This is a genomic window from Cytobacillus sp. Hz8 (genome assembly GCF_042263505.1).
In the GTDB taxonomy this organism is placed as follows: domain Bacteria; phylum Bacillota; class Bacilli; order Bacillales; family Cytobacillaceae; genus Bacillus_BE.
The window spans coordinates 1-57,671 of sequence record NZ_JBHKFI010000010.1 but is presented as its reverse complement, the minus strand read 5'-3'; the positions used below and the strand labels follow the sequence as shown (position 1 = coordinate 57,671).

Annotated in this window: 56 protein-coding genes and 1 pseudogene (1 of these 57 running past the window's edge); 17 read left to right on the top strand and 40 right to left on the bottom strand. The window is 36.8% G+C overall.

The window, feature by feature from the left end; translation table 11 throughout:
* The 17 genes from ACE38V_RS13465 to ACE38V_RS13385 all read right to left on the bottom strand — a co-directional run.
* Positions 1 to 677 carry the beginning of a nitric-oxide reductase large subunit gene (locus ACE38V_RS13465; RefSeq protein WP_375841891.1) on the bottom strand. Its footprint begins 1,693 nt before the window's first position, so 677 of the gene's 2,370 nt are visible here — the first part of the coding sequence; it begins with the start codon at positions 675 to 677; the stop codon falls past the left edge of the window.
* A 45-nt stretch (positions 678 to 722) separates the two neighbouring features.
* Entirely contained in the window at positions 723 to 1,841 is a 1,119-nt protein-coding gene (locus tag ACE38V_RS13460) for a phosphomevalonate kinase (RefSeq protein WP_375841889.1), read from the bottom strand.
* A 24-nt stretch (positions 1,842 to 1,865) separates the two neighbouring features.
* Entirely contained in the window at positions 1,866 to 2,885 is a 1,020-nt protein-coding gene (mvaD, locus tag ACE38V_RS13455) for a diphosphomevalonate decarboxylase (RefSeq protein WP_375841887.1), read from the bottom strand.
* Between the two features lie 22 nt (positions 2,886 to 2,907).
* Positions 2,908 to 3,864, bottom strand: a complete 957-nt coding sequence (gene mvk, locus ACE38V_RS13450) for a mevalonate kinase (RefSeq protein ID WP_375841886.1) — start codon at positions 3,862 to 3,864, stop codon at positions 2,908 to 2,910.
* Between the two features lie 33 nt (positions 3,865 to 3,897).
* On the bottom strand, positions 3,898 to 5,250 hold the full coding sequence (locus ACE38V_RS13445) for a tripartite tricarboxylate transporter permease (protein WP_375841884.1): 1,353 nt from the start codon (positions 5,248 to 5,250) through the stop codon (positions 3,898 to 3,900).
* 2 nt (positions 5,251 to 5,252) lie between these two features.
* The gene (locus ACE38V_RS13440; RefSeq protein ID WP_375841882.1) at positions 5,253 to 5,510 is read right to left on the bottom strand and encodes a hypothetical protein; all 258 of its coding nucleotides are present in this window, start codon (positions 5,508 to 5,510) and stop codon (positions 5,253 to 5,255) included.
* Between the two features lie 314 nt (positions 5,511 to 5,824).
* Positions 5,825 to 6,619, bottom strand: coding sequence for an ATP-binding protein (locus ACE38V_RS13435; protein ID WP_375841880.1), 795 nt, complete (start codon positions 6,617 to 6,619; stop codon positions 5,825 to 5,827).
* A 55-nt stretch (positions 6,620 to 6,674) separates the two neighbouring features.
* Positions 6,675 to 6,845, bottom strand: a complete 171-nt coding sequence (locus tag ACE38V_RS13430; protein WP_375841878.1) for a hypothetical protein — start codon at positions 6,843 to 6,845, stop codon at positions 6,675 to 6,677.
* 20 nt (positions 6,846 to 6,865) lie between these two features.
* On the bottom strand, positions 6,866 to 7,504 hold the full coding sequence (locus ACE38V_RS13425) for a hypothetical protein (RefSeq protein ID WP_375841876.1): 639 nt from the start codon (positions 7,502 to 7,504) through the stop codon (positions 6,866 to 6,868).
* 38 nt (positions 7,505 to 7,542) lie between these two features.
* The gene (gene uvrC / locus ACE38V_RS13420) at positions 7,543 to 8,655 is read right to left on the bottom strand and encodes an excinuclease ABC subunit UvrC (RefSeq protein WP_375842069.1); all 1,113 of its coding nucleotides are present in this window, start codon (positions 8,653 to 8,655) and stop codon (positions 7,543 to 7,545) included.
* Positions 8,656 to 9,016: 361 nt separating this feature from the next.
* On the bottom strand, positions 9,017 to 9,517 hold the full coding sequence (locus ACE38V_RS13415; RefSeq protein ID WP_375841875.1) for a hypothetical protein: 501 nt from the start codon (positions 9,515 to 9,517) through the stop codon (positions 9,017 to 9,019).
* A gap of 176 nt (positions 9,518 to 9,693) precedes the next feature.
* Positions 9,694 to 10,743 (bottom strand): multicopper oxidase domain-containing protein, encoded by a 1,050-nt coding sequence (locus tag ACE38V_RS13410; RefSeq protein WP_375841874.1) that lies wholly within the window; start codon positions 10,741 to 10,743, stop codon positions 9,694 to 9,696.
* A 352-nt stretch (positions 10,744 to 11,095) separates the two neighbouring features.
* Positions 11,096 to 11,377 carry a hypothetical protein gene (locus ACE38V_RS13405; RefSeq protein WP_375841872.1) on the bottom strand — a complete coding sequence of 94 codons (282 nt, stop codon included), beginning with the start codon at positions 11,375 to 11,377 and terminating at the stop codon, positions 11,096 to 11,098.
* A gap of 13 nt (positions 11,378 to 11,390) precedes the next feature.
* Positions 11,391 to 12,668, bottom strand: a complete 1,278-nt coding sequence (locus ACE38V_RS13400) for an ArsB/NhaD family transporter (protein ID WP_375841870.1) — start codon at positions 12,666 to 12,668, stop codon at positions 11,391 to 11,393.
* 284 nt (positions 12,669 to 12,952) lie between these two features.
* Complete coding sequence (locus tag ACE38V_RS13395; protein WP_375841868.1) at positions 12,953 to 13,231, bottom strand: iron-sulfur cluster assembly accessory protein; 279 nt, start codon at positions 13,229 to 13,231, stop codon at positions 12,953 to 12,955.
* Between the two features lie 347 nt (positions 13,232 to 13,578).
* Positions 13,579 to 13,812, bottom strand: a complete 234-nt coding sequence (locus ACE38V_RS13390; RefSeq protein ID WP_375841866.1) for a glutaredoxin family protein — start codon at positions 13,810 to 13,812, stop codon at positions 13,579 to 13,581.
* A 36-nt stretch (positions 13,813 to 13,848) separates the two neighbouring features.
* Entirely contained in the window at positions 13,849 to 14,211 is a 363-nt protein-coding gene (locus ACE38V_RS13385; protein WP_375841865.1) for a rhodanese-like domain-containing protein, read from the bottom strand.
* A gap of 475 nt (positions 14,212 to 14,686) precedes the next feature.
* Between ACE38V_RS13385 and ACE38V_RS13380 the strand changes: the two genes are divergently transcribed.
* A complete protein-coding gene (locus ACE38V_RS13380) occupies positions 14,687 to 14,866 on the top strand; it encodes a DUF3896 family protein (protein ID WP_375841863.1) in 180 nt (59 codons plus the stop codon).
* 224 nt (positions 14,867 to 15,090) lie between these two features.
* On the opposite strand, the gene ACE38V_RS13375 is transcribed toward ACE38V_RS13380, so the two are convergent.
* The 6 genes from ACE38V_RS13375 to ACE38V_RS13350 form a co-directional block, all read right to left on the bottom strand.
* Positions 15,091 to 15,579 carry a staygreen family protein gene (locus ACE38V_RS13375; RefSeq protein WP_375841861.1) on the bottom strand — a complete coding sequence of 163 codons (489 nt, stop codon included), beginning with the start codon at positions 15,577 to 15,579 and terminating at the stop codon, positions 15,091 to 15,093.
* Positions 15,580 to 15,646: 67 nt separating this feature from the next.
* Positions 15,647 to 16,414, bottom strand: coding sequence for a hypothetical protein (locus tag ACE38V_RS13370; RefSeq protein ID WP_375841860.1), 768 nt, complete (start codon positions 16,412 to 16,414; stop codon positions 15,647 to 15,649).
* 406 nt (positions 16,415 to 16,820) lie between these two features.
* A complete protein-coding gene (gene parC, locus ACE38V_RS13365; protein ID WP_375841858.1) occupies positions 16,821 to 19,274 on the bottom strand; it encodes a DNA topoisomerase IV subunit A in 2,454 nt (817 codons plus the stop codon).
* Positions 19,271 to 21,250 carry a DNA topoisomerase IV subunit B gene (gene parE, locus ACE38V_RS13360; protein ID WP_375841856.1) on the bottom strand — a complete coding sequence of 660 codons (1,980 nt, stop codon included), beginning with the start codon at positions 21,248 to 21,250 and terminating at the stop codon, positions 19,271 to 19,273. Before parE ends, parC begins: the two co-directional genes overlap by 4 nt.
* 325 nt (positions 21,251 to 21,575) lie before the next feature.
* Positions 21,576 to 21,989 (bottom strand): CoA-binding protein, encoded by a 414-nt coding sequence (locus ACE38V_RS13355; protein ID WP_375841854.1) that lies wholly within the window; start codon positions 21,987 to 21,989, stop codon positions 21,576 to 21,578.
* A 150-nt stretch (positions 21,990 to 22,139) separates the two neighbouring features.
* Positions 22,140 to 23,861: a glycosyl hydrolase family 18 protein gene (locus ACE38V_RS13350; RefSeq protein WP_375841852.1), complete on the bottom strand. Its 1,722-nt coding sequence runs from the start codon at positions 23,859 to 23,861 to the stop codon at positions 22,140 to 22,142.
* A gap of 227 nt (positions 23,862 to 24,088) precedes the next feature.
* Here ACE38V_RS13350 and ACE38V_RS13345 point away from each other — a divergent pair, with 227 nt between their 5' ends.
* The 8 genes from ACE38V_RS13345 (at position 24,089) to ACE38V_RS13310 (ending at position 31,762) form a co-directional block, all read left to right on the top strand.
* Positions 24,089 to 24,253: a hypothetical protein gene (locus tag ACE38V_RS13345; RefSeq protein ID WP_375841851.1), complete on the top strand. Its 165-nt coding sequence runs from the start codon at positions 24,089 to 24,091 to the stop codon at positions 24,251 to 24,253.
* Between the two features lie 426 nt (positions 24,254 to 24,679).
* Positions 24,680 to 25,282: a glycerol-3-phosphate 1-O-acyltransferase PlsY gene (gene plsY, locus ACE38V_RS13340; RefSeq protein WP_375841849.1), complete on the top strand. Its 603-nt coding sequence runs from the start codon at positions 24,680 to 24,682 to the stop codon at positions 25,280 to 25,282.
* A 236-nt stretch (positions 25,283 to 25,518) separates the two neighbouring features.
* Positions 25,519 to 26,334, top strand: coding sequence for a two-component system sensor histidine kinase NtrB (locus ACE38V_RS13335; RefSeq protein WP_375841847.1), 816 nt, complete (start codon positions 25,519 to 25,521; stop codon positions 26,332 to 26,334).
* Positions 26,335 to 26,451: 117 nt separating this feature from the next.
* Entirely contained in the window at positions 26,452 to 26,646 is a 195-nt protein-coding gene (locus ACE38V_RS13330) for a hypothetical protein (RefSeq protein WP_375841846.1), read from the top strand.
* A 285-nt stretch (positions 26,647 to 26,931) separates the two neighbouring features.
* Entirely contained in the window at positions 26,932 to 28,086 is a 1,155-nt protein-coding gene (locus ACE38V_RS13325; protein ID WP_375841844.1) for a CapA family protein, read from the top strand.
* Positions 28,087 to 28,277: 191 nt separating this feature from the next.
* On the top strand, positions 28,278 to 30,353 hold the full coding sequence (locus ACE38V_RS13320) for a methyl-accepting chemotaxis protein (protein ID WP_375841843.1): 2,076 nt from the start codon (positions 28,278 to 28,280) through the stop codon (positions 30,351 to 30,353).
* Positions 30,354 to 30,564: 211 nt separating this feature from the next.
* Positions 30,565 to 31,374 (top strand): CPBP family intramembrane glutamic endopeptidase, encoded by an 810-nt coding sequence (locus ACE38V_RS13315; RefSeq protein WP_375841841.1) that lies wholly within the window; start codon positions 30,565 to 30,567, stop codon positions 31,372 to 31,374.
* Between the two features lie 97 nt (positions 31,375 to 31,471).
* Positions 31,472 to 31,762: a HesB/YadR/YfhF family protein gene (locus ACE38V_RS13310; protein WP_375841840.1), complete on the top strand. Its 291-nt coding sequence runs from the start codon at positions 31,472 to 31,474 to the stop codon at positions 31,760 to 31,762.
* 31 nt (positions 31,763 to 31,793) lie between these two features.
* Here ACE38V_RS13310 and ACE38V_RS13305 read toward each other — a convergent pair whose 3' ends face one another.
* The 9 genes and pseudogenes from ACE38V_RS13305 to acnA form a co-directional block, all read right to left on the bottom strand.
* Positions 31,794 to 32,087, bottom strand: a complete 294-nt coding sequence (locus ACE38V_RS13305; protein ID WP_375841839.1) for a hypothetical protein — start codon at positions 32,085 to 32,087, stop codon at positions 31,794 to 31,796.
* 18 nt (positions 32,088 to 32,105) lie between these two features.
* A complete protein-coding gene (locus ACE38V_RS13300) occupies positions 32,106 to 32,537 on the bottom strand; it encodes an acyl-CoA thioesterase (protein WP_375841837.1) in 432 nt (143 codons plus the stop codon).
* A 4-nt stretch (positions 32,538 to 32,541) separates the two neighbouring features.
* Entirely contained in the window at positions 32,542 to 34,878 is a 2,337-nt protein-coding gene (locus ACE38V_RS13295; RefSeq protein WP_375841835.1) for an AAA family ATPase, read from the bottom strand.
* Between the two features lie 157 nt (positions 34,879 to 35,035).
* Positions 35,036 to 35,280, bottom strand: a pseudogene (gene tlp / locus ACE38V_RS13290) (small acid-soluble spore protein Tlp).
* 176 nt (positions 35,281 to 35,456) lie between these two features.
* Complete coding sequence (locus ACE38V_RS13285; RefSeq protein ID WP_375841834.1) at positions 35,457 to 35,600, bottom strand: acid-soluble spore protein N; 144 nt, start codon at positions 35,598 to 35,600, stop codon at positions 35,457 to 35,459.
* A gap of 66 nt (positions 35,601 to 35,666) precedes the next feature.
* Positions 35,667 to 35,795, bottom strand: a complete 129-nt coding sequence (locus ACE38V_RS13280) for an FbpB family small basic protein (protein ID WP_375841833.1) — start codon at positions 35,793 to 35,795, stop codon at positions 35,667 to 35,669.
* 208 nt (positions 35,796 to 36,003) lie between these two features.
* Positions 36,004 to 36,546 carry a peroxiredoxin family protein gene (locus tag ACE38V_RS13275; protein WP_375841831.1) on the bottom strand — a complete coding sequence of 181 codons (543 nt, stop codon included), beginning with the start codon at positions 36,544 to 36,546 and terminating at the stop codon, positions 36,004 to 36,006.
* 86 nt (positions 36,547 to 36,632) lie between these two features.
* On the bottom strand, positions 36,633 to 37,691 hold the full coding sequence (mtnA, locus tag ACE38V_RS13270) for an S-methyl-5-thioribose-1-phosphate isomerase (RefSeq protein WP_375841830.1): 1,059 nt from the start codon (positions 37,689 to 37,691) through the stop codon (positions 36,633 to 36,635).
* 274 nt (positions 37,692 to 37,965) lie between these two features.
* Positions 37,966 to 40,677 (bottom strand): aconitate hydratase AcnA, encoded by a 2,712-nt coding sequence (gene acnA, locus ACE38V_RS13265; RefSeq protein WP_375841829.1) that lies wholly within the window; start codon positions 40,675 to 40,677, stop codon positions 37,966 to 37,968.
* 391 nt (positions 40,678 to 41,068) lie between these two features.
* Between acnA and sspO the strand changes: the two genes are divergently transcribed.
* The gene (sspO, locus tag ACE38V_RS13260) at positions 41,069 to 41,218 is read left to right on the top strand and encodes a small acid-soluble spore protein O (RefSeq protein WP_375841827.1); all 150 of its coding nucleotides are present in this window, start codon (positions 41,069 to 41,071) and stop codon (positions 41,216 to 41,218) included.
* A gap of 43 nt (positions 41,219 to 41,261) precedes the next feature.
* Here sspO and ACE38V_RS13255 read toward each other — a convergent pair whose 3' ends face one another.
* Positions 41,262 to 41,525, bottom strand: a complete 264-nt coding sequence (locus ACE38V_RS13255) for a hypothetical protein (RefSeq protein ID WP_375841825.1) — start codon at positions 41,523 to 41,525, stop codon at positions 41,262 to 41,264.
* 177 nt (positions 41,526 to 41,702) lie between these two features.
* Here ACE38V_RS13255 and ACE38V_RS13250 point away from each other — a divergent pair, with 177 nt between their 5' ends.
* Together ACE38V_RS13250 and ACE38V_RS13245 are read left to right on the top strand one after the other, a co-directional pair.
* On the top strand, positions 41,703 to 41,846 hold the full coding sequence (locus ACE38V_RS13250; protein ID WP_375841823.1) for a small acid-soluble spore protein P: 144 nt from the start codon (positions 41,703 to 41,705) through the stop codon (positions 41,844 to 41,846).
* Positions 41,847 to 42,053: 207 nt separating this feature from the next.
* Positions 42,054 to 42,437: an Hsp20/alpha crystallin family protein gene (locus ACE38V_RS13245; RefSeq protein WP_375841821.1), complete on the top strand. Its 384-nt coding sequence runs from the start codon at positions 42,054 to 42,056 to the stop codon at positions 42,435 to 42,437.
* Positions 42,438 to 43,074: 637 nt separating this feature from the next.
* Here ACE38V_RS13245 and ACE38V_RS13240 read toward each other — a convergent pair.
* Both ACE38V_RS13240 and ACE38V_RS13235 read right to left on the bottom strand, forming a co-directional pair.
* A complete protein-coding gene (locus ACE38V_RS13240) occupies positions 43,075 to 44,019 on the bottom strand; it encodes an NAD-dependent epimerase/dehydratase family protein (RefSeq protein WP_375841819.1) in 945 nt (314 codons plus the stop codon).
* 94 nt (positions 44,020 to 44,113) lie between these two features.
* Complete coding sequence (locus ACE38V_RS13235) at positions 44,114 to 45,304, bottom strand: glycine C-acetyltransferase (RefSeq protein ID WP_375841817.1); 1,191 nt, start codon at positions 45,302 to 45,304, stop codon at positions 44,114 to 44,116.
* A gap of 130 nt (positions 45,305 to 45,434) precedes the next feature.
* Here ACE38V_RS13235 and ACE38V_RS13230 point away from each other — a divergent pair, with 130 nt between their 5' ends.
* The 4 genes from ACE38V_RS13230 (at position 45,435) to ACE38V_RS13215 (ending at position 49,353) form a co-directional block, all read left to right on the top strand.
* Positions 45,435 to 45,968: a pyridoxamine 5'-phosphate oxidase family protein gene (locus ACE38V_RS13230; protein WP_375841815.1), complete on the top strand. Its 534-nt coding sequence runs from the start codon at positions 45,435 to 45,437 to the stop codon at positions 45,966 to 45,968.
* A gap of 137 nt (positions 45,969 to 46,105) precedes the next feature.
* Positions 46,106 to 47,662 (top strand): ABC-F family ATP-binding cassette domain-containing protein, encoded by a 1,557-nt coding sequence (locus ACE38V_RS13225; RefSeq protein ID WP_375841814.1) that lies wholly within the window; start codon positions 46,106 to 46,108, stop codon positions 47,660 to 47,662.
* A gap of 126 nt (positions 47,663 to 47,788) precedes the next feature.
* The gene (locus ACE38V_RS13220) at positions 47,789 to 48,757 is read left to right on the top strand and encodes a processed acidic surface protein (RefSeq protein ID WP_375841812.1); all 969 of its coding nucleotides are present in this window, start codon (positions 47,789 to 47,791) and stop codon (positions 48,755 to 48,757) included.
* Positions 48,751 to 49,353, top strand: a complete 603-nt coding sequence (locus ACE38V_RS13215; protein WP_375841810.1) for a class D sortase — start codon at positions 48,751 to 48,753, stop codon at positions 49,351 to 49,353. The genes ACE38V_RS13220 and ACE38V_RS13215 overlap by 7 nt, the downstream gene beginning before the upstream one ends.
* A gap of 277 nt (positions 49,354 to 49,630) precedes the next feature.
* Here ACE38V_RS13215 and ACE38V_RS13210 read toward each other — a convergent pair whose 3' ends face one another.
* The 3 genes from ACE38V_RS13210 to ACE38V_RS13200 all read right to left on the bottom strand — a co-directional run bounded on the left by ACE38V_RS13210 (position 49,631) and on the right by ACE38V_RS13200 (position 52,580).
* Entirely contained in the window at positions 49,631 to 50,425 is a 795-nt protein-coding gene (locus ACE38V_RS13210; protein WP_375841808.1) for an ABC transporter ATP-binding protein, read from the bottom strand.
* On the bottom strand, positions 50,400 to 51,434 hold the full coding sequence (locus ACE38V_RS13205) for an ABC transporter permease (protein WP_375841807.1): 1,035 nt from the start codon (positions 51,432 to 51,434) through the stop codon (positions 50,400 to 50,402). Before ACE38V_RS13205 ends, ACE38V_RS13210 begins: the two co-directional genes overlap by 26 nt.
* A gap of 135 nt (positions 51,435 to 51,569) precedes the next feature.
* Positions 51,570 to 52,580, bottom strand: a complete 1,011-nt coding sequence (locus tag ACE38V_RS13200) for an ABC transporter substrate-binding protein (RefSeq protein ID WP_375841805.1) — start codon at positions 52,578 to 52,580, stop codon at positions 51,570 to 51,572.
* 441 nt (positions 52,581 to 53,021) lie between these two features.
* Here ACE38V_RS13200 and ACE38V_RS13195 point away from each other — a divergent pair, with 441 nt between their 5' ends.
* A complete protein-coding gene (locus tag ACE38V_RS13195; protein ID WP_375841804.1) occupies positions 53,022 to 53,669 on the top strand; it encodes a glycoside hydrolase domain-containing protein in 648 nt (215 codons plus the stop codon).
* Positions 53,670 to 53,968: 299 nt separating this feature from the next.
* On the opposite strand, the gene ACE38V_RS13190 is transcribed toward ACE38V_RS13195, so the two are convergent.
* Both ACE38V_RS13190 and helD read right to left on the bottom strand, forming a co-directional pair.
* On the bottom strand, positions 53,969 to 54,742 hold the full coding sequence (locus ACE38V_RS13190) for a TraR/DksA C4-type zinc finger protein (protein ID WP_375841802.1): 774 nt from the start codon (positions 54,740 to 54,742) through the stop codon (positions 53,969 to 53,971).
* A 134-nt stretch (positions 54,743 to 54,876) separates the two neighbouring features.
* Positions 54,877 to 57,201, bottom strand: coding sequence for an RNA polymerase recycling motor HelD (gene helD / locus ACE38V_RS13185; protein ID WP_375841800.1), 2,325 nt, complete (start codon positions 57,199 to 57,201; stop codon positions 54,877 to 54,879).
* Positions 57,202 to 57,671 lie beyond the last annotated feature (470 nt).

Sequence of the window (57,671 nt, the reverse complement as noted above, 5' to 3'; positions counted from 1 at the left end):
CCAATCCGATCAGTACTGGATAACCATGCTGACCAAAAGAAGAAATCCGCAATTTGTGTAATTTGATCGCCTTCATTGACCCAAGCACGATTTTTTTTCGGAATATCTTCTTCTTTAATCAGATTTTTGGGTAACCCCCATCCATCTCCTTCTGTAAACACTTGATGATAATAAATTCGTACTTGTTTAAGACCATAAACCTGTGCATCCGTTAAAATCAGAGTATCAGACTTTTTCTCATATCGATTTTTCCTCATTTCCTTGGTCACAGATTCTCTAATATCGGTTTGATCTTTTTTAGTTAACTTTTTAAAAGTTACTCCTGCTTGTTTCTTTGCATAAAAATCTTGCATTCCCTCGGTATATATTTTTAAAGCTTCTGCTGTATAATCAGGCCCCATGTAGGAGCCATTTCCTAGAACCGTTCCATAGTCCATTAAGGCATACTTTTGAAAAACAGCTTGTCCTCCCTTGATGGAGTCTTTCGTCATTAAGACTTCACCATTTTTGGTTGTTACATGTGGTCTTGGGGCTTCTTCTTTAAAGATGGAATAACCGCCTACGAGTAAAACCGTAAACACCAATAATAAAGTCGTAATCGTTACGTTTTTTAAAAAACGATTGGAAGCTTTCTTCTTCCTTGTTTTTTTGCTTAAAGCAGAGGGGTTTAAACTCATTTCCAACTATCCTCTCTATATTTCTATTACTCGAAATTTCATTGATTATTTAAGAACATTTCTCTTAATTAGCTCAGAAACAACCAAACCCGTTTTGGATACATTCATATTTAATGGTATGATTCCTTCTTTTATCCAGTCCTCATGTAGTCTCAATTTTTGATTGACATGCTGAATAAAAGCGATGCCGCAATCTCCTCCTCCCGCTCCCGATGATTTAGCTTTGCCGAATTTCTCGGCTTCATCACACAAGGTTTTTAATTTAGTAGTTTCAATCGATACATTAGCCAGCTCTCCAAGCCTCCTTAAGGCTTGTCTATTCAAAGAAATCCCTTCTAACACAATGCGATTGTTTCCCGTTTCAAAACCCTTTGCGATACTAGCAACTGCCTGGTAACTAGCCTGTAAAAAGCATTCATAAATATATGGATTTGTAATACGTAATTTTTTAATCTTTTCAACCATTGGGCCTGTTCTGGCAACCTCTTTAGTCCAGCCCACACATAATTCAAGATTAGATGGTGCCGTTAATGGAGTAATCAATAGATTTGGCCAAGGCTGCTTGATTAGGTCGCTAATCTTTGTTCCCTTTGCTAACTGATTCCACACCCAATTTGCAGGATAAGCAATATAATGAATCCAGCCACCAAATATTGATGCTGCGATATCTGCACCTGACCCATTGCCCTGTGCCTTAAGATGGGCAAGTGCGGATAATTTAAATATTTCCACTGGTGAAAGTCGAATTTTGTTATAAGAAAGAATAGATGCAACAACGCCAACAACGATGGCCGCACTAGAACCAAGACCATATTTTCGTCCTTCGTTGTCAGCTAAATCACTTTGGATGATTATTTGAAAGTTTCCCATTGGAATAGACAGTTCTCTAAAATATTGATTCATTACTTCTATCGCCTGTTGGAAATATATTAGTCTGGAATCAAAACGACTATAGACAACTTTATTCCCTTCACATTTCCATGTCAGTTGATGAAATCCTAATTGTGGCCATGATAGAATGTTTTCAGGACTTGATTTCATTTCCAGAGTGATATAACGATTAACTGCGATGACAATTGCATGTTGTTTTGGCTCGAGAATCGCATATTCACCAGCAATCATCAGCTTGCCAGGAACTCGAATTTTCCATATTAAATTTGACATTTCTTCACCTCACTAAGTCTAAATTCATTCATTATAAATGGAGATAAAATGGCATGATCCTTTATTAATTGGTAAATAAGAGATTCCAGGTCCAGGATGACAGATATAAGTATTTTGAACTGCAGATAATGCGCTAAGCTTTTCATGAACGAATGACTCATCATCAGGCAAACAGAGGACTTTCACATTTGGTCCAGCATCAATCGTAAAGAATACAGGAATCCCTGTTTCTCTTAATCTCTGAACCTCGCTTATCACTTCCAATGTTCCGCTTTGCCAATACATAAACGGAGGATTGGCACCTAAAGTAGTTGCATGCATTTTTAACGCATTTGCCTCAACGACTGTCCCTAGCATATTAAAATCGCGCTGTGCAATAGCGATTTTCGCTATATTAATGTCTTCATCGACAGTATCCAACCAGTTCAAATAAAAGTGTGAAGTTTCAACTGTTCTTCTCATACCCTCTCTACTTGATATTTCCTTTTCCCCTGAAGCAACGATGACAGAAAGGATGCTAATCTTCCAATCTTGTTCTGATAAAATCGGCTTTGCAAAAGAATCCTCTCCGTCTGCTTGTTCGCCCTTTTGCCATTCTACAAATCCTCCAAATATGGAACGGCAGGCGGAGCCTGACCCTTGCCGAGCTATTTTTGACAATTCCTTTTTATCTAAATCAAGCTGTAATGCCTTTGTTGCCGCTGCTGCTAACGCTGCAAAACCTGATGCAGATGAAGCCAATCCTGCTGCAGTGAGAACATGATTCGTTGAGGTGACAAGTGCAAATAAATGTTTGCCTGCAAGGTTTCGAATACGATCAAGAAATTGTGTTACCTTCAGGGTTTCATTTGGATCAGCAAGATGATGATTAAAGACAAAAATATCTGACGTTAATTCCTCACAAAAATGAACCGTTGTCGTGGTATAGAATTGATCTAAGGTAATGGAGATGCTGCTATTCATTGGTAAAAATAAAGCCTCATCCCGCTTTCCCCAATATTTTATAAGAGCAATATTGGTATTGGCTCTTGCTGTTGCTTGCATTCCCATTCCTCCTTCTTTTCTTTTATTCCATGGAGCTTTTTAATAATGTGAAAGGCCAGGCTTGATGGACTCCTGCTTTTCTTAACTTTTTAGCAATTTTTTCAGCATGTCCTTGTGACGGGGCCAAAGCAATCACACATCCTCCACAGCCTCCACCTGTCAATTTCGCACCGATTGCCCCTTCATTTCTGGCATTCTCTATTAAGTGATCAAGTTGGTCGTTGCTTACTCCCAGCGTCTTAAGCTCTTTATGATTTTCATTTAATAACTTTCCAAGTAAGTGAGTATCTCCCTTAGCTAAAGCACCCTTCGCCATTTGCGTGATTCTTCCGATTTGTTCCATTGATTTTTTTATTTTTCCAGGATCCAATTGAGATTGTTCTTGAACCTTTTGAACAGCGGAAAGCGTGTCACTACTCTGACCACTATCCGCCACAACGAAATGAAATGAGGTGCCTACTGGAAGAGACATCATTTCCCCCTGCTTTTGAAACCAAATTGGAACATCTCTGGAAGCTGCGTACATATCAATTCCACTAGGATTTCCATGTGCATATACTTCTGCCACATGAACTAAATCCATTAATTCTTTATGAGAGATTGTTCTTTCATAATAGGAAAAGATACTTTTTACAATGGCAATCGCAATCGCGGCACTGGAGCCTAAACCCCGTCCAATCGGAATATCAGAATGAAGCCGAATGGTTATATTGCGAAACGGTTCTTTTAATTGAGCTAAGGTCGCTTTTACACATAAGACAATTCCCTGGAATTGCAAAGGTACTTGTTTAATGGGGCCATGATAATAGGAACATTTAAGCATAACTTCTCCATCGTGAGCCTCTACCGTCGAAGTGACCTTGAGTGGAAACGGAAGTGCAATGGCTGGCTGCCCGTACACGACAGCATGTTCACCAACTAAGATTACTTTACTGTGAGCGTGACTAATCGCGATTTTGGCTGGATTGGATACAACCACTAAGACCCCTCCCTTACAAATATTTTTTCCAAATTAAATGAGGTGTGATACAATCCATGGGGCTGAATAAAGGATCATAAACTGAATTCCATAGTTAATTCCCCATCTATGTAGGACTCCCGCCATAATAGAGACGACCATTACTCCTCCAATATTGATCCACCCGCCATCCATATAAGATAGTAATAACACTAACCCAAAGAACAAACCGAGTATCGCTTCGTGCGGGATTCTCTTAAAGACAAATGTACATATCTGCCGGGAATACTTAATCGTGATAAAATAAGTAAGTGCCAAGGAAATAGCAGAACCAATAAGAGTTGCCCACACGAATCCCGATGTGGATAAGACATGATGCATATTATGATTTAAGTTAAAAACTGGTGGGGCATTAAACAATGGGTTCGCTGGGCCCATGGCAACCGATGATAAGGGGATCCCTAAAGCGATTAACGGAATCAACGCTCCGGAAATATAGGTTGCATTTGCAAGTGCCTCCATACTGGCAATCGAAAGCGAAGCCTTTTTCACCGGATCCTTTGTGCGACTGGAAACCATTTCTCCAATAAAAATGGTGGTTCCCACCGCGCTTAAAATAAACGTAAAGCACCCGATAAATGAGGAAAGAGCACTCACCTTTAACTCATTTTTACTAAGGATTTTGAACGGATTTGGAAATCCCTTCTGCTCATTAGATTTTTTGAACTGAATCGTTTTCGTTCCAAACCTTTGCAAACCTTCTCTTTTCTCTTTATTTAATAATTCAAATAAGGTTAAAATAACGGGTCCGATCGTAATCCCTAAGAAGAAAGAGGTAAATACATTCGTTCCTTCTGCAACCGCTCCAACTCCCCAATATAAATAACGGAGTCCTTGAATCAATAATGCGAATGGAATGATGGAAGCGAGTCCTAGCCATCTGTTTTTACTCATAAGTGCAAGAATAACCGCACCGATAGCAAATAAAGGATTAGAAAATTCTTTAATCACATCAGCAACTGGAACTAATGCTTTGGCTAATAATAAGCTGACTGGAACTGCAACTAAAGTTCCAATCACAGAACCAGATGCCATTTTGCGGATACATTCATCAGCCTTTCCATATTTTTTTAGAACCAAAGCATGTTCCACCATCGGGGTTGCCATGACTCCACCTGGAATTCCCGCTGTTGCAACAGGGATAGAATCAGTTAATTTATGGGCCACAATCGCAGACATGAAAAAGGACATGATGACAATTGGTTGCAAGCCGGATAATACAAGGACTAATGTGACCGGAGCTATGACGGCCGTTTCATCCGTTCCTGGTGCAACTCCGATAATGGTGTATAGGACTGCAGCAATGATGGCAGCTGCAATCATTTGAATAATAATAACCGGATCCAAGCCTATTCCTCACTCTCTATTTCTTGTAATTTTCTTTTTGGATTAATGATGAAGCTGGTTATAATAAACCCGATGATTGCCCCCGATAGACCAAAAAATAATGGTTTTGGAGGTTCATTAGGTGCAAGAAAGTAACAGCCTAATGTAGTGATAGTATTAATCAGTAATGACAACACCAAATCTCTGATACTAACAAGATCTTCCCAAACCTCTATATTCTTCATTGACTCTTCATCTTTTTGAGGATTTTTTTTAGTCATCATACTTCTAATTGTTTTCAACTCCTTTGTCTAACTAACCATCAGAAATGAATAGTGGTCAATTTTTAAAACATCAAGATGTTTTATTCCTTATCATTATATGAGAATGATTCTCATTATTATTTGACCTAGGTCAAATTTTTTCATATTTTTTTAGAAAACAGTAACTTTTATATGACTTCATTTATAGAGAATAGAAAAATGAGAAAAACAAAAATAAGCACCCTTTACGGATGCTTTTTCTTGATTATTTGTTTAATGAACACTTTAATAGCAAAATAAGATGTTTTTTTTTCGTGCCAAAAAGTTATCAGCTAAAAATTTTTTAATCGATAGCTTTGGTTTCCTTCTACTTTTAACATGTCTTGTTTAGACATATTTTCGAGGATTCGATCAGTTATTTTCGGACCGTATTCCATATAGATTTCAGAAAGTGACAGATTTGTTGTTACTAATAAGCTTTTGGATAATCTTAAATTCAGAATTGTAAATAGCAATTCCTTTGTCCAAGGCGTAATTCCTTCTGCCCCTACATCATCAAGTATTAATAAATCCGCTTCAGAAACAGCCTTCATAAGTTCCAACTCGGAATAATTGCTGTCTTTCGTCCAAGAAGCCTTTACCATTTGTTTTAATGTAGGTACTTCTAAAAACAGGGCCGTTTTATAAAACTTATCCTCTAATAATTTTTCGATACCTACGGCTAAATGAGATTTTCCAAGCCCGGATTCTCCATAATAAATCATTCGGGCTTGTTTATTTTTCGATACCTTTTCAATAAATTCAATTGCTTTTTTAATAGCTATAATTTGGGATTCGTGATTTGGAATATAATTTTCCAATGTAGCCTGTTTAATAGATTGATTAAGAATTGAGAGCTCTCTAAAGAATTTTAACTTTGTTCGATTCACTGCTTCTAACACCTGTTGAGCTAGAATACAATCGCATTCTTCCGTAACAGTAGCCCACTCTCCATTTCTGGAACCCCCGATTATTTGCATTCTAAATGTCTTTAATTCTTTATCACAGTTCTGACATTTTTCTACCTTAACCAATTCCCTTTCTAAAGCGAGTCCTCTTTTTTCAAAAATATCGGAAAGCTTTTTCATCCTATCACCTGATTTTTTAAACTCTTGTATATGGAGACCGAAGTACGCTTATTGCTTACTCCATGAAGCGGTTCATTTTCTTCTGATAAAGATTGCTTAACATAGCGGCTTCTTCAGCTATATCCAGAATGACAAATTCTAGTTTTATATCTGTTAGTTCTCTAAAGGAGTCTACTTCACTTTTAGAAATAAACCCTCTTACCATGTAAAAGTCTAATTGCTCCATTTTCGGTTTACCGAATTCTATTAATGATGATCTGTTATTTGACTGACATCATAATGGCAAGGCTTTTGCAATCGAGAAATAGATCCATATTTATGTTTCACCACTTGCTCACTTATAAGTTGCCCGCATTTTAGTAATTGTTTTTTTAAAATTTGATAATCGAACTTTGCGGGCTTTAAACGTTCTATGTTCTCTCTTTTTTTCTTCGCTGCTTCCTCCAAAGTAAAAGGGAAATCAGTGGGGGGCTCCACTTGTACCATTTCTCTGCCTGCTTTATTAAGAGAAGGCTTGATGTAGTATTCAGGCTCAGAGCCAAAAGCATCAAATAAATCTAATAGATCGTACTGCTTTATACATTTGCCTGAAATTTTTGTGACCTTCTGTAAAAGGCCAAGATCATATAAATATTCATTTAACCCCACATAATCATATTGAAATACATTCCGTGTCACAAATTTTGCTACTAAGTTATAACCGATTTCATGCCTTTTAGCTTCATGTTCCATGAAATAAGCAGAAATTCTCTTATGTAGCTCATCATGTTCGAACGAGAGCTCTTTTAACTGTTTGTAGGAACCTGATTCAATATACTGTTCCATTAATTTTCCTGGATGAGTTTTTGACTCGCTAAAACCATTTGGATTTAAACAATCTAACAAGCAGACACCTCCCTCCCGGATATTAATAGAATGGCTATTTATTGCTCTTGTTTACCAAAAATCTCATTAGTGCTCGCTAGCTCAAATTCCTTTAAAGTAAGCTTTTCTTGTAATGAAATCTGGGCATTTCTACAGGCTAAATTCACCAATTCTTTCTTTTTGCCACGTTTTGGTTGAATGATTGGAACTTGCATTTGAATACGTTTTTGAACTAAATCTATTGTCACTGATTCAGGCAATAGAATTTCTTCAGGTCTAATTTCCCTCTTTGTTGCATAATACTGTTCGAGATAGTTCAGAAAGATTGATTCCGGTTCGTCAAAGGACCGAAAAATGGAGACATTTCTATCAATCATTTTCCCTTGTCTTATATAAAATACCTGTATACAAACCCATCCCTGTTGAAAATATACCCCAAAAACATCCTGATCAATGCCATTTAAAGTTAGGATATTTTGTTTCTCCATCGTTGCCTTTATATAAGAAATTTGCTTTTTGTATATTTCTGCCTTTTCAAAATCCAAACGATTGGAGGATTCTAGCATTTTTCTTTTCAAATCCTTTATCACTTGCTTGTATCCGCCATGGAAGAAACGAATAATGTGTTGAATAGCCTGTTGGTATTCCTCTTCACTAACTTCCCTGACACAAGAGCCAATGCACCTGCCGAGCTGATAATATAAGCATGCATGATCCGTTGAAAGTGGACATTTCCTTAGTGGATAGAGTTGTTCTAGATATTTTTTCATTTCAAAAGCAGCCTGAACGTTTGGAAAAGGTCCAAAGTATTTCCCTCGATCTCTCGTGACTTTGCGTGTAATGATCAGTTGAGGGTGCCGTTCGGATGTAATTTTGATATATGGATAGGTTTTATCATCCTTTAGCATGATATTATATTTTGGGGTGTATCTTTTAATTAAGTTCATTTCAAGAACCAATGCTTCTAAATTTGATGAAGTCAAAATAATTTCAAAATCTGTAATCTGTTTCACTAGCCTTGTTGTTTTATCATCAAGTGTTCCCATAAAATAGGAACGAACACGATTTTTTAATTTCTTTGCTTTTCCAACATAAATCACTTTACCTTGACTGTCTTTCATTAAATAGCAGCCAGGACGCTCGGGGAGAAACCGTAATTTATTTTTCAACATTTGGTTCAAAATAAACGCCTCCACGATATGACTCTAGACGATATAAAATTGTAATCAAAACAGGTAGCCATCAATGCCTCATAACTAAAAGGATTACCAATAAATCATAGATGAATATTGCTCTAAAGAAATTGACCTAGATCAATTCTTTCGTAAATGTATTCCCTATGCCAAACCATATCTCGACATAGCTGACTTATTGGCAGCCTTTTCTAGTTTTAAATTTCCCCGTCATTTATTTGTTGTTCCTTCTACTTTTTTCACCCATGCACTGCCATTGATAAAATCCTGAGGGGAGAACCTTTTCATTAATTTCGTTCCCCTATTGGTGGAAATTATTATTCAGAAATAATAATATGATTTATAAAGGAATAAGCAGATGAATCAAAAAGATAACAGTAAATACCATCGCAGTTACACGGTGAAACTCTTTTCGGAATCCTGATGCCTTTTTATGCCGTAAGTATCCAGCAATTAGAGTAACCTGAAGAAGGATAAAGGCCATATACCCCATCATCATTTTGATATGGTCATATCCGATGATTCTTCCCAGTTTCATAAAATTAATGATGACATGACCTGCAATAAGAAGAGCAGATGAAATGGCAATCTTTATATGCCATTTCATCAAATAACGCGAGAATGTTGCAAGTCGGATTTTCATCGTCCTTTGCTTCGTTTTTCTTATGAGTAAAAAGAGAAAGTACATATTCAAATTCACGATAAATAAAATGATAGCGATCTGCGCAAGAAATTGGCTTATAACCGTTAATGTATTTATATGTGGTTGAAATATCCAAATGAAAATAATCGATCCAAACAATAATATTATATTGGCAGCAGCCCAAAGCTTATGGAACACCCCAAACACTACTTTCCTTTTTTAACAATAGCTTTTACATTGGCTTCTTTTTTAATCACCATAGGCTTTATTCATCTATCAAAATGAGAACATCGATAAAAAGAGGTACCAAATCAATCGATTGGTACCTCCCATTCATAATTACTCCATCTATAAACCAAATTTTGTTGTTTCCATTAATGCGACATGATCATACTTCCTTCATCTTTTCCATCTTTTGTCACCTGAAGAACCCCACTTGCACCTTTAGCCGCATCGTTAAATTGGTGATTGACAAAAGGATAGCTTCCTTCTTCTTTTACCGTAAATTCCACTACAGCACTCCCACTAGCTGGAAGTAAGACGGTTTGCATCCCTTTTAAATGATTAAATGGATTCCCATCTAAATAGACATCATCAAATTGTGTTCCGACTACATGAAAACTAGAGGTTTCATTTGGACCCACATTTAAAATATAGAATCGAACTTTTTCTCCTACTTTAGCTAAAAGAGGATGGTTCACTAAAGCACCAACTGACCCATTTGTATTCAAATCCCCATCTTTTAAAGCTTTCGTGGAGAACACCACATATTTTGGTTTGCTATTCATCATATCTTTGAGATCATTTTGCTTGTACCATTCATTTTGGATGATTACATACTCACGATCTACTTGAGAATCAGTTGGATAACCCGTTGTTGGTTTTACAATGATCATTCCATGCATCCCATTAGCAATATGCATTAGGACAGGGTTTGTTCCACAATGGTACATAAACACACCAGGATTATTAGCCGTATACGTGAAATGACCACTTTTACTTGGCATGACATCAACAAAATCCCTTGATGGGGACGCATGAACCGCATGGATATCCATACTGTGCGGCATAGTTGGATCCATATTTTTTAAAGTAAAATGGATTTTATCTCCTTGTTGCAAAACAATAATAGGTCCTGGCGCCTGACCGTTAAATGTCCATGCTTTATAGTTCTCGTTCTTATTTATTTCGATATCGGTAATTTGAGCGGTCATTTCAATATTGACCTCATGTTTACCAATACGATTAATTTTTACAGGTGTAGGTTTTTGATTTACATCTTTGTGTGGATCAAGAACCTGTGACAATTCATTTGATTTATCTTCTCCCTTAGCGGTTTTGTCTATTATTATATTTATAATAAAGAATGAACTTAATATGATGAAACTAGTAAAAAGGATATAAACTAATTTCCTATTTCCCATTTAATTCTCCTCCAGTTAAAATAACAATTTCGCTTTACACTATTATTTTAACGAAATGAGATGAAAAGTTTGTGATTAAATTCACACGTAGTGGTTTTGAATTATGATAAATCTTTTTATTAGTGAACTTTATTTGATAATTCATTAAATGAACCCTATTTTTTATTTGAGAAGATTTTTCCATCCACATATGCAAGAGCTTCATATTTGATATTTGAAAAGCTTGCTATGATAAAATAATTTCATAATATTTCCATTTTAATTCGTTTTTCAAGATTCAATGAACAACCTTCTTTAAAGATTGAATCAAAAGAAGCTGCCTCATGTGCAGCTCTTAATTTTCAAATATTCATTATTCCTTCCACTCTACCTTGCTCAAAAGGTTCCATTTAAATAGACCAAGAATAAAAGTTAAATATGAATCCCTTTTGACAATAATTTGAACATAGTCCTTAAACGTATAGAAGAGAATATCAGTATAATAATCATCGCTTTCAAAAAACTGTCTTATTTGATGTATTGCATGATGAACTTCTGGTGATTGATATGTAATGATAAACTCAATATCATCATCTCTTTTATTTTCCTTTAACTCAATTTTATCTGTTTCCACTACATAATGAAGGTGTTCCATTGGTGTACCTCCTTTATAGGTATCTAAAATAAATATATGCCATCGATATCACAATCGACAAGAGCATTAACGGAAATCCAACAATAAAATACCTGATAAACGATATTTTGTATCCCTCTTTCCCCGCAAGACCCGCGACAATCAAGTTAGCGCTGGCACCAATTAAGGTTCCGTTTCCTCCCAAACATGCACCAAGTGATAAACTCCACCACAAGGGTTCTAAATTTTGTATCCCTAGTTCCCCCATATCTTTTATAAGAGGGATCATCGTTGCGACAAATGGAATATTATCGACAAATGCTGAAGCAATCGCACTAAACCATAAAACTAGAAAGGAGCTTGCCATTTTGTCTCCTCCTGTTAAATCAATTACAAGTGAAGCTAAGGACTCAATAACCCCTGTTTCTTCCAATCCAGAAACAAGAACAAATAATCCAACAAAGAAAAAGATGGTCGTCCATTCCACTTTCTCTAATGATTTCTCTAAATAGCTTTCACCAGATAATAATAATAAAATAAAGGCAGCAATTAATGCGATGGTCGCAGATTCAACCCCAATGATTTGATGAATAAAGAACCCGACAATGGTTAAAAACATGATGGTTAAGGATTTGATCATTAAGGAGACATTATTGATTTCATCTTTTTCATTTAATTCCAAAATTCTTTGACGTGTTTCGTCATCAATCATTAATTTTTTTCGATACATTCCAATTAATATGAGGATAGTTAAAATCATAATGACAATGATGATAGGTGCTAAATTGGTAATAAACATTCCAAATGTAAGACTGCTAACTGCACTGCCAATCATTATATTTGGTGGATCCCCAATCATAGTTGCAGTTCCCCCAATATTGGACATTAATATTTCCGAAATTAGAAATGGGACTGGCGGAATATTTAATTGTCTTGTGATACTAAATGTGATAGGTACTATTAATAAAACAGTAGTCACATTATCTAAAAAAGCAGAGCCGACAGCTGTAATGAGTGATAGAGCCACAAGAATATATAGTGGTTTTCCTTTTACCTTTTTGGCAGACCAAATGGCAATGAACTTAAATACTCCCGTTTCAGCTGTAATACTCACGATAATCATCATTCCAATTAATAAACCAAGAGTATTAAAGTCGATATGCTCCAATGCGGTTTCTTGTCCGACAATCCCCAAAAAGACAACAAGACCTCCACCGATCATGGCCACTATCGTGCGATGAATCTTTTCTGAAATGATTAACCCATACGTAATTATAAAAATTCCAATTGCAAGTAAGGCCTCAGTGCTCAAACTTTATCACTCCTATTGTTGTTATATGTCCTCATCATGAAGAAAATAAAAAAGAGCCTGCCAAAAAGGGACATAAAAATCCCTCAGTGACAGACTCCTCCAATAACATTCTTTATTCTGCTAAGTGCTAGTGCTAGTATATCATATGAGGAAGAAATATTTAAACATTTTTATTGAAATCTCCTTGTGTTCCTTCCCATTATGATACCCAAAAATTGCTGGCATCAATAAAATGAAAAACCTTTGCTTAAATAAATTTGCAAAGGTTTTTACAAGCAATTCTATTATTCACTACAGTTACATGCACCAATTAAGACTAAACCGACTCCATCTGCATTTTCTTCCTGATCTAATGTTAATTCGTCTGTATCCTCAACTTGCCGATCAATCGCTACTTGAATCCCATTGATTGTTTCAATGGTATCCATTTCCATTGGTGCGTCAAAGGTTAGCCCAATTTTAGGACCACAGCAGCCTTCAACCAACGTTAAACGAAGGCCATCTGCTCCTTCTTCCTTTAAGAATACTTTCAAAAGTTGTTTCGCTTCATCTGTTATGATCATCTATTTTCCTCCTAGACTATTTAAAGAAATAGAAAAAATCGTTGGTTATTGGATTTCTGATTGAACCTCAGAAAGTTTACAGTCTCTCAAATCTTGAACTTTCCCCAAGACATATTAATTAATATAATCCTTTATATTCTCATATCCAAGCTTTTCTTTAAATATCCATGGAATGATCACACATTTATTCACTAAAATTTCATTTTTTGACTCTATTCAAATTCTCCCGCTACGCTTCTTATTAAAAAACCAATTTTGTATTTGAAATAATATGCCTCCACTAGGTTAAAAAAAGAAAAAACTGGTTGATTTACAACCAGTTCAATAAAAATTATCGTCAAGGATTTTTATCCTTTTATTTCTCTCATAATGCTATTTGGATCATAACCAACAATCCATTTTCCATTTACTTCAGATTGCGGAACACCCATTTGACCTGTCATTCTCACCAGTTTTTCCATCAAATGCGGATTCTGTTCAACGTTTATTTCCTTAAAAGGAATATTTTGATCTAAAAGGAAATTTTTCAACATCGTACAGTATGGACAGCGAGTAGTAGTATACACAGTTATAGAATTCATTTTCATTTCTCCCACTTAATAAAATTTATCAATATTTTAAGACCAGGCATTCATGCCACCTTTCACATTTGTCACCTTTGAAAAGCCCATTTTCTTTAATATTTTACTTGCCTTTTGACTCCTCATCCCACTTTGGCATATGACAATGATTTCTTGTTCTTTAGTGAGCTCGTTCGCCTTATTGGATAATTGGTGCAGTGGGATATTTTTGAACCCTCGAATGTGATTTCCTTTAAACTCTCCTGGTGTGCGAACATCAACAAATTGCTTATTGGAACGATCCTTTAATTCATTCTTCAAATCTGCAGCTGAAATATTTCGAACCCCTTTTGTTGGAAGAAATCTCATCAGGATGAACGAAAGGAAAATCAAAATAACGATATAGTTTATATATTCCAAGAAACACACCTCCTTTAACAAATTGTTTTATACATATACCCGTATAGGTATATGTTATTCAAAATAAAAAAAGGTGTCAACTATTTTCTACGAAACGGACATTTTGATTTTTTGCCATTCTCCTGATTCATTTGTTTGTTGATATTAGGACTCCTTTTCATATTTCTTCTTTTTGATGTATAATACCCCTGTTCATATTCTCGTGAATATTAATTTTTGATTGATCACTATTATTCCCCTATACTCCCCCTAAAGTATACGAATATATTTGCAGAATATTTTCATTTAACCAATAAAACAACTTAATTAAGATAAAAAATATTTTAAATTTCATTTAGGGTAATATTCTACATTTGTCATTATTTAGTCTATTTTTGTTCACCTTTTTGAAAAGAAATCAGCAAATATTTTCCCTGATTTTGCTTATGATAAAAATAGAATAATGAGAAAATATGATCAAGAAGGGGTTTTGAATATGGATTACTTTGAGGTGAAAAGTCAATTAACAGCAAAGATCCAGGATTTAAACAAAAAATTAGAAAACAACCAATTAACAGTTGAAGATCATGATTCAATCAAGCGTAGCATTTATAATTATCAATATATTCTCGAATTAACGGATATGAATCATTTCGAACGCGGTTTTAAATATTAAAACAAGGGAGCATATTTATTGCTCCCTTGTTTTTTTATCTAAGTGGATAAACCTTGGGGAAAAATAATGCATTTTTCTTGAAAAACCTATGGCGGATTTGTTTTAATAGAATAATTTTCATCACTTTGTAATATGTATCATGATTTTAAAAAGAATCTTAGACATAAACAAAGTCAATACGGTTTTTATTCAAAATGCTTTCAACAAATAAAAGAACACAGGTCTCAAACCTGTGCTTGATTAGTATTTTTCATCGCTAACGTTAAATACTGACGTGGAGTTCCATAATAATGAACTTGTTTATATTGTGGAAAGTTGGATTCAAAATGGATGAAGATTGGTGAATCAAGAAACCAAGGATAATTCAAATAGAAGCTGCGGTCCCCAAATACAATAGCAGCTAAGGTTTGGTTGAGCTCATTTTGAAAAATGATAAACCTCTGTTTTGCATGTTCTTCATCAAATTCACCACCGCTAACATATACCGTCCCATTCAAAATATATTGTCCTAAATGAGTCACCCATTCAGCTTTTACTTCATCTCGAAAGCTTTTATTTATGGAACTAATTGCATAGCTATTTCCTATGCTTAAATACAATTCTCCTGTAGAGTCTGAATGGGTTAATGTGTATTTCCTCCCATCCACTGGTCTTGATGCAGTTGCAGGAGGCAAGTAAGTGACACTTAATTTATCAAAATGCATCTTATCCATGATAAGCGTCCCTCCTAGTTTTCGCTTATCATATTTTATTCTGAAGACTTAAAAACGTGTCAATTACCTACATTCTTTTCCGTTTATCCGTTTGTTTCACTGTTGTTTTTATTAATTTCCATTTCCCATCTTCATAAAACCAAGTTGAATCCACATATCCAAGGGTATCCGCATTATAAGCTCCACTAAACCGTTGAACTCCTTTTAATCCATACTGATTCCCTTTGACACGAACTGGTTGCAATAAACCATAGGATAGAATCATTAATTCAGTCGGTTCATTGAGCTTCCCGTTTTGGTATAGCCCTAATCTTTCATATTCCTTCGCTCTATTTTTTAAATCAAATGTATAGGATTTTCCTATATTTTCAATTCGCAACGTTGCTTTATAATTATCCAGAAATTGCCCCGTTAACGTGAGTGGGGATGGAGTCGTTAGGTTCGTCAATTGGTAATCCTTTAACGTGTACAAATAATAATTGGATAAGCCACCGCTCCCACCTGTGGCTACAGAAATAAATAGGTCTTTAACACCATCATGATTAAGGTCTCGATACGTAACCTTTGGTTCATATCCTCCTTCAACTGGGATCGTATAGCTTTCTTTATTTGGAGCAACAATCTTAATCCAAATTTTCTTTAAAAAATTTGACCCTTCATCAAAAGGGATTCCCATCACAAAAATAGTTTCCTTCATTCCGTCACCAGTTACGTCCTTCACATCCTTCGAGAGCATCATTGTTTCTTCAGTATTTTGAACAGCTGAAGCCACCGTTATGACACTCATAGACATGAAGAATATAGCGATAAAGGCATATAATGCTTCTTTTTTCACAATAAACTCCCCTTGCTTTTTATAAAGTGAAACTTCCATCAGTGGGGGTTTTCGACGCACAGGACGTGCTAGTGCAGACGTTGCGATTAACATCGCGCTTTTAAGTCTGCCATTTATCCCCCACTGATGGTTAGTTGAACTTATCGGACCTTTACGGACAGTTGATCTCCCAGTTATCTTCTTCGTATTCTCAGAATCTTGAAGTGGGAATCTTACTGTCCGTTAAGAGTGGGATAAACTTGGAGTTATTTTAACCAAGTTTGGAAAAAACATGCATGATGGGTATTTTATTTCTCCTTCAATAAAATCGAAGACAATTTCATCAGACAGTTCAATGAAACTGAAAAAACGGTAGTAAATGGTTCACTAAAATTAACCATTCACTACCGTTTAATGTATTTAAATATTAAGAATTAGATTGTTCGCCTGTTCTTTCTTGTTCAATCACCGTTTTCCAAATTGTAATTGTTTCGCCACTTTCAGATTCATCAATGAGGAAAGATCCATTCGAATATCGATCATTTACACGAAGATCCGCTGCCATGATTTTTTCAGAAATACCTTTTTCCGTTTCCATCCATATTTCGTCAAGATTCGTCGCTAGGACAAAACCAATCACGTGATGTGGGTGATTTTTAAGCTCTCTTAGCATCACCACACCCCGTTTCGCTCGAGAAGTTAATTCGAATTCCTCTAATTTCATTTTCTTAACGGCTCCACGCTGTGTCGCAATCACAACATAATGTCCTTTTTCATTATCGATGGTACTGCCAGCAATGACAAAGTCTCCAGTCTTTAGATTGATTCCCTTTACCCCAGCAGCTCGAGCACCGACAATGTTGACTTCCTCCTCATGGAAACGAAGCCCATAACCAAGATGGGTTGCTAAAAGTATTTGTTTTGAACCATCCGTTACGTGCACATCGATTACTTTATCATCATCTTTTAAATTAATGGCGACAAGCGGCTTTGAATAGCGCTGCGCCTTATAAAATTTTAGTTCCGATTTCTTCACCATTCCATTTTTCGTGACAAAAAGGAAGAAGGCATCTTGTTCAAAATCAGTAATTGGAATTACTTTGATAATTGATTCATCACGATCAATCGGTATGATATTGGCAATATGCTGTCCAAGATCCTTCCAACGAATATCTGGAAGTTCATGAACTGGACAATATAGATAATTGCCTTTGTTGGTAAAAATCAATAGCACATCGGTTGTATTCATATTTAATTGCGCAAGAATGCGATCCGAGTCCTTCATGCCAAAATCCTGGCCATTGGAGGCAGCAAAAGAACGTTGACTCGTTCTCTTCACATATCCTTCTTTTGTTACGGTCACAATCACATCTTCACTCGCAATTAATACCTCAAGATTGATCTTTAATTCTTCAATTTTATCTTTAATAACCGAGCGTCGATTATCAACAAACCTTTTTTTTACATCTTTTAATTCTTTTTTTATGACTGAAAAAAGCTTTTTCTCACTTTCTAAAATCGCTGTAAGTTCCCCAATTTTCTTCGTCAATTCTTCAGCTTCTGCTCGTAAAGCCGTAATATCGGTATTTGTTAAGCGATATAGCTGTAAAGAAACAATGGCTTCTGATTGTGCTTCCGTAAATGCGAATTTTGCGATTAAATTATCCTTTGCATCTCTTTTATCTTTTGAAGCTCGAATCGTTGCAATGACTTCATCCAAAATCGAAAGGGCCTTCATTAACCCTTCAACAATATGCTGACGTTCCTTTGCTTTTTGGAGGTCAAACTGCGATCTTTTGGTAACTACATCTTTCTGATGGTCAATATATGCGTCTAGTAAATCACGAAGTCCCATTAATTTTGGACGCCGATCATAAATTGCCACCATATTAAAATTAAAAGCGACTTGAAGATCACTATTTTTAAATAAATAGTTTAGTACGCCTTCACTATCCGCGTCCTTCTTCAATTCGATTACGACACGCAAACCAGTACGATCCGTTTCGTCACGAACCTCTGCAATTCCTTCTACCTTACGATCTAAACGAAACTCGTCAATCTTTTTCACTAAATTAGCCTTATTAACTTCATAAGGAATTTCTGTGATAACGATTTGTTGTTTTCCACCACGAATCGTTTCAATCTCCGTTTTTGCGCGAACAATAATCTTCCCTTTTCCAGTTTCATAAGCTTTTTTAATTCCGTCTACGCCTTGGATAATTCCCCCTGTAGGAAAATCAGGCCCTTTAATCACAGTCATTAAATCATCGACTGTACAATCAGGGTAATCCATTCGCATGATGACACCATCAATAGCTTCACCTAGGTGATGAGGGGGGATGTCCGTTGCATAACCCGCAGAAATCCCAGTAGACCCATTCACCAACAAATTCGGAAACATGGCAGGCAGTACGGTTGGTTCATTCGTTGTATCATCAAAGTTTGGAATAAATTCAACAGTTCTCTTTTCAATATCTCTTAAAAGCTCAGAAGCGATAGCGGAAAGTCTAGCCTCTGTATAACGCATCGCAGCAGGTGGGTCTCCATCAATACTTCCATTATTACCGTGCATTTCAACGAGGTAATTGCGCACCTTCCAGTCCTGACTTAAGCGCACCATCGCCTCATAAACAGAAGAATCCCCATGAGGATGATAATTACCAATAACATTTCCAACGGTTTTCGCAGATTTGCGGAATGCCTTCTCATGTGTATTTCCTTCTACATGCATCGCATAAAGAATTCTTCGTTGTACAGGCTTTAAGCCATCCCGAGCATCAGGTAATGCCCGGTCCTGGATAATATATTTACTGTATCTTCCAAATCGGTCGCCTAGAACATCCTCAAGAGGAAGGTCGCGATACTTTTCTACAAAACTCATGGTTGTTCAACCTCCTCAATGACCGAAACATTTTCATTTTCTAAAATACTACCTTCTTCTTCAAGTCCGAAGTCTACATGGGATTCAATCCATTTTCTCCGTGGTTCGACTTTATCACCCATTAAGGTTGTCACTCTGCGTTCCGCTCTTGCAAGATCATCAATTCGAACCCGAATTAAGGTTCTCGTTTCAGGATTCATTGTCGTCTCCCAAAGCTGATCCGCATTCATTTCTCCTAGTCCTTTATAACGTTGAATGATATAGCCTTTACCAACCTTTTTAATGGCACCTTGTAGCTCTTCATCACCCCAGGCGTATTCAATAATTTCCTTTTTCCCTGAACCCTTGCTGACCTTATAGAGTGGCGGCAACGCGATATAAACCTTTCCTTCCTCAACAAGCGGCTTCATATAACGATAGAAGAAGGTTAAAAGCAGGACTTGAATATGAGCACCATCCGTATCAGCATCTGTCATGATAATGACTTTATCATAGTTGGAATCCGCAACATTAAAGTCCGTTCCAACACCCGCGCCAATGGCATGGATAATCGTGTTGATTTCTTCATTTTTGAAGATGTCCTGAAGTTTTGCCTTTTCAGTATTAATTACCTTGCCACGAAGAGGAAGCACCGCTTGGAAACGGCGATCACGCCCTTGTTTGGCAGAGCCACCTGCTGAATCCCCCTCGACAAGATATAATTCATTTTTCTCTGGGTTCTTCGATTGAGCAGGGGTTAATTTACCGGATAGAACCGTTTCTCCACGTTTCTTTTTCTTCCCGCTGCGAGCCTCTTCTCTCGCTTTTCTAGCGGCTTCACGGGCTTGATTGGCTTTAATGGTTTTCTTGATCAATAACGAACTAATATCTGGGTTTTCTTCTAAAAAGTAGGACAAATGCTCAGAAACAACAGCATCTACAGAAGAACGTGCTTCACTTGTTCCAAGCTTTCCTTTCGTTTGTCCTTCAAATTGGAGCAATCCTTCCGGCACACGAACCGAAATAACAGCTGAAAATCCTTCGCGAATATCGGCACCCTCTAGATTTTTGTCCTTTTCTTTTAATAAGCCGACTTTCCGGGCGTATTCATTAAATACCCGTGTCATCGCAGTTCTCGCACCCGCTTCATGGGTCCCTCCATCCTTCGTACGAACATTATTTACAAAGGAAAGAACATTTTCAGAATAGCCATCATTAAATTGGAAAGCAAAATCTACTTCAATTTCGTTTTGCGTTCCTTCAAAGTTTACAACAGGGTGAAGCACATCCTTTTCCCCGTTTAAATATTCCACAAATGCTTCAATCCCATTTTCATAATAAAAAATATCATGTGTGTCATTACGATCATCAATGATTTCTATTTTCATTCCTTTTAATAAAAAGGCGGATTCGCGAAGACGCTCACATAGGGTTTCGTAATTATAAGTGGTAGTGGAAAAAATCGTTGGATCCGGCTTAAAGTGAATCGTGGTTCCTGTCTGATTGGTTTTTCCAACCTTTTCAAGTGTTGTCACTGGCTTTCCGCCATTTTCAAATCGTTGTTCATACACATATCCATCACGCTTGATCCGAACAACAAGCCATTCAGATAGTGCGTTTACAACAGATGCACCTACACCATGTAAACCGCCGCTTGTCTTATAGCCGCCTTGTCCAAATTTTCCACCTGCGTGGAGAATCGTAAAGATGACTTCCGGAGTAGGTTTTCCCATCTTATGTATTCCGGTTGGCATCCCGCGTCCTTTATCCTGAACGCTAATGGAGTTATCCTTGTGAATTTTGACAATAATTATATCACCGAAACCCGCCAACGCTTCGTCAACAGAGTTATCGACTATTTCATAAACAAGGTGATGAAGTCCCCTTGCATCGGTGCTTCCAATATACATTCCAGGTCGCTTTCTAACAGCTTCTAGCCCTTCAAGTACTTGTATGGCATCATCATTATAATCAAAAGCTGGTTGATTAGTAGCCATATCCTTACCCCTTTCATTGCTGACAAAACAACAGATCTTCTTAAATACGAATCGGTAACATTCGTATATGTATTCGTTTCAAAGGAAGAAAAATCCTTTAAAACAAATGATAATTTCAAGTAGAACAAATATTCGGGAATTCCATTTCATCATATCACATTTTTTGACGTCTAAGCATTATTGTATCGATTTCTTTCGATTTGGCAAATCAAAACTAGAAAAATTACTCCACTTTTGTTCATGAAAAAACGTGCAAATTCATATTTTTGACAAAAAAAAGAACCGGGCCACACCCGATTCCAGTTAAAATATTACCTAAGAAATCTTATTTTGTCAAAGCGTGCTCTACTTTAATACAGCGATCCATAATAACTGTATATCCCTTATCTTTTAGAAGCTTATAGGCTTCTTCGTTAATAAGCCCTTGCTGTGCCCAAAAAACATCTGCATCGATTTCAAGAAATTCCTTTGCAACCTCTAGTAATTGCTCAGAGCGGCGGAATACATCCACAATATCGACATGTCCTTCGATATCCTTCAGGGAGGCAACTGCTTTCTGTCCTAGAACTTCATCAATCGTAGGATTCACTGGAATGATTTCATATCCTGCATCCTGCATCGCCTTTGATACCATATAACTCGTACGCTCAGGATTACCACTAAGTCCTACCACTGCTATTCTCTTTGCCTTTTTTAATATATCACGTATTTCATCTCTGCTTGGATTTTCAATTGTCATTTTCCCACTCTCCTTATCCAAATTTTTTTGCCACTTAATTTGCACAACTTTTTCTTATTTTACCTTTATTTTCTATTCATTGTACAATATTATGCATCTTTTTTTGGTCAAAAAAATAGTCGAGGACCTTCTCGACTATTTTTACCATGATTATTTTTTCGAAACCTGCTTGTTATTGAAATCAAGTGCTGTCCACGCTGTTTCATCTCCAAAGAATCGGGACCAGCTCGCAACTCCAACGAGATGATATTTTTCTGCGAGTTCGGCTCGTTTTGCTAAAGAAAACTCATCCTCAAGCCATATTTTATATGTTGTTTTTTCTTTTTTAGAATAATATTCTGCATAATTTTGACCGCTTTTTTCATCATAGGTTGGCTTCACTTTCTTTTTCTTCAACCACTTTTTCACATCTTCCATTGATAAAGCCTTTGATGAGACGTCTCCATTATCCTTTTCCGCCCAAAGTCTTGTATAGAGCGGAACTCCAAGAATTAATTTTTGATGCGGCACAACTTCAAGAAGATTTTTCAGGTTATTTTCCACCCAAGGAAAACTGGCAACACTCCCTGCAACAGGGGATGAACCCCAGTGCTCATCATAAGCCATGACGATAAGATAATCAACAGCCTTTGCTAGTTTATCTCGTTGATAAAAAGAAGACCAGGTAGAACCACTTGCCATGAAAGTAATATCCATTGAGACATTTAAACCAGCCTTATGAAAATACGGCGTTGCCTCACGCACAAATTGCGTAACTAAGGAACCATCTTCCTCATTGACATTTTCAATATCAATATTAATTCCATCAAGATGATACATTTTGCTGTAGATAAGGAGCTGACGAATCATGTTTTGTCTTGTCTCAAAATTTAGAAATGCCTCATGGGTAAGCTCGGGATCAAATGCATTAGAAAATAACCCCCATACGTGGTAATTTTGCTTTTTTGCCCATTGAACATAAGCGATAGATCCAAGATTTTGGATTGATCCATCTGAACTCTCGAGCTTAAACCAGGTTGGTGAAACCACATTAACACCAGGCATTTTGGGAAGTTTATCGGTATCTGGATTCTTGGAATAAACTGCTTCCCACGTTAAATGAATTGGTGTTTCAATTTTCTGCAATTGTACCTTTGGCTGTACATGTTTAACAGAAATTTTTTCCTTATTTAAACGTTTAATATAGTCTTGGGGAATAAACCCAGCCTCGCCAGAAGACTTTCGAACGTAATAATATTTGTCCTTTTTCCCTTCAATAAAAAGCTTCTCATTATTATTCAATTGAGCCGTATACGGAGAACGAATCCCAGGTTCAGTCCGAAGACGTAGTTTTTCTTTATTGATTTTTTTGTCAAAGACACTAGCTGTTTGTAAAGTATCTCCATCTTTTTGAATCCAAATGGCCTTTGAATTTGATAGAACCTTATATTTGATAGGATAGTAGTCTAATATTGGCTCTAATGCTACATATTTATCACCATTCTTATCTTGTATTGGCGGAAACTGCAGTTTAACGGATTTTTGATTAACAAAATAGGTTAAGGACTTGGAAGGCATTTGGACAACTTTATCCTTTGTCGTGATAATCACCGATTTTGATTGTTCATCATATGTGATGCTATCATCCAAGTATTTTTTCATAAATTTGATGGGCACATAGACACTTTGCCCCACCACAATCGCATTCCCCTGCTGACTACCTTCAAATAGAATCGGGTACTCTCCAGAGAAATAAGCTTCCTTTTCCCTTGAAGCAAAAGGATATAAGAGTAAGAGAATACTTGAAATAATCAAGAATAAAGCAAATGTGAGCCCTACAATGATGGGCTTTGTACCGAAGGATTTCTTTTTGTAAGTTTCAATTCGCGTCATTTCTTTTCCTCCCCACATCTATCCTAACGAATTCCCTTTAAAATGAAAAGGAATTAATGAATTCTTAAGGGGACAGAATGCAAAGATCTTTAATACAACTCTCATACCTATCAGATTTATCCCCCTCTCTATTTCCAAAAATTTATAATTGGTTGGAGAATAGAATCTCAATGCTTAGGAATAATAGACCAAGTAATGGGGTGCTAGAAAAAGGAGGAGATGGATCAGTGAAAAAAAGAATGAGCTTCCAAAAGGATTTTTTCACAAGAAATTCAAGAAGATATCGATTTACTTTAGAAGAAGAAATGAGCCTGCAATCATATGAGTATCCGACGAATATCTATACCTATTTGAATGAACGAAGTCTCACCGATCATCCAGAAAACGAGTAAATCTATTTGTCCATTTGTGGAGTATGATGTTTTACTATTCCATTCAAGCGTTCAAGGAAACTTGAACGCTTCTTTGTGAGATTTTGATTTCAATTCTTTTTTGGTTTCCCTGCATTTTCAATCACTTCTACTTGAAAGGCAACTGAGCAACCCGCAACCATTTTCAGTTACAAGTTTTTGCCTATTATTTTCGATCTCTTCTTTTTTCATTCAATTACCCGAAATGGACCGAATTCAAATCCTTAGCCCATTTTCAACTCTTAATTCAGCTTATTTTCAAGTAGTGGACTTTTTTTTCTGGTAAAAATGAAAAGGAAAGAGATATTTATTTCTTGAGTATTGCGAGATAGACAATTTCCACGTGGTGTTTTTCAAATATCATGGTAAAATAGTAGAGCGTATCAATCTTTTTAAGGAGAAATTTTTATGTTAAAGATAGCCATCATTCTTATAATAGCCTACCTACTCGGATCGATTCCCTCCGGTCTCATTATTGGAAAAGTATTTTATGGGACAGATATTCGTGAGCATGGTAGTGGGAATTTAGGGGGAACTAATACTTTTCGGACGCTCGGAATTAAAGCCGGCATTGTTGTCACCCTTGCTGATATTCTAAAGGGGACATTAGCAGCTGCCTTACCAGCGATATTTGTTCCAAACCTTCAGTTTCTACAATTAATTGCGGGGCTCTTTGCCGTTCTTGGTCATACTTATCCGATTTTTGCAAACTTTCGAGGTGGAAAAGCTGTTGCCACATCTGGTGGCATGCTATTATTTTATGCTCCGCTCATGTTTGTTATCATCGTTGTTGGTTTTTTTATTAGCTTATACATATCCAAATATGTATCCCTTTCATCTATTATTGCTGGTATCATTGCCATTATTTATTCCATTGTTTATTCCTTTTACCACTGGGATCCGCTACTCATTATCATCGTAGCAGTTCTTGTCTCCTTCGTCATTTATCGACATCGAGAAAATATTAAACGGATCAAAAATAAAACCGAGCCAAAAGTCAAATGGATATAATTTCTAAAGGTTAGACAAATCAAGTCAGGTTATGGCATTGAGGCGTCTAACCTTTTTATCAACTATCGAAGTTTTAGCTATTTGGAACCTTTAATATCAGCAGATCCTTACCCCGTTCAACTTATATTTTTTTTATTCCTTACAAAATGAATCATATTCTGACCTCCTTCGCCATACTTATAAATTAGACATGATTCTCACGAATAAAAATTGGACTATTTAAAAGGATGGTTAGGATGAATAAAATCCAAAATACACATATTTTACAGGCTTACAAGGAGTCAACCGCGATTCAACAAGTGAAGCATCCATGTTACAACGATTCGACATCCCCTTCTTATGATTCACAGAAACAATCAAAAAATCAAAATCTCACGGATAGCAGCTTCTTACATGAAATCAAAAATCCCCTTACAACGATAAGAGGACTCCTGCAACTCATAAAACTTCAATGGAAAGACCCAAAATTAAACCAATATACGACGATGGCCATTCATGAGCTTGACCGGACAAATAACTTACTCGAACATTGGTTAAACATCAATAAAGCTTCCAGCGTTGAAAAACAAAGCATTCAAATCAATGCATTGGTGCAAGATCTGTTGATTCTATATGAAGGAGAGGCAAGTTTGAAAAATATTTCTATTACAACCGAGCTATGCAATGGAAATCCTGACATAGAAGGAAATCAAAACCAACTGAAACAGGTCTTCATCAATCTCATCAAAAATGCATTCGAAGCCATCCATGCAAAAAAGCTTCAAAATCAGCAAGGAAACATTTTCATTCGCACAAAGGTAGAGAATCCTTGGGTGGCAATTTATATCAAAGACAATGGCTGCGGAATGTCCAATAGCATGATGGATCAACTCTTTACCCCTTATTTTTCTACCAAAACAAACGGTACTGGAATTGGCTTATTTATTAGTAGGGAGATTATCCATAATCACAACGGAGAAATCAAGGTTTCAAGTTTTCTTGGAAATTATACGGAATGGGTAGTGAAATTCCCATTAAATAAGAAAATCGTTCATAATCCTGATGAAATGTGACACACTATGGTCAAATGTTCAAGAAATTGTCAAATATTTATATTGAATATTCTGAATTTATATTGATATACTTGAGACATTACTCACTTAAAGAATTGAAGGATGGTGGATTTCAACATGAAGAAACTCCAACCGCATAATGAACAATATGAGTTTTCCAAAGATTTAAATACAACCGGTGAATATGAATTTTTTCTTGAGTATGTCAAATATTCTTCTGAATGCTCGGATAATGCTGAGGCTACAAAAGTGATAAAAAATTTTGACGAATTAATTTATTTTTTTGAAGAATTTGATCGAACTTCATATTAGATTCTTTCAACTTCGTGTTTTCTGAAAACTACTATAGATTTTTTTATTGGGACAATTCTAGGTTTTTCCTTTTATGACTCATTTGAGGAATCCTGGAATTGTCATTTTTTCGCCAAAAATATGGTGAAACATGAAGAAAAATGAAGTGACCTCAATAATATTCATGTCGATTTATAGAAAATATCGAAAAACAATAGAAAATAGAGAGAAAAATCGATTAAACTAGAATCGATATTAAGTTAATTTTCTTAGTTTCATCGAATCATTGGGAGGAGAAGCAAGCAGATGAAGCATAACAAGCTACTACTTGGAGGAATGATCCTTGCACATATTCTATTTTTTCTGTCGTTTTTTTTGTTGTTTAATATGTACAAGAACAAAGCTTCAGAGCCCCTCTCAGAAAAGCCCTCTCAACTTCAAGCAGAAAAACATCTCGCCATTCGCGCTAAAGGGCTTAATGTGCAAACTACATTAGCCGCAATTGGCGATATTCTCATTCATGATAGAGTCTACGAAAATGCAAAAATAAAATCCAGTTATGACTTTCATCCCATGTTTCAAATGATCCAATCTTCATTGAAAAAACCGGATATTCTCTTGGCGAATCAAGAAACGATTCTTGGAGGGGTTAAACTAGGGTTATCCAGTTACCCCTGCTTTAACAGCCCTCAACAAGTAGGAAATGCCCTTATTGATTCAGGTGTTGATATTGTTTCAACAGCCAACAATCATGCGCTCGATCGTGGGGAAAAAGGGCTTATCACATCCATAAACTATTTAAATAAACTAAATCTCCCCCATGTCGGGACCTATACCAGTCAAAAGAGCCATGATACCTTACAAATTCTCTCAAGCAATGGAATCAAAATTGCTTATCTCTCTTATACATATGGAACAAATGGGATTCCCATTCCAAAAGGAAAGGATTTCTTAGTTAATCTCATTGATAAAACGAAGATGAAAGAAGAAATTCAAAGAGCAAAAAAGAAAGCGGATGTCGTTGTCATGAGTGTGCACTGGGGCATTGAATATCAACGATTTCCCAATAAAGAACAAAAACAATTAGCTTCCTTTCTCGTCAATCAAGGAGTGGATATCATCTTTGGGCATCATCCTCATGTCCTGCAACCAATGGCATGGATAAAGGCGAAAGATGGAAGAAAAGCATTAGTGGTTTACTCACTTGGAAATTTTCTTTCAGGACAAGACCGAGACTATAAAGATATTGGGGGGATGGCAAGTGTACAAATAACCAAGAAAGTGAGTCAGGAAGGGAAAATCATCTCACTTAATTCTCCTACCTTCCTTCCTACTTATGTGTCCCATAGTCATGATCAATACCGTGTCGTTCCATTGAAAAATGCGGGCCCATATGGTCTGATGAATGCCTCAGAAAAATATAACGAAATCATGAATCATATGACTCACCATTTAAAATAAGGCTAGACAGAGACATGGACTTTTTTCATGTAGTCTTTGTCTTCCTTTATGAAAGCTTTCTTTATTTTCCCCATATTTAAACAAATTGTAAGACAATAGTCAAAAGTAGGATAGGTTGAACACATTAGTTCTTTTATAATAGGAATTAAGATAGATTTTTTGAGTTGTTTCACGTTTAAGGGGGATGTTTCATGTCTATTAAAGCAAAAATCATTGTTGGTGTACTTTCAACAATGATCATGATTATCATTGTGAATACTCTATTTACCTACTTTTCCGTCCATTCGATTTCAGGTAACAACGAAGAATTGACTTCAGGTCTTTCTTCTGATGTGCAGAGAGATGTAAGCGGTTTTTCGGAGCATTATGCTGGAACACTCACCTACCATGGCACCGAAAATGTCATCATCCAAATTGAAGATTTACTGACTCGTACCAAGAGTGAATTGATGACGATTCAAACTTTCCAAAATTTAGATTCGAATAACTCGGCTACACTAAAAAGCCTATTTAAAGAGATGGCTCGAAATAACACAGCGATTGAAAATATTTATTTTACGTCAAATGGCAAGAACTATATCTCTGTTTCTCAAAAGGAAGCATTAAATTCATCCAACCAAAGTTCATGGTTTATCGCTGCAAAAAAGCTTAAAAAAGGCGCATTTCAAATTTCACAGCCCTATCAAAATATAAATGGAAAAAATATGATCACCATAACCACTCCTGTGTTCAAAGGGAATTCATTCTATGGCGCACTTGCCGTAAACCTTTCCATTGATAAAATAACAGAAAAATTTGCTGACACAAAAGTTGGAACAAGCGGTTATATCATCATTACAACTCAAAACGGAGAATTACTATCCTATAAAGACCATAAACTCATAGACAAGCACAGTAATATCTCTTCTCTTCCCATCTATCAAGGGAAAAAAGATGGAAAGGTTTTTTTAGATATTAATAAGGTGACCTATATCGGTGAAACAGAAAAAGAAACTGGCTGGATCGTCTATTCCGTCATTACACAGGAGGAAGTAAAGTCCTTCTCCTCCACTATTTCAAAAAACATGCATCATCAAATATCAAAGGCAGAAAAAAGCTCCTCTGCGATGCTTTCAAAGTTAAACTTTATTCAAGTAGGAATTGTTCTTATTTTATTGATAATTTCAATCATTATCAGTATCTTTTTTGCAAAATATTTCATTAATCCAATCAAGATGCTTTCTGACTTCTTACATAAGGTTGCAAATGGGGATCTTTCGAAAAAGATGGAAATCAAATCGAAAGATGAAATGGGTCAATTATTTCAATCTGTTAATCATATGGTAGAGTCCTTAAGAGATATGACCCATAAAATAGCGCATTTAATTGATGAGGTTGATAAAGATTCAAAATTATTAAATTCCCAGGCAGAAATATCCTCCAATGTAACAGAAACCGTATCTACTGCCATGGGAGAATTAGCAAGCGGTTCTGAGCAATTAGCGCAGGATATGGTGAATATTTCATCCCATGTCGATACAAATGTTCGTTCAATCGACTCCATGACGGAAAATATCGAAAAAATTGCTAAGCATGGTAAAAATACAAAATCTATTACAGCTGAGGGGCAATCCTCCATGGAACGCTTAAACGACCGGATGGGATTGATTGTGGACCAATCGGTCGAGTCATCCAATATCATGAAAAAACTGGATCAAAAGCTACAAGCGATTAATGACATCACAACCTTAATTTACTCGATTGCGGAAGAAACGAATCTCCTATCCTTGAATGCCTCGATTGAAGCAGCTAGAGCGGGAGAACATGGTCGGGGATTTGCCGTTGTTGCACAAGAGGTAAAAAAATTAGCAGAGCAAAGCAGCCAATCTGTTGAAAAAATCGCGGATTTAATCGCGGAGATTCAAAATGACTCATCACAAGCACTTATTAATATTGATGAAGGAAGAGAATCTGCCTTTGAAGGCGCATGTATGACAAAAGAAACAGAAAAAAGCTTTAACAATATCATTCACTTCATCGATCATTTAGCAAATGACATTGAAGAAATAGCTGCCGCAAGTGAGCTGTTATCTTCCAGTAGTCAATCAATTTCAAGCTCAGTAGAAAGTGTAGTGGCAATCTCCCAACAAACATCAGCTGGTATTCAAGAAGTGACAAGTACCAATGAAGAATCACGACATGCCGTTCAACAAGTCTATACGATAACCGAAAATTTACGAAAATTATCCATTGAACTTCATGAATCCATCAAACATTTTCAATTATAGGAAATCCTTTTGAAAGAAGTCTTGCTTTCATTCCCGAAAGCAAGACTTCTTTCATTTATGTTCTTTCTATGATGGATTAAATTTCATAGGATTTTTATCTCTATCTTCTAGGATCCCTCCATCAATCATTCCTTCGTAAGTTGATCCACACGAAAATCTAAGAAAAACATGGTAAAATCACAATAAGGCATGTTTTCAAGGGGGTTATGTCGTGCGCTCACATTCAATTTCGATTCGTGGTTTATCCTATATTCTAGCATTTCTTTTTATCATCTTGATTTACCTATTTCAAATTCAAGCCTATAATATCTTATTTATTCTATTATTAATCCTTCTGCTCTCTGTTGCGTTTTTTTTAGAAGAGAACCGATTATTTTCTTGGACCATCCTTGCCTACATCTTTAGCCAATTTATTTTTTTATATGGAGATCGACTCATTCTTAACTTACAATGGACACGTGAGTGGGAAATCATTGGGAGTCGCTTGCTTTTGTTTTTTCCCATCCTCATGATTGGTGGACTATCGCTAAAATTCAAGCGTCCTATATCCATTTTCCCCTTTAAAACAAATTGGAACCAAGCAATTTCTTTACCTTTTCAAGCGAGAAAGATTCATTTTCTATTCTTTTATTTCATTATCATCTTTATAATAGGAATGTGCTTTCTTCCTTTCTTGCTCCATTTGTCTGAACCTCTGCATCTCTATGGATTTTCGATGGTGCTTCTATTATCATTCATTAACTCTCTATTGGAAGAAGGTTTGTGGCGCGGAATTTTGTTAACACGTTTATCATCCATTATGGATCAGCGTTCTGCGATGATTTTTTCTTGTCTCGGCTATGGACTGACCCATCTTTCATTAGGATATTCCATTGTCGCTTGCCTTCTTTTCTCTATCGAGGGTCTAATTCTTTCCTTTTTAACGGTAAAATCACGTAGCTTGATCCCTGCCATCATCGCTCATTCTCTCTTTAATGTGCTGATGATTTTAAGTGGAAAAATTCCTTTTTGGATTAGTTAGCATTACCATATCTTTCATAGAACCGCGATTTTATCTTTCGCATTTGAATGGGGAATCCTATATAATGATATTGTTTCAACAGGAAAGGGGTACTTCAATGAACATACATATAACAGAAGAAGCTGCAAACTGGTATATTGAGGAACTGGATTTAAAGAATGGGGATTACGTTCGTTTTTTTGCCCGTTATGGGGGGCATAGTACCGTTCATCAAGGCTTTTCACTTGGAATCTCTACTGAAACACCCCATAATATGGGTGTGCAAACGAGTGTTAATGGAGTTATTTTTTATATTGAAGATGCGGATTTATGGTATTTTGATGGACACGATATTATGATTGATTTTAATTCAAAAATAGGCGAACCAGAAATTTCTTTTAATAAGTAATAAAAAGGGGATGGCAACATGTCATCCCTTTTTATTTCCAAATATGATGTGTGAGGCCTTCTTTTTTCAAGATTTCTTCTTGTTTTTCTCCTAATAAATCAAAATGCGAATAGCCATCCTTACGGTAATCAATCCATTCTGGCCTTAAGCCATATTGCTTACCCCATCGCTTTAGCTTCTCAATATCCTTACAGCCTACCTTTGTAACCGTTTTGCATGCAGGAAACCGCTCATCAAGCCAATAGTGGGTTAAAAAGGCGATATCCCCCCGGTCGATTTGAGCCTTCCACATGTCGATATCTTCTCTTTTAATTCCGAATGCCACAAGCCTCACCCCAAAAATTTAAGCTTCAATTGGTTGTTTTTTATTTTTCTCGTAAGCCTCATGCCATTCTGGATAGACCCGTTTAAACTTGATTGGTCTAAATGAATCCTTTTTCACGCAAATGTGAACGGATTTTCCTTCAACGGCAATACTGCCATCTTCCGTAAATATTTCATAGGCATAGGTCACTCTTAAGCCATCATATTCTTCAATCCACGTCTTGACTTTGGCCATTTCCCCATAACGAACAGGCTTTTTGTAGCTCGCTTGGATATCAATCACTGGTGAGATAATGCCGTCCTTCTCCAATTCTGCATAATTAAAGCCTAATTCTTCAATTATTTTTGTTCTTCCTAATTCCATCCAAACTAGATAATTGGCATGATAGACAACCCCCATCTGATCGGTTTCTGCATATCTCACTTGAATATCTGTTACAGCTACTAGCATTGTCTTATTCTCCTTTTCTCCTTTTATTGATTGCCATGATCATATCTTCCTTCACAATCATATTTGCCGTTTCTTCCATCTCTAATGGTAAATCATTCTGTAAAACTCGAACAGCCTGGATTTGAATCGCTTCATCGATTACATTCGTTGCGAATCGACCATTTCCAGACAACTTTATTTGGGTTAATCGCTCAAGAATGTAGGATTTTGCCTCGTCATTAAGGGTATATTGAAATTTAACTGCATACTTAACCATAATTTCAAGTAGCTCTTCAGGAGAATAATCCTGAAAATAGAAAAATTTCTTAAACCGTGATTTTAACCCTGGATTACTTTCTAATAATCGCTCCATTTCATTTGGATAGCCAGCTAGAATCACTACCAAATTCTCATTATGTTTAGTCATTTCATCAACTAGTGTATCAACAACCTCTTTTCCAAAATCACTGGAAGAATGATTAAATAAGGAATAAGCTTCATCGATAAAGAGGACGCCTCCAAGTGCTTCACGAATTTTCTTTTTCGTCTTAATGGCTGATTGCCCCACATACCCTGCGACTAAATCCGCCCTGCTTACAACGAGCAAGTGGCCTCTCTTTAAAATCCCATATTCCTTTAATTGCTCAGCGTATATTTTGGCAACGGTCGTTTTTCCTGTTCCTGGGTTTCCTGTGAAAACAGAATGTAATTGCACTGGAACAACTGGGAGTCCCTTTTCCCTTCTTAGCTGCTGCATTTTCACAAAGGACAACAGCGTTTCGACCTCTTCCTTCACTTCGTTTAATCCAATCAGATCATGAAGCGAACTTGAATAGATCCTTGAATCCTCCAGAAAAGGTAAAAGAAAATCTTCTCGTTCTAAGATAGTATAATCCAATAAATGATGATTTTCCTTTGCCCCTTTTTGAAAAATCGCATCTAAAATGATATTTTTAACGGTCCTAGCATTTCCAAAGGTATCATCCACTCTTTCTTTCTCCAGCCTTGTTTTTAGCTCAATTGTTGCGTCATCAGTTAGAAAATAATCATTTTCAAGCGCCATTTGGTTAGCAATCTCAATGAGCTCATTTGTATTATAATCTGCTAACTGAATGAAATTTGATTGGGGAAATCGACTCCTTAGGCCTGGATTGGCATCAAGAAATTGTCGCATTTCTTCTGGATATCCAGCTAAAATACACGCAAATTTCCCTCCAAACTCTTCTCCTGTCATAAGAGAAACAAGTGTATCAATTGCCGCTTGACCATAATCATTCCCCGATTGCCCTTCTCTTTTTAAGCTGTAGGCTTCATCAATGAATAGAACGCCACCTAAAGCCTTCGAAACAGCTGCCCGTACATTTTCCTCCGTCTGTCCAACAAAAGAACCAACCAACTGGGAGCGATCGACTTCAATTACGTCCTCTCTTGGTAAAACACCAAGTTCAAAGTATATTTTAGCAAATAATCGGGCAAGTGTAGTTTTTCCCGTACCTGGATTTCCCGTTAGTACCATATGTAGGCTAAGCTCATCCTTCATTTTATAGCCAAGTGATTTTCTTTTATTTTGATATTTGAGATACTGGTAATGACGATGAACTCTTGCTTTCACATCAGCTAAACCTATCATTTGATCTAATTCGGCTAGTGCCAATGTTATGTTTGATTCTTTCTCCTGATCTACAGCAAAATCAGACTCCCATTGTGCTTTTAGTTCTTTAATTTTGGCTATATCGGATTTTAAATTTTGAAAATAGGTAGTATTATAAAACATCCCTGAAATGGAGTCATGATAATCCGTGGCGGTTTTAAGCACTACACTAACCTGTTCAATCGCTGCATTTATCAAGCCAAGCAAGTTTTGATATTTAAGAGCTAATTTTTCTTCATGAAACGCTTTGGCCGAATCCGCTCCATGCTCCAACTCATCATATTCTTCCTCAACAGCCTCTAAAAATTGTTGACAAATTAAAATGATGTCTTTTGCAATTTTTTTCTTTGCAGGGCCTTGATCCGTTTCTCGGAGAATCGGGAACTCAAGCTCCTGAAATAGATCCTTCTTTTTCTCCCATTGAAATTGGGCGAGAAATTGACTAGCTCGTTCATTTTTGGAATCTAATCGCAACGCCTGTTCCATCCAAACATGAATGAGAGAGTCTTTTTTCTTCATTTTTCCCATTCTTGAAAGGGCAGCAAGCGTTAAAAGAGTCGACATTTCTTTTGCATCACTTTGTTCATTTATAAGTCGGATAACCTTCAGTATAGAGGTCTCATCATGAATAAATCCCTTTTCCTTAATTTCTTCCTCCCATATATGAATAGAATGCTCTATCTCTTGTCGATGAAATTCTTGTTGTATCATATTTATCACTCTTCTATGTATTTTCATTTCGTTTAACATCATTTTACTAAAATGTCTGCAAATATAAAACTGATTTGACCCATTAGAAAGAAAACAGCTGACATAAGAAGGTTTTCCTATAGATCATTTCCTTCTGTGTCAGCCGTATTCTTACGTGTTATAAATTATTTCCATTATTTTGTGTTTGCGCCTCGTCTTTAATTTCGGAGCGAAAAGATTCAATGCTTTCACGGCGTCGTTCATTCTTTGCCTCTATTTGTGCCCGTTGTTCCTCATTTGTTGCGAGTTCCAGGCTTCCGCTTCTTCCATATTTTCAATCGTATTTTGAATCATGGATTGTAATTTTTCAACGTTATCGCTGCGATCATCCGGCTTTGGCTTTTGATTATTCGTCAAAATCATTTCCTCCTTGTTTTGAGTAGGATGTGATACAAAGGTAGTTTTTCGATTTTCAAGAGAAAATATGAATGAAAGTTCTGGGATTGATTATAATTTTGTTTATTATAATATTTTTATGTAAACTAATAAGATAATAATGACTCGTCGAGCAAAATTAAGCTTCGACGAGTTGAATCAACTTACTCCCCTTTAGTTTGAATCACTTGGGGATGCTGACCAGAACGGTCTTGCATTTGCTTTCCCTTATTTCCACCGAATGATCGGGATTTTGTCCCAATATGGCTCGGGACAAAATGTTTACTGTCCTTTTTTGGATTACTCATCCTATCCCCTCCTAATACTTATCATTTCCGAAAGAAGGGATTTCATAATTGGGAAGCTTTTCCTCGTTATTCAGCTTTCCCCAATCGTTTTTCAAGCCGTTCTTCAATTCTATCTAAAGCCGCTTGATCCTTTAATAATTGGCTTTTATTTTCTTGAACTAATTCAGAAAAGGAACGCTTTCTCACTTTTCTCATGGTTATCACCTTCCTTTAAAACCTATTTTAACTGTAATTATGCCCTAAAACTTTGCTATTTATTACAAATTTTTGAAAATTTCATTCATTCTATATTTACGTAAAATAGTTCTTAAATGTTTCAATTTTCTTAAAATTAAATTTCTCTTTTTGACACAAAAAAAGACTAAACAATCCATCTAACGGTTGGTTGTTTAGTCTAATTAAATTACATATTATCAACAAATATTTTGATTTTTTCCTCTGTTAAAGAGGTAAGGTATTTACTCTGTATCAATCCTTTTTCATCAATAAAATATGTAGTTGGAACGGTCATGATTTGATAATTATTGTTTACTTCATCCTTTTCATCCAACAAAATTGGAAAATGAACATCCCATTTTTTTGCAAATCCAGCTACATCATATTGGGGATCGATATTCACGGCAAGTATGATAACATCTCGACCTGCCTTTTTATAATACTTCTCAATCTCCGGCATTTCTTTTTTGCATGGTGGACACCATGTCGCCCAGAAATTCAAAATAATCTTTTTCCCTTTGTAATCCGATAAGCGCACCGTATCTCCATTAAGAGATTTTAATTCAAAATCGGGTGCCTTAACCCCAACCTTTAATCCCGGTAAATGATCTTCTGAATTTTGGGACTGTGACTCTGTCGTTTGCTGTACAGAATCATTATTCATTGCATGAACAATGACAGCCGTTGTCAGGACAACAAACACGATAGCAGCGATGATTTTTTTTAGCATAGGTCCCTCCCCTTCGCATGTAAGCGAGTCATTTCATCATTATTCTATCCTAAAAAAGGTGCAAAATAAAATACTGCTTAATTTTTTTAGACGTGAGAATTTGAAAATAACTTTGAAAGCTCCTCTTGATAATTTCCTTTGACTATCCCTCTCTCAGTAATGATGGCCGTAATTAAATTATTTGGCGTGACATCAAATGCCGGATTAAATACTTTGACTCCATTTGGGGCGGTTTGTTTCCCAAAACTATTTGTAATTTCCTCAGATCCTCTTTCCTCGATTGGAATTTCTTCTCCTGTCTTCGTTTGTAGATCGATGGTGGACATTGGGGCAGCCACAAAAAACGGAATATGATGGGCTTTTGCAAGCAGTGCAACTCCATATGTACCAATCTTATTCGCCACGTCTCCATTAGCCGCGACACGGTCACAGCCAACCATTACAGCCTGTACCCATCCTTTTTGCATCACCATGGCCGCCATGTTATCAGCAATAAGCGTAACATCAATGCCAGCCTGCATTAATTCCCATGTAGTCAATCTTGCTCCTTGTAATAACGGTCGGGTTTCATCAGCAAAGACTTTGATATTCCACCCCTTTTCTTTTGCTAAATATAAGGGAGCAAGGGCAGTTCCATATTTGGCTGTAGCAATTCCCCCTGCATTACAATGTGTTAGTACCCCCATTCCATCCTCTAATAAGGTTAATGCCTGCTCACCGATAGAACGACAAACCTCTTCATCTTGATTGCGGATTAAATGAGCTTCCTCCTCAAGGGCGTTCTTAATATAAAGAATCGACTGATGCTGTTCTTTTTTTACCCGTTCTTCCATTTTATTTAACGCCCAAAATAGATTAACCGCCGTTGGGCGTGAGGTAGCTAAATAATCTTGTTTTTCCTTAAAATGTTGATAAAAGGTGGCAAAATCCTCTTCAGGCGCGTCTTTGATCCCTAACAATAGCCCATAAGCAGCTGCAATTCCAATAGCAGGAGCACCACGAACCTTTAAATGTTTGATTGCCTCCCATACTTCCTCTATTTTCGTTAGTTCAAGAAACTCAGTCACCGTCGGTAGCTTTGTCTGATCTAAAATTGTTAATACTTCATTTTCATATTTAACTGATCGAATAAATGTTTCCTCCATCCTTGATGTCTCCCCTTTTGTCTTTACTTCTTAAAGAATAGTTCATTTTATCATAAAAATAATTATCTGAAAATACAAATTTATCTTTGCTTAATAAGGAAGTTTTGAAATGCTGGACTCCATTAAATGAATTTTTTGAGGAGATTTTTTTAGGGGTTTTAACAAATTACAAAAGCATTTTTGCTATAAAATTCTTAGGTGTTTACTTAGGTTCAATTTCTTGAAAAAAAAAAAGAGAAGCTGATCAAAATCAGCTTCCCCTTTAATGAAAAAATTATTTTTGTAATTTTTCACGTAAGACCATTTGTAAAATACCACCATGGCGATAGTAATCGATTTCTACTTCAGAATCGAAACGAACAACGACTTCGAATTCTTTCTTATTATCAGCTTCATCAGTTGCTGTTACTTTTAGTAGGTCATGTGGTTTAACATCTTCACCCACTTGAACATCGATGATTTCTTTTCCAGTTAAACCTAGGACTTCAGCATTTTCGCCATCTTTAAATTGAAGCGGAAGAACACCCATTAGTACTAGATTTGAACGGTGAATACGTTCAAAGCTTTCAGCGATAACTGTTTTGATTCCAAGTAGGTTTGTACCTTTTGCAGCCCAGTCGCGAGAAGATCCCATACCATAATCCTTACCAGCCAATACGACAAGTCCTGTTCCATCTTCTTTATACTTCATACAAGCGTCATAGATAGAAGTCACTTCACCTGTTGGCCAATAAGTAGTAAAGCCGCCTTCTGTTCCTGGTGCAATTTGGTTGCGGATACGGATATTTGCGAAAGTTCCACGCATCATGACTTCATGATTTCCACGACGAGAACCATAAGAGTTAAAATCGCGGATTTCTACACCGTTTTCGCGAAGATATTTTCCTGCTGGAGTATCTTTACCAATAGAACCTGCAGGTGAGATATGGTCAGTTGTTACAGAATCTCCAAACTTTCCAACGACACGTAACCCTGTTAATGGTTTTACTACATCTGGATCTGGTTTTAAGCCTACAAAGAATGGTGGATTTTGAATATAAGTTGATTTTTCATCAAATGTATATAATGCATCATTGCTTGTTTGAATTTGGTTCCAACGAGCGTTATCACTGAATACATTTTCATACTCTTTACGGAATAATTCTGGTGTAACGGTGCGTTGAACGACTTCCTTCACCTTAGCACTGGATGGCCAAATATCTTTAAAGAAGACATCATTGCCATCTTTATCTTGACCAATAGCATCATTTTGAAGATCAATATTCACTGTACCAGCTAATGCGTAAGACACAACTAGTGGTGGTGATGCCAAGTAGTTTGCTTTCACCAATGGATGAATACGTCCTTCAAAGTTACGGTTACCAGAAAGCACAGAAGTCACAAGTAAATCACTATCTGCGACTGCTTTTTCAATTTCTTCTTTTAATGGACCTGAGTTTCCGATACATGTCGTACAGCCGTAACCAACGACATTAAAGCCAATTTGTTCAAGATAAGGAAGTAAGCCGGAATCACGAAGATATCCAGTAACAACCTTAGATCCTGGAGCAAGAGAAGTTTTTACATATTTAGGAACTTGCAGTCCAAGTTCAACAGCTTTTTTCGCTACTAAACCCGCTGCTACTAAAACATATGGGTTAGATGTATTGGTACAGCTTGTAATAGAAGCGATCGCAATCGCACCTGTTTTCATGGTAGCTGTGTCGCTGTTATTGAACTTCACTGTTGCTTCTTTATTAATTTCAGAAGCATCAAAACCAAAGCCTTGGTTTCCTTGTGGAGCCGTAATTGCTTTATTAAATTCTTGCTTCATTTGAGACAATGGAATTAAATCTTGTGGACGTTTAGGGCCAGAAAGATTTGCTTCAATATCTGCAAGATTGATTTCAACAACTGCTGTATAAGTTGGTTCAATTGCTGGATCAAAGAATAGTCCATTTTCTTTGCAATATTGTTCTACGACTTGAACATGTTCTTCCGGACGTCCTGTTAAGCGTAAATAATCAAGTGATTCACCGTCTACCGGGAAGAAACCACAAGTTGCGCCATATTCAGGAGCCATATTTGCTACTGTAGCACGGTCAGCTAATGGTAGAGTTGCAACCCCAGGGCCAAAGAATTCAACAAATTTGCCGACAACACCTTGTTGTCGTAAAACTTGTGTAACTTTTAAGGCAAGGTCGGTAGCTGTTGCACCATCTGGTAGCTCCCCTGTTAATTTAACACCAACAACTTCTGGTACAGGGAAATAAGAAGGTTGACCAAGCATCCCTGCTTCTGCTTCAATACCTCCAACACCCCAACCAAGAACACCAATACCATTGATCATCGTTGTATGTGAATCTGTACCCACTAAAGAATCTGGGAAGGCTTCATATTCACCGTTTTCTGTTTCAACTGCATGAACCACACTCGCTAAATATTCAAGGTTAACTTGGTGAACAATCCCTGTTGCAGGTGGAACAGCGCGATAGTTATTAAATGCTTTTTGAGCCCAGCTTAAGAATTGATAACGTTCTGCATTACGTTCAAATTCAAGATCCATATTAGCTGCTAATGCATCTTGTGAACCGTATCTGTCAACTTGAACAGAGTGGTCAATGACTAAATCAACTGGTTTTTCTGGGTTGATCTTGTCAGGATTTCCACCCATATCAGCCATCGCTTTCCTGAGTGAAGCTAAATCAACAACTGCTGGAACCCCAGTGAAATCTTGAAGAATAACGCGGGATGGTTTAAATGGAACATCCACGTCCTTTACTTCATTCGTACCCCATTTTGCTAAATTTTCCACATGTTCTTTTTTAATGACACGACCATCTAATTGACGAAGAACAGACTCTAGTAAAACTTTGATAGAGTATGGCAATCTAGAAATCTTACCAATACCAGCTTCTTCAAGAGCAGCTAAATTGTAAAAATGATAGCGTTTCCCGTTAAGTTCAAAGGATTTACGTGCATTAAAAACGTCTGTGTTGTTTGACATACGTATTACCCCCCTATTACGTAATCATATACCGAAATAAGAAAATTTGTCGAAAAGTTCGAATCTTTCCCCCATCCAAACTTTTCTCTCAATTCCTATCTTAATACATGGAGTGATATAAGTAAATAACGAGAAAGTTATTAAATTTTATAAGTATTTCTTATCAAAGGTATAGATTATAGGACTTATTTTCTTATAACCTCAGAATTTTCCACGTCAATATTATCCATTTTCCCCAATATTACAACAGAATTTTCCCCCTCATTGGACCCGTTACTATTTTAGAAAACAATCCAAATCAGGTTTGAAAAGTAATTTTTTAGAAAAAGGCACATGATATTTTTTTTATGGAAAAAACTATAAAAGAAAAAATGAGAATGGAGGTGATATTGTGGCAAAACGAAAAGCAAGTCATATTATTCCTAATATGAATGCTGCCAGTGGGCAAGGAAAAGGGGCAGGCTACAATGAAGAATTTGCTAATGAGCCATTAACTGCTCGTGAAAAACAAAATAACAAGAAAAAGAAGAAAAACCAATAAAATTTAGCGGCTAATGATGTGTTAGCCGCTTTTCTTGATTCATTTATTCAATAGTTTGGTTAACTTCATCAACGATGGAACGTAAATCCTGTTGAAATTGCACAAGCTGTGCACGTTGATGCTCAGAAGCGACCTCTAGAGCATTTTCAATTTGTTCATAAGCCTCATTTACTTCTTTATGCAAATGCTTTAATTGATGTCCATAACTTGCACTATCACGAACAATTTCATGATAAAGCTCTTGAGCATCATTCACTCCCTGCTGTGCTGCTTGAAATGCTTGTTGCTTGTTTTTATGATATGGCATAGATTCCACTCCTTGATTTTATCATGCTATATGGCGTTTATTTTGCAATTTAAGTAAAAGTAAATTTACAGCGAACCATATAACTCTCTATGTGAGGTTAAATTGTCCAGAGATGAAGAAAAATATTCCGAATAAAATCATTTATTTCTCCCATCCTAAGACCAAGGAGGGGTAGCTATGAATAAAAATGACAGCAAGGATATGCGTAAAAATGCTCCAAAAGGAAATAACCCTGGGCAGCCTGAGCCATTAAGCGGCTCCCATAAGGTAAAAAATCGCAACCATACAAGACAAAAGCATAATTCACATCATGATATGTAATGAAAAATCAATCAGACAAGATTTTTGAAATGAAAGCTGACCATTTTAAAATGGAATCAGCTTTCTCTATTCTACTTAATATAAAAAATCAGCTCCCCAAATTTACTTGAAAGGCAAATTCACCCTCACATCTAACAAAACTCCGAATACATATATATATGTGCAGAATCTTTGAAAAGAGAGAATTTTAGTTGGAGGCATTTTGTGATGTCTAATCAAGAAGAATCATTTGATAGTCTTGCATTAGAAAAATGGTTGGAAAGCTATTTTCTTGATCCATTAACGAGTTTTCTAGATCATTATACGTTCCGTATTGATATTTTTGAAACTGCTGAGGAGTATATATTAGAAGCACTATTAATCGATTTTGAACTAACATCCATTTCCATATATATAGATCAATGCCAAATATCTATCTCCGTTATTCATCAAGGAAAAACAACCTCAAGAAGTGTGAAATTCCCAATTCTTATTAATAAACAAGTGGTAAGTGCCTCGTTTTCCAAGGGAATTTTAGAAATTTCTATTTCTAAAAAGAAAACGCTCCCGATATGCAAGAATCGGTTTGTGAAAGTTATTTTTGATAAATAAGTAGGTAACATAATAATATTATGGTAACTTAAATGAAAATAATCCACTATCATATAAAAGAAAGATTTGATGATAAACTTTACCCTATGTACACTTATAGAATCCTTCCTATTTTTTCAGGGACAAATCCTTCATCATGCCCCTGAAAAAATACATCTATGGTGATTATAAGCTTTTATTTTGATTTTTTTTGCGCTCTTAATGCTACTTTTTCAAGTCCATTCTCTCCGGCAAATTCGACATCTCTTTTCGGTAGGGAATTTTGATTCTTAAATTGATGATTTTTATTTTTCATTCTCTCACCTCCGATAAAATTGATTTATTTTATAAATGCCTAAGCTGCAATAACATTGTTGGCATCTACTTTTTTATTTTGCTTCCTTTTTATCAAATCATTATCAAGATTTTCAGGTAATTTATAAAGTGAAACTTCCATCAGTGGGGGTTTTTATTCATCCCCCACTGATGGTTAGTTGAACTAATCGGACCTTTACGGACAGTTGATCTCCCACTTATCTTCTTCGTATTCTCAGAATCTTGAAGTGGGAGTCTTACTGTCCGTTAAGAGTGGGATAAACAAAAATGGCGTTAAACCATTTATGATTGAACGCCAAGACTTTACTCCTTGATTCAAAAATTATACTGCACCTTCAAACTTTCTAAGCATCTCCCTCGTCATTTTTGCCAAATCATACTTGGTTTGAAACCCCCATTCCTCTCTTGCCGCCAATGAGTCAATCGAATCGGGCCAGCTTTCAGCAATTCGCTGACGAGTGTAGTCTACCTCATACTTCAAATCAAAATTGGGTATATATCGGCGGATTTCTTTCGCTATATCTTCAGGTTCAATACTCATTGCACTGACGTTAAAAGAATTCCGGTGCTTCAGCTTTGAAGGATCTGCCTCCATTAAATCCATAATTGCCTGGATTGCATCTGGCATATACATCATATCCAGATAGGTGCCTTTTGCAATGTAACAAGTATATTTGCCCTTTTTTACTGCTTGCTCATACATTTCAACTGCATAGTCTGTAGTTCCACCACCTGGAGGGATCAAATAGGAGATCAGTCCAGGGAATCGCAAGCCTCTTGTATCCACCCCATATTTGTAAAAATAATAATCCGATAATAATTCTCCTGCTACCTTATTAATTCCGTACATCGTGGTTGGTCGTTGAATCGTATCTTGTGGTGCCTTTCTTTTCGGGGTGTTCGGCCCAAAGGCTCCAATCGAGCTGGGAGTAAAAAATTGGATTTGCAGCTCCCGAGCTGTTTCCAGAGCATTTAATAACCCTCCCATATTTAATTGCCAAGCAGATAAAGGATTTTCCTCGGCAGTTGCGGATAAAAGGGAGGCGAGATGAATAATGACATCCACTTGATATTTTTTGGCTAATTCATACATTCTCCTTCCGTCCATCACATCCAGTATTTCAAATGGGCCCGATTGCTCCACTTCCAAGGAAGATTTGCGAATATCGGTTGCCACAACAAAGTTATTCCCATATAACTCTCTTAGCTTAATAGTTAATTCAGAGCCTATTTGTCCAAGTGCACCAGTAATAATGATCTTTTTCATCTTCATCCCCCACTCCAGAGGTGAAAAAGGATTCTTCGCAATTCGATCCTCTCCCCATAAAACTGGTTTTACTTATAGATATTAAGAGGAGTGGCTAAATGACCCTTAATTCTTTTCCTACTTTTTCATAAATTGATAATGCCTCATTCAACATTTCCTGACTATGGGCTGCAGTTGGCATATTACGCACTCTTCCCGTTCCCTTTGGAACCGTTGGAAACACAATCGCCTTTGCATAAACTCCTTCTTCCATTAAACGATGGCTAAATCTCTGTGTCACAACTTCATCCCCGATGATACAAGGAGTAATAGGAGTTTCACTCTTCCCCGTATTATAGCCTAGTGCCTTTAATCCTGATTTTAAATAATGGGCGTTTTCCCATAAACGATCATTTAACTCTGAACTTTCCATTAAGATTTCAATTGCTTTGATGCATGCGGCCACATCCCCCGGAGTTAAAGCGGTTGAAAATAAAAATGGCCGGCTTCTCACCTTTAGCCAATCAATGAGCTCCTGTCTCCCTGCCACATAACCTCCAACCACCCCAATGGCTTTGGATAACGTTCCAATTTGATAATCGATTTTTTCCGAAAGGCCAAAATGCTTGACTGTCCCTGCTCCTTTTCCTAGTACTCCCGAACCGTGAGCATCATCGACATACGTAATCAATTCAAATTCCTCTGCAATCCGAACGATGTCAGGAAGCTTAGCGATATCCCCATCCATTGAAAAAACCCCATCTGTAATGACCATAACCTTTTTATACTTACCTGACTTTGTTGCTTCCTTTGCCTTTTCCCATAAATCAGCCATATCAGAATGGAGATAGCGAATGATTTTTGCTTTAGAGAGGCGACAGCCATCAATAATCGATGCATGATTTAATTCGTCCGATAATATCGCATCATTTTCATCCATCACAGCTGAAATCGCTGCCATATTACAATTTAATCCCGATTGATAGGCGATGGCCGCTTCCGTATGCTTAAATGCTGCCAATTTCTCTTCTAATCGAAGATGAAGCTGTAAAGTTCCGTTGATCGTGCGGACAGCTCCTGCCCCGACTCCATATTGCTCTATTGCTGTAATGGCTGCCTTTTTTAAACTTTGATTGGTTGTTAATCCTAAATAATTATTAGAGGAAAGATTAATCAATGTTTTTCCCTGAATCATAATTACAGGTCCATTCGGACTCTCCAGTGGATCAATGACATTATATAAACCTTTTGTTTTTAAAGCTGTTAAATGTTCATTTAGATACTGAGATAAGACTTTACTAGACATATTGGATTCCTCCGTATTTATCTTTTTGATTTATTTGAATATTCCCGCCGTTTATCAGATATTTCTTCCCCTTTTTATAGAATTATACTAAACTGAGTTTACTAGAATTTTACATAGAGGAGGAAATGCCTTGAGACAAGAAACATTGGAGTGGAACAGTGAATTGGAAATCAATCGATTTTTAGCAAAAACAAAAACGGGTTATCTCGGATTAGTAGATGGAGAAGAGCCATATGTGATCCCACTAAATTTTGTATGGCATCATAATACCATTTATTTTCACGGTGCCTCAGAAGGAAGAAAAATGGACGTTCTAAAGAAAAATAATCATGCATGCTTTACGGTAAGTTTAGATTTGGGAACGATGACGAATCCTGTCCCTGCCAAAACAGATACTGCTTATCACAGTGTCCTGATTTTTGGTCAAGTCGAACAAATCGATAATCTCGACGAGGCTACAGCAGCGATGCAGCTGCTTCTCGATAAATACGTACCAGGATATTATCAGCAGCCACTTGCCAAAACTCATATTGAGAAATACCGTTCCCCTCTGGGAAGTGAAACAAAGATTTTAAAAATTCCTTGCAAAAAATTAACTGCCAAAAAAAATGAGCTAAATCCAGCCATTGAGTTTTATCATGGAAGAACGGTTTCAAATGATTAAAGTCTTGGATTCTCTCGAACACTAAGTTCGTTGTCATTATTTCCTTATCCTTGTCAACGAAAACCATCTAGTTTTCTTAGAGAAATTCTTGTATGATAAGAAAATGAGATTTCCTAAACAAAGTGAGGAATAAATGAATGAGCTTATTAACTGTAGAAAAATTGAGTCATACCTTTGGAGACCGTGTTCTCTTTAAGGATGTTTCTTTTCGCTTACTGGCAGAAGATCATGTCGGTTTAGTTGGTGCCAATGGCGTTGGTAAATCGACATTAATGAATATTATTACCAATCAATTAATCCATGATCATGGGAAAGTCGAATGGACTCCGAGCGTTCAGTATGGATATTTAGATCAGCATACCGTCCTAACCCCTGGAAAAACGATCCGCGATGTCTTAAAAGATGCCTTTCTTCCCCTTTTTGAACAAGAAGCGGCCCTTAACGAGGTGACCTCCAAAATGGCCGAGGCAACACCTGATGAGTTAGAAGAACTTCTTGAAGAAATGGGGAAGATTCAGGATCGCCTTGATGCAGGCGGCTTTTATTCTATCGATATGAAGGTCGAAGAAGCTGCAAGAGGTCTTGGCTTGGATGCGATTGGTTTAGATCGCGACGTTGCCGCATTAAGTGGCGGACAGCGCACAAAAGTATTACTTGCCAAACTGTTACTAGAAAAGCCAGAGGTTCTCCTATTAGACGAGCCCACCAACTATTTGGACGTGGAACATATTCGTTGGCTAACTGGATATTTAAAAGACTATCCATACGCCTTCCTATTAATATCCCATGATACAGAGTTCATGAATGCTGTATCGAATACCATTTTTCATTTAGAATTCTCAAAGCTTACCCGCTACACAGCCAGCTATGAAAAATTTCTTGAGCTCGCTGAAATCAATAAGAATCAGCATATTCAAGCATATGAAAAACAAAAAGAATTTATTAAAAAGCAAGAAGATTTTATCGCAAAAAATAAAGCTCGCTACTCTACAACTGGACGTGCGAAAAGCCGGCAAAAGCAATTGGACCGCTTAGAACGAATTGACCGTCCAGAAACCGCGATGAAGCCTACGTTTGAATTTAAAGAGGCACGCGGCAGCTCGCGTTATGTCTTCGAGGGCACCGATTTTGAAATTGGCTATGATCATCCACTATTGCCTAAAATGTCAATGACCATCGAACGCGGAGATAAGATTGCTGTTGTTGGTTGTAATGGCGTAGGGAAATCCACTTTATTAAAAACCATGCTTGGAAAAATTCAACCATTAAACGGAAAAATCGAGCGAGGAGACTTCCTCTACCCTTCTTATTTTGAACAAGAAGTCAAAGCAGGCAATATTACACCAATCGATGATGTGTGGAATGATTTTCCATCCCTTGATCAGCATCAAGTTCGGGCTGCACTTGCTCGCTGTGGCTTGAAAAACGAGCATATTTCTCGACCGCTCAATCAATTAAGTGGTGGAGAACAGGCAAAAGTGCGCCTCTGCAAGCTATTAATGAATGAAAGCAACTGGCTCCTGTTCGATGAACCAACCAACCATCTAGATGTCATTGCCAAAGAAGAATTAAAGCGAGCACTTAAAGCCTATAAGGGAACCGTGGTCCTTGTTTGCCACGAGCCCGATTTTTATGAGGACTGGGTGACAAAGGTTTGGAATGTTGAAGAATGGGCTCTTATGGCCAATCAATAATAAAAATCTCCCTTAACAGCTTCCCGATTGGGAAGCTGTTTTTATTTTTCTTGTTTACGAAAAGATGTGTATTTTTCCATAGGTTGACAAACAATACCATTACAGAACAAATGTGGAGGGTCACCTATGAAAAGGCATATTTATTCTCTGATTATCTCTTCCCTATTATTTTCTTTTTTCTCTACACATGTCCTCGCTGCCATAACAGAACAAGAGGCGAACGAAGTCCTTGCAGAAAAAGGCTGGGATCAGGAAAAGTTCCAGCAATTTCTACATTACTATGAATTAACCTTAAATGATTTTGATTCAAAAGAGGATTTAAGCACCATGATTGGAACACCAATAACTGAAGAGAGCTTGAATCGCCTCTTAGCTGATTATGGCTTAGCGAGAAAAGATTTAGATGAATTATTAGGGGAATTCGGGATGACGATTGAGGATCACTGGTCCATTGAAGAGCTGGATGCTTCCATTGAGTTTTACATCAATAATCAGGAAAATATTGACGAATTAGAGGACTTTATTGAAGCAATAGGAGTTACCGAAGAAGAAAGCAACAAATTATTTAAGCATTTTGAAGATCTGGATCAAACAGAATTAGAAGAAAAAATGGAAAAAATAAGTGCAAGACTGGATTCCTTGCTCATGCTTGATCCGGAAGCAGAGCTAACAGATGCCCAGCTCAATGAAGTGGTTTCAATTTGGAAAGATGTGATGAATATAATTAACATCTATCCAAAATTCTATCTTGTCGATGGGAATACCAAGAAAGCAGTGAATTTTCGTACACTTGCTTCAATGAATGAATTTCCAAGTGATGCCTTATTAATTGCTCTCTACAACGAAAATAACGAAATGCTTTTAGACATGCAAGTATCGAAGGAAATGCTCTCTAATGATTTTGTGATTAATGCAGCGGACAAACTAACAGGCATTGGGGAACTAGCTGGACAATTAACAGAACTTAGACATGAAACGCTTCCAGATACAGCATCACCTTATGGCTTGAACATTTTAATAGGAATCATACTGATTCTAATGGGCATTGGATTTGTATATTGGAGAAAAATCCGGATGAAAAAACAACTATGTTAAAACAATATTTAAATAAGTTTGGGCCTTACCTCATCATCGGGATAGGCCTTGTCCTTTTCTCAATCAATAGTATGGCTTATATCCAAAGCTATTTAGCAATTGAGAAAAAAACTCCAATTCTGCATCACAAGAGCAATTGGAATTTACATTTAGACAATCTGCAAAAACTAAAGCATACTATATCAAAATGGCACAAAAAAGGAGAAAAAATCGGAGAGTTAGCGATTCCTAAATTAAAGGAAACATATCCAATCTTGGAGGGTACCTCAAGTGATATTTTAAAAAAAGCGGTGGGACATTACACTCGCAGTGCCCTTCCAGGTGAATCCAATAATTCTGTCCTTTCAGCCCATCGTGATACGTTCTTTCGTGGACTGGAGAAATTAAAAAAGGAAGATGTAATCCTTGTCAACTCAAACGGAGGAACCTTCCGTTATAAAATCAAGAAAATCCGAATCGTTGATGCCCAGGACCAAACTGTTATTACGCCTAAACCAAAGGCAATATTAACTTTAACCACCTGTTACCCATTTTATTTTATTGGGAATGCTCCCAAACGATATATTGTCGTTGCTGAGTTAATTTCATTTCAGTAGAATCCTCTAAATGATGCAATGAAAAATGAGAGGTCTCAAAATGATGAGCCCTCTCATTTTTGAATTTAGATAATCTAGTGCCGAAACACTGTGAAAAAGTATCTTAAAAGGCATGAAGAAAACGATCATAAACTTCATTAGAATAGCTCAGCACTCCAAAAAATACTTTAAATACTCTATTGCATGACGCCATATTTCCTTTTAAAATAGCTGGTCCCAATTTTTTGGACTTCGAATGGGATAAACGAACCTCGATTTTAACAAATTTTGCGAAAAATTACGACAACAGAGCCCGGTCACTAGCCATTTGCGTACCACGAATTCGTTGGAATTCATTTAGAAGTGCATCAATTGTAAGCTCCTGTTTCTCCGCTTCATCCACCTCTAAAATAATCTGACCTTTATCCATCATAATTAAGCGATTTCCTAAATCTAATGCTTGCTGCATATTATGTGTAACCATTAACGTGGTTAAATGATATTTTTCCACAATTTCCTTTGTTAAATTGGTGATTAACTCTGCTCGTGATGGATCCAAAGCAGCTGTATGCTCATCAAGTAAAAGAATGGATGGTTCTGTAAAAGTGGCCATTAACAGGGATAATGCCTGTCTTTCCCCACCAGAAAGAAGTCCAACCTTCGCATTCAGACGATTTTCAAGTCCTAAATGCAAGGTTTCTAATACTTCGCGAAAATATTCTTTGCGTTTTTTCGTAACTCCTCTTTTAAGCGTTCGCGATTTATTACGTGAATAAGCCATCGCTAAGTTTTCCTCAATGGTCATACTAGGAGCGGTTCCCGCCATCGGATCTTGGAAGACACGTCCAATTAATTTCGCTCTTTTATACTCAGAGATAGTCGTTACGTCTTTATCATCAATAATAACCTTACCGATATCTGGCGTGAGAACGCCGGAGATCATATTCATTAAGGTAGACTTTCCCGCACCATTACTGCCAATTACCGTTACAAAATCGCCTTCTTTTAATTTAAGGTTAATATTGTCCAAGGCAATTTTTTCGTCTGGTGTGCCTTCATTGAATATTTTATGAATCTGATTTAAGTGCAGCACCGGTTTCACCCTTTCTATTCGTTGATACATTATTACTTAATTTTTGCATTTCTGCTCGTCTAAGAGCCTTTCTTCTTTTATCCTTAGAAGCATCAATCATTCTTGGGAGAACAAGAGCAAGAACGACAATCGTTGCGGTAATTAATTTCATATCGCCTGGTTCTAAGAATTCCACTCTTAAAGCTAAAGCGACAACTATTCGATAAATAATGGCTCCCCCAATAACAGCAAAAGTCGTTCTCGCAATCGTTTTTGTCCCAAATAGCGCTTCACCAATGATTACTGACGCAAGTCCAATCACGATCATTCCAATTCCCATGCCAACATCAGCAAATCCACCTTGTTGGGCGATTAAAGCCCCAGAAAAAGCAACTAGGGCATTGGATAATCCAAGTCCAAGGACCGTCATGGTATTGGTATTAGCAGAAAAGCTACGAATCATTCCTTTGTTATCTCCTGTTGCTCGCAAAGCTAAGCCAATTTCAGTTTGTAAAAATAAATCTGTGAGAAATTTGATGATAAAAGTTACAACAATCATACAAATCAAAATTCCCCATGTGCGGGGAAGACTATCGCCGAGTCCAACCGAATTTAGAATTCCATTAAAGAAATCGTCGATACCGGTTTTATCCCATGCATCTCTAATCTTCGTCATAGCAGTTTCATTATTTAATAAAGGTACATTCGATTTTCCCATAATTCTTAGGTTAATAGAATACAGGGCAATCATCATTAAAATTCCCGATAACAGGGAATTGATTTTTCCGATTGTATGCAGGAGACCCGTCATACAGCCCGCAAGAAATCCGGCTACCAATGCAAGAAGTGTTGCCACAAATGGATTATATCCACTGACAATCATGGTAGAAGCAACAGCAGCTCCTGTTACAAAACTTCCATCCACGGTTAGATCCGGAAAATCTAATATTCGAAAGGTTAAATACACGCCTAAAGCCATAATGGCATAGATGATTCCTGACTCAAATGCACCAAAAATCGCTGTAAACACTTTAGAATCATTCTCCTTCTTCATCCCATTAATAATGGGGAATAAGAACCCCACTTAGAGAAAAGTGGGGATATTATTAATCTTTATCGCCTTTTTCAATATAGAAAAATGGTTCTTTCCAATTATAAGGTGAACTTACTCGCCTTCGTAAAACTCTCCAAGATCCTTCCATTCATCCTTTACCTTCACACCTTGCGCTTCTGCAGCTTTTTTATTAATGACAAGTTTCAAAGATTTAGGTAGCTCTACGTTAATCTCAGAAGGTTTTTTATTTCCTTTAAGAATATCAGCAGCCATTAGTCCGGATTGGTATCCAATATCGTAATACTCAAAACCGCTTGCTGCAACTGCGCCTTTTTTCATCGAATCTAATTCCCCTACAAATAAAGGAATCTTCTTGCTGTTCGCTACAGAAATAACAGATTCAAGGGCAGAAACAACTGTATTATCTGTTGGAATATAAATCGCATCAACACGTCCCACTAAGGATTCAGCCGCTTGCTTTACTTCAGCTGAAGTGGAGACAGATGCTTCAACAATCTTCGCCCCCTTTGGTTCCGCAATCTCTTTAACAGCCTTTACTTGAACCTCTGAATTTTGCTCTCCCGAATTATAAATTACACCAATCTTCTTAGCTCCAATTTCATCTGTGATAAAGCTGATGGTTTTTTTCGTTGCATCTGGATGATTGTCCGTTGTTCCTGTAATATTATCACCCGGCTTGTCAAATGCTTTAACAAGGCCAGCACCAATTGGGTCTGTTACAGATGTAAATACAATTGGAATGTCCTTTGTAGCATTTAAAGCTGCGACTGCACCTGGTGTGGCGTTAGCGAAAATTAAATCCACCTTGTCTCCAACAAAATTGTTCGCAATTGTTTGCGTATTATTCATATCAGCTTGGGCATTTTGTTCATCAAACTTAATATTGTCTCCTTCTTTATAGCCTTGATCCTCTAATGCCTTTTTAAATCCTTTTGTTGCAGCATCAAGTGATGGATGTTCAGCAAATTGAGAAATCCCTACCGTTACTACTTTTTTTGCTTCATCTTTTGATTGATTTGAAGCTTCTTTGCCGCCACATCCGGCAAGCAGAAGAGCAGCGCTTGCTACAATTGCTGTGAGAGCCTTTACAGGTTTTTTCATTTGAATCCCCCTACTACATAGAATAATGTTTTTCTAGCCTAGCATTTTTCATTTCTTTTCTTTCAAAAAAAGATAGTAATCAATTCCTAGTATTCTCCAATTACATCATGCCAACTAGTCGTCTTTCCTTCTTATAATATCAGTAATATTAACACTTTAAAGTGATAAAAGTCAATAATATTCAGAAAATTATTTCTAACAGAATAATGAAAAATTTAGCTATTTAGAACTATGTTTTTCTCCTCATTTCTTTTTGGACAATACCTTTCCGTTTACGTAACATCATTTATTTAATAATGAATTATTATGGTTGCTATAATAATAACTTCTTCTCTTATTCAAATCTTCAATTTAATAAAGGTTCTCCACTATTTTTCGAATGAGATTTCTTTCGTATCATATAATGTAAAGTTAAAACTTACGTTTAAGGGAGGTTGACAGATGGCCTATTACTGGGGAGTGGACTCAGATGCTAAGGTGACGAAAGATTTATATGATTGTGTCGTAAAAAAACTTGGAAAGCCAAGTTTTTGGGGAAGACATCTCGCAACGGTTCAAGAAACAACTGAGGGATTACAACTGGATGAAATCCAATTATTGCATAGAAATGGAACCAAAATTCTTCCTATATATAGTGCGTTTCGCAAAGCAACCGACTATGAATCAGGTCAAGTCGTTGCCCAAAATGCAGTTTACCATGCAAGAAGACTAAGTATTCCTAAAGGGAAAGTCGTTTTTGCTGGTATTGATAAATTCATTCAAGTTAATGATGATTGGATTCGTGGGTTTGTTGATTCGATAAACCTAAGTGGCTATAAGCCTGGAATATATCATGATCCTTTAAATGGAGCGTTTAGTAAGGCTTATTGTGAAGCAGTAGCAAAGGAAAACAAGATCGCAAATCAGGTGATTCTTTGGAGTGCGGAACCGGAACTTGGTACAACAAAAGCAAGGAATGCTCCAGATTTTAGGCCAAGAAAAGTCCCATGCAAAGGGAATGTTTGGGGTTGGCAATACGGCCGTGATTCGACTCAATGTCCCATTGATACCAACCTTGTGAATTCCCGTTTTTTTGAAGCACTTTGGTAGAATATCAAGATAAAGTGAAACTTCCATCAGTGGGGGTTTCGATGCACAGGACGTGCTAGTGCAGACGTTGTGATTGACGTCGCGCTTTTAGTCTGCCATTCATCCCCCACTGATGGTTAGTCACGCAAAGCCTGATTGATTTTTCTAAGGGCTGAAGCCCAAAGAAAAATCTTATTTCACTTATCGGACCTTTACGGACAGTTGATCTCCCACTTATCTTCTTCGTATTCTCAGAATCTTGAAGTGGGAGTCTTACTGTCCGTTAAGAGTGGGATAAAAAGCTGACTTGAAAGAAAAAGTCAGCTTTTCTTCTCATCCTCCTCTTCCTCTTCAACATAGGGATCATGCTCATAGGCAGGAAGATCACCGAAGCTTGTCATTATGCCTTCTTCATCCAATGCATCCTCATAGTTTTCATGTTGATTATTCGGATAGACTGTCACATTTTTACCATAAATATCCGTACCGACAAAATTTTCATAGTCCTCCACATAACCAATTCTTTCTTCACCCTCCGTATAGGTATCATCATAATGGTCTCTTGGAACGGCAAAATCAGAAGGCGTTTCAGAGGTTCCATAGCTTGCAACCTCTTGCCATGAATCCTCTGCATCAAACGCCACATTTTCATCTTGATAATCCATATCAAATTTTCCAAAAGGAGGCATTAATACCCCTTCTTCAATAGGGCGATCATGAGAAGTCACTTGATCAGGACTATGCTCTTTACAATAGGTCGTTGTTGGCAAAGCTTTAAGTCTTGCCAGCGGAATTTCCTTGCTGCAAACTTCACATCGGCCATATGTCCCCTTATCAATCGCTTCAAGAGCTCGGTCGATATTCAAAAGCTCCAGCTTATAATGCTGATTTAAAGCAACATCCTTTTCTCTTTCATATAATTCCGTCGCTTCATCAGCAGGATGATTATCATAACTTGAAAGCTCTCCCACTGACTCATGTGCATGACCAGAACTCAAATCAAAATGGTCATTTATTTTAAAATGCTCTTCGAGGTCTTTCTTATCCTTTTCCAACTGGGAACGGAAGGTTGATAATTGCTTCTTACTAAGCATAAATGCCACTCCCTCCTCAAATTCATAGGTTTATTGTTTACCAATTAAGGGAAACCATGAATGTTAAAAGAAGGAAATCATTCATTAAAAGAAAAGATCTATTTCCGCATAAAAGAAATAGATCCTCCGCTTAATTAATTTTCTTCAACAAAATATTCATTTTGCTTTGAGAAAAATGGACTAAACTCCCCGATAGAAAATAAATGCAACTCATGCATCGCCCTCGTACAGGCTGTATAAAATAACTTCCGCTCACTTTCTCGGTAATATTGCTGGTTTGAGGCATCATAAATAAGAACGGCGTCAAATTCAATTCCCTTTGACAAATAAGATGGAATAAAAAGTACACCCTGTTCAAAGGTAATTGTCCCTTTTTCAATGAGTCTTGCATCGACTTGTCCCTTCATTTCATCGAACGCTTCCTTGCTTTCCTTCGCTGTTTTACAGATAACTGCAATTGTTTGATGACCTCGTTTTTTATACTCTTCAATTTTTGCAAGCAGGTGTTGCTTGAGTTCACTTCTATTCTTCACCTTTTTTGCTGTTGGCAACTTCCCCTCACGATTAAAAGCCTCAATCATCTCCCCATCAAGAAGCATTCTTTTCGTCAATTCCACAATTGGACGTGTCGAACGATAGCTTTTTCTTAATTGAATTGTCTCCGTTTCCTCATTCGTAAAACTGATGTCCGAAAGAATCGATTTCTGGCCATCTGAATGGGTATAAATGGCTTGGTTCATATCCCCTAATAACGTTAATTTACTATATGGAAACATCTGTTTAATATAAGCAAACTGAAATAGAGAATAATCTTGGGCTTCATCAATAAACACATGGCGAATTCCTGAATTCGTTCTTCTTCCTTCGAGTAAATCTTGTAAATACATGAAAGGAGTTGCATCTTCATAGGATAGATGCGATTTTCTCATCGATTTAATAGTCCAATCGCAAATTGCTGTCCATTTCTTCGGTGTATAGCTTGAACCTTCTTGGCGAAATAAGTTGCGATAAATTTCCTGCAAATGAATAAATTCTAAATTCTTAACCTTTTTTACAATCCCTTTAAAATGACGATTGACAATCATTTTCGAAAGGTATCTTTCTTCTTGCTCATAGTCATCGAAAGTTGATTCCGTAAATTGTTGATTTTTTTGCAGTGCTTTATAGGATTTCAATAATTCTTCTTTTGATAAATATTGTATCTCATCCTTTACCCAATCTGCCTTTTGTTCTTTTTTGGCATGCCTTTTTAGTTCCTGTAATAGCCAATCCTTTACCATCACCATGCGGTTTGGGATCGAGTATCGTCGGTTTAAGGAATAAAAATATTTTTCAATCTCTTCTTTTGTAATGATCGTCTTCTTACGAAAGGATATTGTTTTAAAGATAAGTCCCTCTTCACTTAATTGTTTTACATATTCATCCATATGAGCCTTAAATGTGAGACTTGCCTTATAACGAATCCCCGTAACCCTTTCTTCGTACCGGAATTCCTCATCTGCTGATAAAAGATCTTCCATCTGCATAAATGGATCTTCCACTTTAAATTGTTTCCCTAGACGAGAATTAATATATTCCTGAAAGGTACCTTGTAGCATGTTTTCTTCCCCAAGCTCAGGAAGTACAGTGGCAACATAACTATTGAATAATGGATTTGGTGAAAATAACATGATGTTATCTGATTTAATTGTATTTCGATAGCGATATAGTAAGTAGGCAATTCTTTGCATCGCAGCAGAGGTTTTCCCACTACCGGCTACTCCTTGAACAAGGAGCACACGACTTTTTTCATTGCGAATAATGCGGTTTTGTTCCCTTTGAATCGTTGCGACGATACTTTTCATTTGTGTATTTGCATTATTCCCCAAGACTTCTCGTAACATTTCATCACCAATGGTTACACCAGTATCGAACAACCCCTTGATTTTCCCTTTTCGAATAATGTATTGTCTTTTTAAAGACATTTCCCCTGTTATGGTTCCGTCCATAATTTCGTATTGGGCTGGACCTGGACCGTAATCATAATACATACTAGAAATGGGAGCCCGCCAATCATAAATCAGAAAATTCTCCTCCTGTTGATCCATTAAAGAAGTAATTCCAATATATATTTTTTCCGTTTCCTTCTCATTGTCTTCCTCAAAATCAATGCGGCCAAAATAAGGGGAGCTTTGTACTCGATAAAGAGCATTTAATTTCTGCTTCATTTGGTCTTCGCTTCGTTCCCTCTCAGATAAAAGCTCTACCTGTTGTTTAATACTCGTTAACGTTTCAATGACATCATCCGGCTCATCAAAATTAACGGTTACATCATGCCAAAAGGTTTTCCGAATTTCTTGAACATCAGAACCCACCTTTTGCATATGCTTCTCTAATGCATTTATTTTGTGATTGACTTCATTTATAACAGAATCAACACGTTCTTGTTCTAATTGTTTCTCAATTTGCTCTTTATCCATAAAAATTCACTCCAAACCTATTTTTTTCGCTTGATTAATTGACAAAAGGAACATATTATGATATTGTTAATATAGGGTATTTTGGATATGCTTATTTTTAAAATATAATATGACACCGCTCTTCAGTCTAGCATGGAAATGCTAAGATTGCAAGAGCGGTTTTTATGTTGGAGATTAATGAAAAAGGCTGTTATAAAACGCAGTTTTTTAAGAATGTTGTTTTTTGAATGCTTTTCACTTGCGTTATTGAGGCTTCCTTACCATTTATAAAGAGGGGCGTTCAGGAATATTCGCGAAAATTGATTTTTATTCGCGATAATCCAAGATTTCTTCGCGACTTTTTGATGACGTAAAATAGTTTGTGTAAGAAAAATCATAGACAAAAAAAAGAAGACAAAGTACTCTCGGTTTGTCCAGAACCTTAATGAGAGGAGACTTTGTCTTATGTCTAACACTAATATACCTCAATT

Coding starts and splice junctions, on each gene's coding strand:
- ACE38V_RS13190 (WP_375841802.1), bottom strand. CDS start 54,742: ATGCTTAGTAAGAAGCAATTATCAACCTTCCGTTCCCAGTTGGAAAAG.
- ACE38V_RS13310 (WP_375841840.1), top strand. CDS start 31,472: ATGAACATACATATAACAGAAGAAGCTGCAAACTGGTATATTGAGGAA.
- mvaD (WP_375841887.1), bottom strand. CDS start 2,885: ATGCAAGCAACAGCAAGAGCCAATACCAATATTGCTCTTATAAAATAT.
- ACE38V_RS13200 (WP_375841805.1), bottom strand. CDS start 52,580: ATGAAAAAACCTGTAAAGGCTCTCACAGCAATTGTAGCAAGCGCTGCT.
- ACE38V_RS13320 (WP_375841843.1), top strand. CDS start 28,278: ATGTCTATTAAAGCAAAAATCATTGTTGGTGTACTTTCAACAATGATC.
- ACE38V_RS13195 (WP_375841804.1), top strand. CDS start 53,022: ATGGCCTATTACTGGGGAGTGGACTCAGATGCTAAGGTGACGAAAGAT.
- ACE38V_RS13325 (WP_375841844.1), top strand. CDS start 26,932: ATGAAGCATAACAAGCTACTACTTGGAGGAATGATCCTTGCACATATT.
- ACE38V_RS13380 (WP_375841863.1), top strand. CDS start 14,687: ATGGATTACTTTGAGGTGAAAAGTCAATTAACAGCAAAGATCCAGGAT.
- ACE38V_RS13255 (WP_375841825.1), bottom strand. CDS start 41,525: ATGCCATATCATAAAAACAAGCAACAAGCATTTCAAGCAGCACAGCAG.
- ACE38V_RS13335 (WP_375841847.1), top strand. CDS start 25,519: ATGAATAAAATCCAAAATACACATATTTTACAGGCTTACAAGGAGTCA.
- ACE38V_RS13215 (WP_375841810.1), top strand. CDS start 48,751: ATGTTAAAACAATATTTAAATAAGTTTGGGCCTTACCTCATCATCGGG.
- plsY (WP_375841849.1), top strand. CDS start 24,680: ATGTTAAAGATAGCCATCATTCTTATAATAGCCTACCTACTCGGATCG.
- mtnA (WP_375841830.1), bottom strand. CDS start 37,691: ATGGAGGAAACATTTATTCGATCAGTTAAATATGAAAATGAAGTATTA.
- ACE38V_RS13435 (WP_375841880.1), bottom strand. CDS start 6,619: ATGAAAAAGCTTTCCGATATTTTTGAAAAAAGAGGACTCGCTTTAGAA.
- ACE38V_RS13250 (WP_375841823.1), top strand. CDS start 41,703: ATGAATAAAAATGACAGCAAGGATATGCGTAAAAATGCTCCAAAAGGA.
- ACE38V_RS13245 (WP_375841821.1), top strand. CDS start 42,054: ATGTCTAATCAAGAAGAATCATTTGATAGTCTTGCATTAGAAAAATGG.
- ACE38V_RS13235 (WP_375841817.1), bottom strand. CDS start 45,304: ATGTCTAGTAAAGTCTTATCTCAGTATCTAAATGAACATTTAACAGCT.
- parC (WP_375841858.1), bottom strand. CDS start 19,274: ATGAGTTTTGTAGAAAAGTATCGCGACCTTCCTCTTGAGGATGTTCTA.
- ACE38V_RS13355 (WP_375841854.1), bottom strand. CDS start 21,989: ATGACAATTGAAAATCCAAGCAGAGATGAAATACGTGATATATTAAAA.
- parE (WP_375841856.1), bottom strand. CDS start 21,250: ATGGCTACTAATCAACCAGCTTTTGATTATAATGATGATGCCATACAA.
- ACE38V_RS13285 (WP_375841834.1), bottom strand. CDS start 35,600: ATGAGTAATCCAAAAAAGGACAGTAAACATTTTGTCCCGAGCCATATT.
- ACE38V_RS13220 (WP_375841812.1), top strand. CDS start 47,789: ATGAAAAGGCATATTTATTCTCTGATTATCTCTTCCCTATTATTTTCT.
- ACE38V_RS13275 (WP_375841831.1), bottom strand. CDS start 36,546: ATGCTAAAAAAAATCATCGCTGCTATCGTGTTTGTTGTCCTGACAACG.
- ACE38V_RS13350 (WP_375841852.1), bottom strand. CDS start 23,861: ATGACGCGAATTGAAACTTACAAAAAGAAATCCTTCGGTACAAAGCCC.
- ACE38V_RS13410 (WP_375841874.1), bottom strand. CDS start 10,743: ATGGGAAATAGGAAATTAGTTTATATCCTTTTTACTAGTTTCATCATA.
- ACE38V_RS13460 (WP_375841889.1), bottom strand. CDS start 1,841: ATGTCAAATTTAATATGGAAAATTCGAGTTCCTGGCAAGCTGATGATT.
- uvrC (WP_375842069.1), bottom strand. CDS start 8,655: ATGTTGAAAAATAAATTACGGTTTCTCCCCGAGCGTCCTGGCTGCTAT.
- ACE38V_RS13430 (WP_375841878.1), bottom strand. CDS start 6,845: ATGGAGCAATTAGACTTTTACATGGTAAGAGGGTTTATTTCTAAAAGT.
- ACE38V_RS13225 (WP_375841814.1), top strand. CDS start 46,106: ATGAGCTTATTAACTGTAGAAAAATTGAGTCATACCTTTGGAGACCGT.
- ACE38V_RS13280 (WP_375841833.1), bottom strand. CDS start 35,795: ATGAGAAAAGTGAGAAAGCGTTCCTTTTCTGAATTAGTTCAAGAAAAT.
- ACE38V_RS13405 (WP_375841872.1), bottom strand. CDS start 11,377: ATGGAACACCTTCATTATGTAGTGGAAACAGATAAAATTGAGTTAAAG.
- ACE38V_RS13295 (WP_375841835.1), bottom strand. CDS start 34,878: ATGATACAACAAGAATTTCATCGACAAGAGATAGAGCATTCTATTCAT.
- ACE38V_RS13440 (WP_375841882.1), bottom strand. CDS start 5,510: ATGACTAAAAAAAATCCTCAAAAAGATGAAGAGTCAATGAAGAATATA.
- acnA (WP_375841829.1), bottom strand. CDS start 40,677: ATGTCAAACAACACAGACGTTTTTAATGCACGTAAATCCTTTGAACTT.
- helD (WP_375841800.1), bottom strand. CDS start 57,201: ATGGATAAAGAGCAAATTGAGAAACAATTAGAACAAGAACGTGTTGAT.
- ACE38V_RS13390 (WP_375841866.1), bottom strand. CDS start 13,812: ATGAATTCTATAACTGTGTATACTACTACTCGCTGTCCATACTGTACG.
- ACE38V_RS13330 (WP_375841846.1), top strand. CDS start 26,452: ATGAAGAAACTCCAACCGCATAATGAACAATATGAGTTTTCCAAAGAT.
- ACE38V_RS13300 (WP_375841837.1), bottom strand. CDS start 32,537: ATGCTAGTAGCTGTAACAGATATTCAAGTGAGATATGCAGAAACCGAT.
- ACE38V_RS13395 (WP_375841868.1), bottom strand. CDS start 13,231: ATGATCATAACAGATGAAGCGAAACAACTTTTGAAAGTATTCTTAAAG.
- ACE38V_RS13375 (WP_375841861.1), bottom strand. CDS start 15,579: ATGGATAAGATGCATTTTGATAAATTAAGTGTCACTTACTTGCCTCCT.
- ACE38V_RS13240 (WP_375841819.1), bottom strand. CDS start 44,019: ATGAAAAAGATCATTATTACTGGTGCACTTGGACAAATAGGCTCTGAA.